The 57,671-nt window shown below is 74.2% G+C and carries 45 protein-coding genes (1 of these 45 running past the window's edge); 22 read left to right on the top strand and 23 right to left on the bottom strand.

Features of this window, described 5'->3' with window-relative positions:
- The 4 genes from ABGB16_RS05970 to ABGB16_RS05955 all read right to left on the bottom strand — a co-directional run.
- Window positions 1-745 carry the 5' portion of a TAXI family TRAP transporter solute-binding subunit gene (locus tag ABGB16_RS05970; protein ID WP_347666939.1) on the bottom strand. Its footprint begins 203 nt before the window's first position, so only the first 745 of its 948 coding nucleotides appear in the window; the start codon lies at window positions 743-745; its stop codon lies beyond the left edge, outside the window.
- Window positions 746-801: 56 nt separating this feature from the next.
- Window positions 802-1,491 (bottom strand): hypothetical protein, encoded by a 690-nt coding sequence (locus tag ABGB16_RS05965; protein WP_347666938.1) that lies wholly within the window; start codon window positions 1,489-1,491, stop codon window positions 802-804.
- Window positions 1,492-1,623: 132 nt separating this feature from the next.
- Window positions 1,624-2,421, bottom strand: a complete 798-nt coding sequence (gene yaaA / locus ABGB16_RS05960; protein ID WP_347666937.1) for a peroxide stress protein YaaA — start codon at window positions 2,419-2,421, stop codon at window positions 1,624-1,626.
- Window positions 2,422-2,476: 55 nt separating this feature from the next.
- Window positions 2,477-4,087, bottom strand: a complete 1,611-nt coding sequence (locus ABGB16_RS05955) for a hypothetical protein (protein ID WP_347666936.1) — start codon at window positions 4,085-4,087, stop codon at window positions 2,477-2,479.
- A gap of 181 nt (window positions 4,088-4,268) precedes the next feature.
- On the opposite strand from ABGB16_RS05955, the gene ABGB16_RS05950 reads away from it, so the two are divergent.
- Window positions 4,269-5,252, top strand: coding sequence for a phosphatase domain-containing protein (locus ABGB16_RS05950; protein ID WP_347667019.1), 984 nt, complete (start codon window positions 4,269-4,271; stop codon window positions 5,250-5,252).
- Between the two features lie 276 nt (window positions 5,253-5,528).
- Here the strand turns inward: ABGB16_RS05950 and glgB are convergent, their stop codons facing one another.
- On the bottom strand, window positions 5,529-7,631 hold the full coding sequence (glgB, locus tag ABGB16_RS05945; RefSeq protein ID WP_347666935.1) for a 1,4-alpha-glucan branching protein GlgB: 2,103 nt from the start codon (window positions 7,629-7,631) through the stop codon (window positions 5,529-5,531).
- A complete protein-coding gene (locus tag ABGB16_RS05940) occupies window positions 7,619-9,724 on the bottom strand; it encodes a maltotransferase domain-containing protein (protein WP_347666934.1) in 2,106 nt (701 codons plus the stop codon). The genes glgB and ABGB16_RS05940 overlap by 13 nt, the downstream gene beginning before the upstream one ends.
- 268 nt (window positions 9,725-9,992) lie before the next feature.
- Here ABGB16_RS05940 and ABGB16_RS05935 point away from each other — a divergent pair, with 268 nt between their 5' ends.
- Entirely contained in the window at window positions 9,993-11,834 is a 1,842-nt protein-coding gene (locus ABGB16_RS05935) for a family 10 glycosylhydrolase (RefSeq protein ID WP_347667018.1), read from the top strand.
- Window positions 11,835-12,009: 175 nt separating this feature from the next.
- Here the strand turns inward: ABGB16_RS05935 and glgA are convergent, their stop codons facing one another.
- Entirely contained in the window at window positions 12,010-13,218 is a 1,209-nt protein-coding gene (gene glgA / locus ABGB16_RS05930; RefSeq protein WP_347666933.1) for a glycogen synthase, read from the bottom strand.
- 95 nt (window positions 13,219-13,313) lie between these two features.
- Between glgA and glgC the strand changes: the two genes are divergently transcribed.
- The 12 genes from glgC (at window position 13,314) to wecB (ending at window position 27,599) form a co-directional block, all read left to right on the top strand.
- Window positions 13,314-14,546, top strand: coding sequence for a glucose-1-phosphate adenylyltransferase (glgC, locus tag ABGB16_RS05925; RefSeq protein WP_347666932.1), 1,233 nt, complete (start codon window positions 13,314-13,316; stop codon window positions 14,544-14,546).
- Window positions 14,547-14,612: 66 nt separating this feature from the next.
- Entirely contained in the window at window positions 14,613-16,256 is a 1,644-nt protein-coding gene (gene pgm / locus ABGB16_RS05920; protein ID WP_347666931.1) for a phosphoglucomutase (alpha-D-glucose-1,6-bisphosphate-dependent), read from the top strand.
- 216 nt (window positions 16,257-16,472) lie between these two features.
- Window positions 16,473-17,201 (top strand): sugar phosphate nucleotidyltransferase, encoded by a 729-nt coding sequence (locus ABGB16_RS05915; protein WP_347666930.1) that lies wholly within the window; start codon window positions 16,473-16,475, stop codon window positions 17,199-17,201.
- A complete protein-coding gene (locus ABGB16_RS05910) occupies window positions 17,198-18,115 on the top strand; it encodes an NAD(P)-dependent oxidoreductase (protein WP_347666929.1) in 918 nt (305 codons plus the stop codon). The genes ABGB16_RS05915 and ABGB16_RS05910 overlap by 4 nt, the downstream gene beginning before the upstream one ends.
- A gap of 3 nt (window positions 18,116-18,118) precedes the next feature.
- Window positions 18,119-19,471: a nucleotide sugar dehydrogenase gene (locus ABGB16_RS05905; protein ID WP_347666928.1), complete on the top strand. Its 1,353-nt coding sequence runs from the start codon at window positions 18,119-18,121 to the stop codon at window positions 19,469-19,471.
- Entirely contained in the window at window positions 19,471-20,499 is a 1,029-nt protein-coding gene (locus ABGB16_RS05900) for an NAD-dependent epimerase/dehydratase family protein (RefSeq protein ID WP_347666927.1), read from the top strand. Before ABGB16_RS05905 ends, ABGB16_RS05900 begins: the two co-directional genes overlap by 1 nt.
- A complete protein-coding gene (locus tag ABGB16_RS05895) occupies window positions 20,496-21,440 on the top strand; it encodes an NAD-dependent epimerase/dehydratase family protein (protein WP_347666926.1) in 945 nt (314 codons plus the stop codon). Before ABGB16_RS05900 ends, ABGB16_RS05895 begins: the two co-directional genes overlap by 4 nt.
- 8 nt (window positions 21,441-21,448) lie before the next feature.
- Window positions 21,449-22,912 (top strand): lipopolysaccharide biosynthesis protein, encoded by a 1,464-nt coding sequence (locus ABGB16_RS05890; protein ID WP_347666925.1) that lies wholly within the window; start codon window positions 21,449-21,451, stop codon window positions 22,910-22,912.
- A 44-nt stretch (window positions 22,913-22,956) separates the two neighbouring features.
- The gene (locus ABGB16_RS05885) at window positions 22,957-24,189 is read left to right on the top strand and encodes a glycosyltransferase (RefSeq protein ID WP_347666924.1); all 1,233 of its coding nucleotides are present in this window, start codon (window positions 22,957-22,959) and stop codon (window positions 24,187-24,189) included.
- Window positions 24,190-24,261: 72 nt separating this feature from the next.
- A complete protein-coding gene (locus ABGB16_RS05880; RefSeq protein ID WP_347666923.1) occupies window positions 24,262-25,302 on the top strand; it encodes an SDR family NAD(P)-dependent oxidoreductase in 1,041 nt (346 codons plus the stop codon).
- On the top strand, window positions 25,299-26,414 hold the full coding sequence (locus tag ABGB16_RS05875) for an NAD-dependent epimerase/dehydratase family protein (RefSeq protein WP_347666922.1): 1,116 nt from the start codon (window positions 25,299-25,301) through the stop codon (window positions 26,412-26,414). Before ABGB16_RS05880 ends, ABGB16_RS05875 begins: the two co-directional genes overlap by 4 nt.
- Window positions 26,415-26,462: 48 nt before the next feature.
- Window positions 26,463-27,599 (top strand): UDP-N-acetylglucosamine 2-epimerase (non-hydrolyzing), encoded by a 1,137-nt coding sequence (wecB, locus tag ABGB16_RS05870; protein ID WP_347666921.1) that lies wholly within the window; start codon window positions 26,463-26,465, stop codon window positions 27,597-27,599.
- A 65-nt stretch (window positions 27,600-27,664) separates the two neighbouring features.
- Here the strand turns inward: wecB and ABGB16_RS05865 are convergent, their stop codons facing one another.
- Genes ABGB16_RS05865 through ABGB16_RS05835 form a run of 7 tightly spaced genes read right to left on the bottom strand, consistent with a single transcriptional unit; the run spans window position 27,665 to window position 35,432 of the window.
- Window positions 27,665-29,230, bottom strand: coding sequence for a hypothetical protein (locus ABGB16_RS05865; RefSeq protein ID WP_347666920.1), 1,566 nt, complete (start codon window positions 29,228-29,230; stop codon window positions 27,665-27,667).
- Window positions 29,227-30,471, bottom strand: a complete 1,245-nt coding sequence (locus ABGB16_RS05860; protein WP_347666919.1) for a glycosyltransferase — start codon at window positions 30,469-30,471, stop codon at window positions 29,227-29,229. Before ABGB16_RS05860 ends, ABGB16_RS05865 begins: the two co-directional genes overlap by 4 nt.
- Window positions 30,472-30,519: 48 nt before the next feature.
- The gene (locus tag ABGB16_RS05855) at window positions 30,520-31,722 is read right to left on the bottom strand and encodes a glycosyltransferase (RefSeq protein ID WP_347666918.1); all 1,203 of its coding nucleotides are present in this window, start codon (window positions 31,720-31,722) and stop codon (window positions 30,520-30,522) included.
- Entirely contained in the window at window positions 31,719-32,999 is a 1,281-nt protein-coding gene (locus ABGB16_RS05850; protein ID WP_347666917.1) for a glycosyltransferase family 4 protein, read from the bottom strand. Before ABGB16_RS05850 ends, ABGB16_RS05855 begins: the two co-directional genes overlap by 4 nt.
- Window positions 32,996-33,643: an acetyltransferase gene (locus tag ABGB16_RS05845; protein ID WP_347666916.1), complete on the bottom strand. Its 648-nt coding sequence runs from the start codon at window positions 33,641-33,643 to the stop codon at window positions 32,996-32,998. The genes ABGB16_RS05850 and ABGB16_RS05845 overlap by 4 nt, the downstream gene beginning before the upstream one ends.
- Window positions 33,640-34,302, bottom strand: a complete 663-nt coding sequence (locus tag ABGB16_RS05840) for a sugar transferase (RefSeq protein WP_347666915.1) — start codon at window positions 34,300-34,302, stop codon at window positions 33,640-33,642. The genes ABGB16_RS05845 and ABGB16_RS05840 overlap by 4 nt, the downstream gene beginning before the upstream one ends.
- A complete protein-coding gene (locus ABGB16_RS05835; RefSeq protein WP_347666914.1) occupies window positions 34,299-35,432 on the bottom strand; it encodes an aminotransferase class I/II-fold pyridoxal phosphate-dependent enzyme in 1,134 nt (377 codons plus the stop codon). Before ABGB16_RS05835 ends, ABGB16_RS05840 begins: the two co-directional genes overlap by 4 nt.
- Window positions 35,433-35,773: 341 nt before the next feature.
- On the opposite strand from ABGB16_RS05835, the gene ABGB16_RS05830 reads away from it, so the two are divergent.
- Complete coding sequence (locus tag ABGB16_RS05830) at window positions 35,774-36,739, top strand: DUF389 domain-containing protein (protein ID WP_347666913.1); 966 nt, start codon at window positions 35,774-35,776, stop codon at window positions 36,737-36,739.
- Window positions 36,740-36,763: 24 nt separating this feature from the next.
- Here the strand turns inward: ABGB16_RS05830 and ABGB16_RS05825 are convergent, their stop codons facing one another.
- Window positions 36,764-37,198, bottom strand: a complete 435-nt coding sequence (locus tag ABGB16_RS05825) for a hypothetical protein (RefSeq protein WP_347666912.1) — start codon at window positions 37,196-37,198, stop codon at window positions 36,764-36,766.
- Window positions 37,199-37,611: 413 nt separating this feature from the next.
- Window positions 37,612-40,008, bottom strand: a complete 2,397-nt coding sequence (locus tag ABGB16_RS05820; RefSeq protein ID WP_347666911.1) for a Tex family protein — start codon at window positions 40,006-40,008, stop codon at window positions 37,612-37,614.
- A 96-nt stretch (window positions 40,009-40,104) separates the two neighbouring features.
- Here ABGB16_RS05820 and dgt point away from each other — a divergent pair, with 96 nt between their 5' ends.
- Window positions 40,105-41,616 carry a dGTP triphosphohydrolase gene (gene dgt, locus ABGB16_RS05815; protein ID WP_347666910.1) on the top strand — a complete coding sequence of 504 codons (1,512 nt, stop codon included), beginning with the start codon at window positions 40,105-40,107 and terminating at the stop codon, window positions 41,614-41,616.
- Window positions 41,617-41,653: 37 nt separating this feature from the next.
- On the opposite strand, the gene ABGB16_RS05810 is transcribed toward dgt, so the two are convergent.
- The 5 genes from ABGB16_RS05810 to ABGB16_RS05790 form a co-directional block, all read right to left on the bottom strand.
- Entirely contained in the window at window positions 41,654-42,796 is a 1,143-nt protein-coding gene (locus tag ABGB16_RS05810; protein ID WP_347666909.1) for an MBL fold metallo-hydrolase, read from the bottom strand.
- A 129-nt stretch (window positions 42,797-42,925) separates the two neighbouring features.
- Entirely contained in the window at window positions 42,926-43,912 is a 987-nt protein-coding gene (locus tag ABGB16_RS05805) for a serine hydrolase (RefSeq protein WP_347666908.1), read from the bottom strand.
- Between the two features lie 509 nt (window positions 43,913-44,421).
- Window positions 44,422-45,183: a succinate dehydrogenase/fumarate reductase iron-sulfur subunit gene (locus tag ABGB16_RS05800; RefSeq protein WP_347666907.1), complete on the bottom strand. Its 762-nt coding sequence runs from the start codon at window positions 45,181-45,183 to the stop codon at window positions 44,422-44,424.
- The gene (locus ABGB16_RS05795; protein WP_347666906.1) at window positions 45,180-47,117 is read right to left on the bottom strand and encodes a fumarate reductase/succinate dehydrogenase flavoprotein subunit; all 1,938 of its coding nucleotides are present in this window, start codon (window positions 47,115-47,117) and stop codon (window positions 45,180-45,182) included. The genes ABGB16_RS05800 and ABGB16_RS05795 overlap by 4 nt, the downstream gene beginning before the upstream one ends.
- A 2-nt stretch (window positions 47,118-47,119) precedes the next feature.
- The gene (locus ABGB16_RS05790) at window positions 47,120-47,851 is read right to left on the bottom strand and encodes a succinate dehydrogenase cytochrome b subunit (RefSeq protein WP_347666905.1); all 732 of its coding nucleotides are present in this window, start codon (window positions 47,849-47,851) and stop codon (window positions 47,120-47,122) included.
- 35 nt (window positions 47,852-47,886) lie between these two features.
- Between ABGB16_RS05790 and ABGB16_RS05785 the strand changes: the two genes are divergently transcribed.
- Together ABGB16_RS05785 and rfbB are read left to right on the top strand one after the other, a co-directional pair.
- Window positions 47,887-48,816: a LysR family transcriptional regulator gene (locus tag ABGB16_RS05785; protein WP_347666904.1), complete on the top strand. Its 930-nt coding sequence runs from the start codon at window positions 47,887-47,889 to the stop codon at window positions 48,814-48,816.
- 236 nt (window positions 48,817-49,052) lie between these two features.
- Window positions 49,053-50,096, top strand: a complete 1,044-nt coding sequence (gene rfbB / locus ABGB16_RS05780; protein WP_347666903.1) for a dTDP-glucose 4,6-dehydratase — start codon at window positions 49,053-49,055, stop codon at window positions 50,094-50,096.
- 67 nt (window positions 50,097-50,163) lie between these two features.
- On the opposite strand, the gene hrpA is transcribed toward rfbB, so the two are convergent.
- Window positions 50,164-54,198: an ATP-dependent RNA helicase HrpA gene (gene hrpA, locus ABGB16_RS05775; RefSeq protein WP_347666902.1), complete on the bottom strand. Its 4,035-nt coding sequence runs from the start codon at window positions 54,196-54,198 to the stop codon at window positions 50,164-50,166.
- A gap of 268 nt (window positions 54,199-54,466) precedes the next feature.
- Between hrpA and ABGB16_RS05770 the strand changes: the two genes are divergently transcribed.
- Both ABGB16_RS05770 and ABGB16_RS05765 read left to right on the top strand, forming a co-directional pair.
- On the top strand, window positions 54,467-54,928 hold the full coding sequence (locus ABGB16_RS05770) for a cytidine deaminase (RefSeq protein ID WP_347666901.1): 462 nt from the start codon (window positions 54,467-54,469) through the stop codon (window positions 54,926-54,928).
- An 87-nt stretch (window positions 54,929-55,015) separates the two neighbouring features.
- Entirely contained in the window at window positions 55,016-55,879 is an 864-nt protein-coding gene (locus ABGB16_RS05765; RefSeq protein ID WP_347666900.1) for a phytanoyl-CoA dioxygenase family protein, read from the top strand.
- 52 nt (window positions 55,880-55,931) lie between these two features.
- On the opposite strand, the gene ABGB16_RS05760 is transcribed toward ABGB16_RS05765, so the two are convergent.
- Entirely contained in the window at window positions 55,932-56,300 is a 369-nt protein-coding gene (locus ABGB16_RS05760) for a YciI family protein (protein ID WP_347666899.1), read from the bottom strand.
- Between the two features lie 126 nt (window positions 56,301-56,426).
- Between ABGB16_RS05760 and ABGB16_RS05755 the strand changes: the two genes are divergently transcribed.
- On the top strand, window positions 56,427-57,473 hold the full coding sequence (locus ABGB16_RS05755) for an iron ABC transporter permease (protein ID WP_347666898.1): 1,047 nt from the start codon (window positions 56,427-56,429) through the stop codon (window positions 57,471-57,473).
- Window positions 57,470-57,671 (top strand): hypothetical protein (locus ABGB16_RS05750; RefSeq protein WP_347666897.1); only part of this gene is annotated, 202 nt, incomplete at its 3' end. The genes ABGB16_RS05755 and ABGB16_RS05750, both read left to right, overlap by 4 nt.

Here is a 57,671-nt window from a genome sequence, read left to right as displayed (position 1 = left end):
CCACGGTGGTGACCGGGTCGACCCCGTACACCGAGCGGGGGATGTCCCGGGACACGTAGACCTCGCGGTAGCCGCGCCGTAGCGGCTCGGTCCACTCGCCCAGGTCGACGATCCGGATGGCGCTGGCGGCGCTCAGCTCCTTGACGGCGCGCACCGGCAGCCCGCCGGAGAAGAAGAAGGCGTCGATCCGGCCGGCGCGCAGGGCGGCGACGGAGTCGTCGAGCCCCAGCCGTTCCCGCGCGACGGCGGCGCCGCCGAGGTCGGCGACCTCCAGCAGCCGGGTCGTGGTGATCTCGGTACCGGAGCCGGGCGCGCCGACGGAGACCCGCCGGCCGCGCAGGTCGGCCAGCGTACGGACCGGACCGCCGGCCGTGGTGACCAGGTGCAGCAGGTCGTCGTAGACCCGGGCCACGGCGAGCACGGTCGGCCGCTCCTGCTCGCCGGTGGGCAGCACGTCGGCCTGGGTGAAGCCCAGCTCGGCGCGGCCCGTGCCGAGCAGTCGGACGTTCTCCGCCGACGCGGCGGTCACCACCACGCTCGCCCGTACGCCGGGCAGCTCCCGGTTGAGCAGGGCGGCCAGCGACTGGCCGAAGGCGTGGTAGACGGCGGTGGGACTGCCGGTGGCGATCCGGATCGGGATCGGCTCCTCCGGCGTGTCCCGGCAGCCGGCGAGCCCGGACGCCACCAGCAGCATCAGCAGCACCACGCCGGCGGCGCGCGGGGGCACAGACCAGCAACGGCTCACCGGGGCACTCTGCGCCGTGAACCCTGCCCGGCGCAAGCCCGCCGGGTGGCCGGTGGTCAGCTCGCGGTCGCCACCCGCACCCGGGGCGCCACCTCCACGGAGACGCTGTGCATGATGCGCTCCCGGTCCGGGCCCTCGGCGACGCACACCACGAAGCAGCCCGCGCCGGGCTGGAGCAGGGCGGGCACCTCCAACAGCGCGGCGCCCCGGACCAGCACGGCGGCGAGCTCCCGGTCGGTCAGCCGGACGCCGAGGATGTGCCGTCGCACGTGCCGCCCGCCGGCGAGCAGCGCCGCGCGCCACGCCGCGGCGGCCAGCCGGGGACGCCACACCCGGCGGGCGGTCGACGCCCCCGGGACGGCCCCGCCGAGCAGTTCCCGCCGGCCCTGCCGCCAGCCGACCTCGATGCGCGCCGCGTACGTCGCCCGGTACTCCCGGGGCACCTGGAGACGGTGCAGCTCGTAACGGCGCCGCAGGCCGCCGGTGGCCACCTCGTGGGTGACGGGGATCTCCAGCCGGCCCAGCAGCTGGCGCATCCGGTGCGCCGCCTCCTCCCGGTTGAACTCGGCGCCGGCGCCGGCGCCCGCCGGGGCGGGCAGCGGGGAACGGCGCCCGGTCACGGCGGGCGTGGAGGTGCAGCGCAGCAGGCAGGCCAGCTCGAAGGCGTCGGCGAGGGTCGACCAGTCCAGCGGGGGCGGGGCCGCGGGAAGACGAGGCCGGTCGAGCAGCGTGGGTTCGGGGGCCACCACAGTCTCCTTTACGGCGTCGGTTTCCCCCTACCGTCGCCCGCCGGGCCGTCCGGTGGTACCCGTGGCCGCCAGGCTTGAGGAAATCTTGCGGCAACGGCCTCGTCGCGGAGCCTTTCCGTTTCCGGGTTGTTACAGCCGCGTCACCACGACGTCCACCGCCCGGGGCCGGCCGGCGGCCGGTGGCTGCTCCAGCACCGTGTACTTGAGGTCGCGCAGGGCGGCCACCAGTTCGTCCACAGTGCGGGGGCGGGCGCCGGCGGTGAGCAGGTCCCGGACCAGCCGTCCCTTCGTCGCCTTGTTGAAGTGGCTGACGACCGACCGGACCGGCCCCTGCGGGGTGTCGCGCTCGTGCAGCACCCGCACCGTGACGGTCCGCTCGGCCAGCTCGCCGCGCGGATTCCAGGTGGCCGCGTACGCGCCGGAGCGCAGATCCAGCACCGGCCCGCCGCCGGCCGCCGCCTCCATGGCCGGGGCCAGCGTCCGCCGCCAGTACGCCGACAGCGCCCCCACGCCGGGCAGCCGCGCCCCGATCGGGCAGCGGTACGGCGGGATCCGGTCGGTGAGCCGCAGCGCCCCCCACAGGCCGGAGCTGACCAGCACCGACCGGCGGGCCGCCCGCTGCGCGCCCGGGGGCAGCGAGGCGAGGTCCAGGGCCTCGTAGAGCACGCCCGTGTAGATCCGGCTGGCCGGCGCGGTGGCCGCCCGCTCCAGCCGGGCGTTGCGGCGCAACTCCCCGGCGAGCCCCGGGGTGAGCCCCAGCGCGTCGAGGGCCGCCGCCTCGTCCCCGCCCGCGCAGAGCCCGACCAGCTCGGCCAGCACGGCCGCCCGGGCCGGGTTCAGCTCCGGCAGGGACAGCCGGGTCAGGTCCAGCCGCCGGCCGGTGCCGGCCTCGGCCTTCCCCTCCGAGGGTGGCAGCAGGATGAGCATCGGCGGGACCTCCTCGGTGCGGCGGGTGGCGGCCCGGCCAGCGTACGGCCCGCGGTCAGCGCCACGGCCGTACGGCCGTCTCCGGGTGGTACACGCGATAGCCGCCCACCTCGGCGAGCAGGGCCCGGTCGGCCCGGTCCCCGAGCAGCCCCCGCAGCCGCCGGTCCGCCGGGCCGTCCGCCGCGAACACGTAGCCCGGCCGGGCGACGCGGGCCACCTCCCGCCAGTACGGCTGGTAGCGGTTCTGCCCCGGCGTCAGCTGGGTGTCGAGCACCCCGCACACCACGGCCTCGGCCGTGTTGAAGACCAGCCGGTTGCACGTCCAGTACTCCGCGTAAACGGCCCGCAGCCCCGCCCGGCGGACCGTGTCGGCCAGCTCCCGGGCGAGTAGTTCCTCGCCCCGCAACGGCCCGATCATGGCGACGAAGTTGCCGGTGGTGACCAGGACGGCGGCGGTCAGCCCCGCCAGCGCCGCGGCGGCCGACGCCCCGGCCAGCCGGCGGAGGACGCCCGCCGTGCCCCGCCAGGCGGCCACCGCCGCCACCCACAGCGGCCAGACCACCATCGGCAGCGAGATCTGGAGCACCGACAGGTAGCGGGCGTTGCCCAGCGGCTCGGTGGCGGCCAGCGGGCTGCGGACGTACGCCGCCAGGGTCAGCGCCGCCCCGCCGACGAGGGCGAGCTGCGCGACCGGCCCGACCCGCTCGGCGCGGCTCGCGGCGCGCCGGTACGCGACCAGCGCGAGCGCGGCGGCGGCCGCCAACAGCAGCGGGTAGAGCAGCCCGAACCACTGCGGCCCCCGGTCGCACCCGGTCACCGGGCAGAGGCCGCTGGCCAGCGGCACGCCCTGCAGCAGCCCGCCGCGCAGCCGGTCGGCGAGCGCCGGGACCGGCCCCGTGCTCGTGCTGATCGCCCGCAGCACCGACAGCGAGTCCTGGCCGGGCGGGGCGGCCAGGTTGGCCTGGATCAGGGGCGCGGCGCCGAGGGCGGCCCCGGCCAGCAGCAGCGCCCCCGAGCGGCCGACGAGTTCCCGGCGCAGCGCCCAGGCCAGCACCAGCCCGGCCGCCGCCAGGTACGGCACGATCAGCCAGTCCGACCAGAAGGCCAGCCCGGCCAGCAGGCCGGCGGCGCCGACGGCGAGCCGCCGGGCCGCGACCCGCCCGTCGGCCAGCCCCACGGCGATCAGCAGCACCAGCACCACGGCCGGCTTCGCCTCGGCCCGCCCGCCGACCGTGGTGAGGTGGTCCCGGACGACGCGCTCGGGGCCCAGCGCGAGCAGGCCGACGACGAGCGTGGCGAACCACGGGGTGCAGATCCGGCGGGTCAGCCGGTACATCGCCCAGGCGAACAGCGCCCAGAGCGGAAGCAGTGGCAGCCGCAGCACGACCCAGCTCGGCCCGGTCACGGCGAACAGCGGCGCCGCCAGGTAGGACTCCAGCATGCCCATGTAGCGCTGGCCGTAGAGGAAGACCGGGTGCTCCCGGCCGGCGGCGATGTGCATCGCGGCCAGCCCGAAGGTGGCCTCGTCGCTGTTGGAGGCGGGCACGGTGAGCAGCGCGAGGGCCAGCCGGTAGCCGAGCCCGGCCAGCCCGAGCACGAGCGCGACGAGCGCCGGCCGGTCGAGCGCCGGGCGCCACCGGCGGCGGTGTTCCACGACTGTCGACAAGACCCAACGCCCCCCGTCGTCGTAACGAACGGAGTGCGTCGGGCGTTCCGGGTCGTTCTTGGCAAACGGGACGGGGGTGGTCTCCGCTCGCGTGGCCGCCTCCGCCGGGGTGTGGCAGGGTTGCAGCGTGCCCACACCCGCTGGCCAGCTGGCCGTACCGAACCTGCACCGGGCCGCGCGGATCGAGGACGCCGTGCACAACCTGGTGGAGCGCAGGCTGCGGCGCACCGGGTGGAAGATCAACATCGTCGCGTACGCCGGGTACGGCGCCCCTGGCTGGGCGCGGGTGCTCTGCCGGGTGCTGCTGGGCCGCCCGGACGTCCGCGCCCGCAAGCGGCCCGAGAAGGTCCGCGGCTGGCGCAGCTTCACCACCCTGCCCGCCAAGTACGCGACGGTCACGATCGAGGCCGGCGGGGTGCGGCACGAGGCGCAGGCCGACCGCAGCGGGTTCGTCGACACCGTGGTCGAGGCCGACCTGACCCCCGGCTGGGCGTCGGTGCGGCTGAGCGTGGCCGACGCGGAGCCGGTCGAGGCGCTGATCCGGGTGCTCGACCCGGGCGTGAAGTTCGGCATCCTCTCCGACATCGACGACACGGTCATGGTGACCGCGCTGCCCCGGCCCCTGCTGGCCGCCTGGAACACGTTCGTCCTCGACGAGCACGCCCGGGCCGCGGTGCCCGGCATGGCGGTGCTCTACGAGCGGCTGGTCACCGCGCACCCCGGCGCGCCGGTGTTCTACCTGTCCACCGGCGCCTGGAACGTCGCGCCGACGCTGACCCGGTTCCTGTCCCGGCACCTCTACCCGGCCGGGCCGCTGCTGCTCACCGACTGGGGGCCGACGAACGACCGGTGGTTCCGCAGCGGCCGGGAGCACAAGCGGGCCACCCTCGCCCGGCTGGCCCGGGAGTTCCCCGACGTCCGCTGGCTGCTGATCGGCGACGACGGCCAGCACGACCAGGAGATCTACCGGGAGTTCGCCGCCGGCCACCCCGACAACGTGGCGGGGGTGGCGATCCGCCGGCTCTCGCCGACCCAGGCGGTGCTGGCCGGCACCCTGCCCGCCCCGGCCGGCCGGTCGTCGTCCGGGCCGGTGGGGCAGAAGTGGCTCTCCGCGCCGGACGGCGCCGGGCTGTGGAAGCTGCTGCGCGAGGCCAGCCTGGTCTGACCGGCCGCGGCGGGCTGCGCACCCTGGCGGTGGTGGCTACCCCGCCGGTCGACGAGGCGATCGCGCACGGCCGTCGCGCGGTCCGGCGTACGGTCCGGCGTACCGTCGTCGCGCTCCTGTGGAGCTGCCCGCGTGAACGGGGCAGTCCAGCCTGGGCGGGCGCACAGGCGGGGCAGCTCCACAGCGCCCCAACCCAGCTGCTCCCACCCTGCCCTGCTACCCCGCCCGGCGCCCCGCCCCAAGGGCGTGCACCGCGGCCAGGCGGGGCGGCCCGCCTCAGTCTCGGCGGAGCCAGAGCACGCCCAGCGGCGGCACCCGCAGCGCCGCCGACGCCGGCATCCCGTGCCACGGCACGCCCTCCGCCTCCACCGCGCCCAGGTTCCCCACCCCCGACCCGCCGTAGTGGTGGGAGTCGGTGTTGAGCACCTCCGTCCACCTCCCGGCCGCCGGCAGGCCGATCCGGTAGCCCTCCAGCGGTACGGCGGAGAAGTTCGCCACGCAGACCAGCGTCGCGCCGTCCGGGGCGATCCGGACGAACGACACCGTGTTGTTGGCGACGTCGTCGGCGGCGATCCAGCGGAACCCGGCCGGGTCGGTGTCCTGCGCCCACAGCGCCGGGGTGTCCCGGTAGACGCGGTTGAGGTCGCCGACGAGGCGCCGCACGCCGGCCCGCGCCGGGTCGTGCAGCAGGTACCAGTCGAGCCCGCGCTCCTCGCTCCACTCCCGGTCGTCGGCCAGCTCGCAGCCCATGAACAGCAGTTGCTTGCCGGGGTGCGCCCACATGTACGCCAGCAGCGCCCGCACGTTGGCCAGCCGTTGCCAGGCGTCCCCGGGCATCTTGGCGGCGAGCGAGCCCTTGCCGTGCACCACCTCGTCGTGGCTGATCGGCAGCACGTAGTTCTCGCTCCACGCGTACGCCAGGGAGAAGGTGAGCTGATGGTGGTGGTGCTGCCGGTAGATCGGGTCCTTCGAGGCGTACAGCAGGGTGTCGTGCATCCAGCCCATGTTCCACTTGAACCCGAAGCCCAGCCCGCCCTCCGATGTGGGGCGGGTGACGCCGGACCAGGCGGTGGACTCCTCGGCCACCATCAGCGCCCCGGGGTGGTGCTTGTAGACGGTGGCGTTGACCTCCTGCAGGAGCGCGATGGCCTCCAGGTTCTCCCGGCCGCCGTGCACGTTGGGCGCCCACTGCCCCTCGGCCCGGGAGTAGTCCAGGTAGAGCATCGAGGCGACCGCGTCCACGCGCAGGCCGTCGACGTGGAACTCGTCCAGCCAGTACAGCGCGTTGGCGACCAGGAAGTTGCGCACCTCCCGGCGGCCGAAGTCGAAGACGTACGTGCCCCAGTCGGGGTGCTCGCCGCGGCGCGGGTCGGGGTGCTCGTACAGCGGGGTGCCGTCGAAGCGGGCCAGGGCCCACTCGTCCTTCGGGAAGTGCGCGGGCACCCAGTCGAGGATCACCCCGACGCCCGCGGCGTGCAGCCGGTCCACCAGGTGACGGAACTCGTCGGGGTCGCCGAACCGGGAGGTGGGGGCGTAGTAGCCGGTGACCTGGTAGCCCCAGGAGCCGCCGAACGGGTGCTCCATCACCGGCAGGAACTCCACGTGCGTGAAGCCCAGCTCGGTCACGTACGCGGTCAGCTGCTCGGCCAGCTCCCGGTAGCCGAGGCCGGGCCGCCACGAGCCGAGGTGCACCTCGTACACGCTCATCGGCTCCCGGTGCGGCGCCCGCCGCGCGCGCCGCGCCAGCCAGTCGGCGTCGGACCACTCGTACGTCGAGTGGTGCACCACCGACGCGGTGGCCGGCGGCGTCTCCGCGTACCGGGCCAGGGGGTCGGCCTTGTCCCGCCAGCGCCCGTCGGCGCCGAGGACCCGGTACTTGTACGTCGCGCCGGCGCCGACGCCCGGGACGAACAGCTCCCACACCCCGCTGGCGCCCAGCGAGCGCATCGGCCAGCCGTCGTCCGGGGCCCAGCCGGTGAAGTCCCCGACCACCCGGACGCCGCGCGCGTTCGGCGCCCACACGGCGAACGCCACGCCCCCGTCGAGGACGCGGGCGCCCAGGGCCTCCCAGAGCCGCTCGTGCCGGCCCTCGCCGATCAGGTGCAGGTCCAGCTCGCCGAGCGTGGGCGGGTGCCGGTACGGGTCGTCGTGGACGACGCCGTCCACCTCCACCCGGTAGTCGAGCACCGTGCCCGGCACGGTGGCCTCGAAGACGCCCACGTCGTGCACCCGCGTCGCCGGGTGCCGCTCGCCGTCCACCAGCACCGACACCTCGCCGGCGCCCCGGCGCAGGGTGCGGATCGTGGTGCGCCCCTCGGCCGGGTGCGCGCCGAGCACGGCGTGCGGGTCGTGCGCCCGCCCGGCGATCAGCTCGTCCACAGTTCGTCGTCCTTTCCGGCCGCGAAGGTCGGGGCGGTCGGGGCGGTACCGCCGGAGAGGTCGGCGGGTACGTCCTCGACGGTCAGGTCGGGCGACGCCGGCACGGCCGGCGGGGCGGCCGGCGGGGGAGCCGGCCGGCGCACGGTGAACACGTGCGCGGGTTGCAGGTACGGGTCGAGCCGGACCGCGTTGCGCTGCCCCCAGTCGTAGCTGGCGCCGGTCAGCTCGTCGTACACGGTGAACCGCTCGTGCCAGTCGAGGCCCAGCGCCGGCATGTCCAGCGTGGTGTTGCCCCACTGCACCGTGCGAGAGTCGAACGAGCAGACCACGAGCACCGTGTTGCCGGTGTCCGGGTCGCGCTTGGACCAGCACAGCAGCGCCGGGTTGTCGATCTCGTGGAAGACCAGGTTGCGCAGCCGGTGCAGGGCCGGATTCTCGCGCCGCACCCGGTTGAGGGTGGCGACGAACGGGGCCAGCGACCGCCCCTGCTCCTGCGCGCCGGCCCAGTCGCGGGGGCGCAGCTCGTACTTCTCGTTGTCCAGGTACTCCTCCGCGCCGGGGCGGGCCTCGTGCTCGAACAGCTCGAAGCCGGCGTACATGCCCCAGGAGGGGGAGAGCAGCGCGGCCAGCACCGCCCGGATCTTGAACATCGGCGGGCCGCCGTGCTGGAGGGACTCGTGCAGGATGTCCGGCGTGTTCGGCCAGAAGTTCGGCCGCATGTAGTCGGCCGCGGCGACCAGCTCCTCGCAGTACGCCCGCATCTCGGCCGCGCTCGTGCGCCAGGTGAAGTACGTGTACGACTGGGTGAAGCCGATCTTGCCGAGGCCGTGCATGACGGCCGGCCGGGTGAACGCCTCGGCCAGGAACAGCACGTCCGGCTCGACCTTCTTGACCTCCCCGATCAGCCAGTGCCAGAAGTCGAGCGGCTTGGTGTGCGGGTTGTCGACCCGGAAGATCCGGATCCCCTCGCCGACCCAGTGCAGCACCACCCGCAGGATCTCCGCCCGGATGCCCTCCGGGTCGTTGTCGAAGTTCAGCGGGTAGATGTCCTGGTACTTCTTCGGCGGGTTCTCCGCGTACGCGATGCTGCCGTCGGCCCGGGTGGTGAACCACTCCGGGTGCTCGGTCACCCAGGGGTGGTCCGGGGCGCACTGCAACGCCAGGTCCATCGCCACCTCCAGGCCCTGCTCGGCGGCGGCGGCGACGAAGTCCCGGAAGTCCTCCGCCGTGCCCAGGTCGGGGTGGATGGCGTCGTGGCCGCCCTCGGCCGCCCCGATCGCCCAGGGCGAGCCGACGTCGTCCGGCCCGGCGGTGAGCGCGTTGTTGCGGCCCTTGCGGTTGACCCGGCCGATCGGGTGGATCGGGGGCAGGTAGAGCACGTCGAAGCCCATCGCGGCGACCCCCGGCAGCCGCTGGATGGCGGTGGCGAAGGTGCCGGAGCGCGCGGGCGCGTCGACGGTCGCCGGGACCGCCCCCTCCGAGCGGGGGAAGAATTCGTACCAGGCGGAGAAGAGCGCCCGGGGGCGGTCCACCCAGAGCCGGCGCTGCTCGCCGGTGGTGACCAGCGCGCGCACCGGATGCTCCCAGAGCAGGTCGGCGAGGGCGAGCGCCGGGGCGACCCGCCGTTGCGGGGGCTGCCGCTCGTCGGCCAGCGCCGCCACGGCCGCGCGCACCCGGTCGGCGTCGGCGGCCGGGACCAGCTCCAGGGCGGCGGTCAGCACCCGGACGCCCTCGGCCAGGTCGTTGGCCAGCTCCGCCGGCCCCTGCCCGGCGGCGATCTTCTTCGTCACCGCGTTCTGCCAGGTCAGGTACGGGTCGTCGAACGCCTCCACGGTGAAGGTCCACTCGCCGACCGCGTCGGGACGGATCGTGGCGTGCCAGCGGTCCTGGCCGGGCTCGCCGGGGCGCATCCGGGTGAACGGGCGCGCCCGGCCGTCCGGGCCCAGCCAGACGACGTTGCAGCCGAGGGCGTCGTGGCCCTCCCGGTAGGCGCGCGCCGACACCGGCACCAGCTCGCCCACCACCGCCTTCGCGGGGTAGCGACCGCAGGAGACGACGGGGGTCACGTCTTCGATCGGAAACCGTCCGGTCACCGGTTCAACGTACTGCCCGAGATCGCTTCGCGCTCGGCTGCGGCGTCGACGAACCGAAGTCTTGCACTGCTCCCGTGCTGTGCCGAAGACTCCCACCGTGGGCACGCATCGAACTCTGTGGTTCCGTATCCTCGCCTCGGCGGTCGCCGCGGTGACCGCCGCCGGCGTCCTGACGGTCGCGGCACCGGCCGGGGCGACCAGCCGGCAGGCGGTCGGGACAACCGCCTGTCAGACCAACCCGGCGACCCCGAAGCGGCAGTACAGAGCCATGTGGATCTCCAGCGTGGCGAACATCGACTGGCCCAGCGGCACCGGCCTGAGCGTGTCCACCCAGCAGGCCGAGTTCCGCTCCTGGCTCGACCTGGCGGCACAGCGCAACATGAACGCGGTGGTCGTGCAGATCCGGCCCGCCGCGGACGCCTTCTGGCCCTCGCCGTACGAGCCGTGGTCGCAGTGGCTCACCGGCACCCAGGGCGCGCATCCCGGGTACGACCCGCTGGCGTTCATGGTCGCCGAGGCGCACGCCCGGAACCTGGAGTTCCACGCCTGGTTCCACCCGTACCGCGTCGCCACCCACAACGACCCGTCCCGGCTGGTCGCCGGCCACCCGGCCCGGCAGCATCCGGACTGGGTCTTCTCCTACGGCGGCAAGCTCTACTACAACCCGGGCATCCCGACGGTGCGCGCGTTCGTCGAGGACGCGATGATGGACGCGGTCAACCGGTACGACGTCGACGGCGTGCACTGGGACGACTACTTCTACCCGTACCCGTCCGGCACCGAGCAGATCCCGGACGAGCAGACGTACGCCGCCTACGGCAGCGGATTCGGCAACATCGCCGACTGGCGGCGCAACAACGTGAACCTGCTGGTGCAGGAGATGGGCCAGCGCATCAAGGCGGTCAAGCCCTGGGTGAAGTTCGGGATCAGCCCGTTCGGCATCTGGCGTAACTCGTCGACCGACCCGCTGGGCTCGGCCACCAGCGGGCTGCAGTCCCACGACGCGATCTACGCCGACACCCGGCGCTGGGTCAGGCAGCAGTGGATCGACTACATCGCGCCGCAGATCTACTGGCACATCGGGTTCAGCGTCGCCGACTACGCGGTCCTGGTCCCGTGGTGGTCCGACGTGGTGTCCGGAACCCGGGTCCAGCTCCTCGTCGGTCAGGCCACCTACCGTCTCGGCGCCACCGGCCAGGACCCGGCGTGGCAGGACCCGGCCGAGCTGACCGACCACCTGCTGCTCAACCGGAACCATCCGCGGGTCCTCGGCGACATCCACTTCAGCGCGAAGGACGTACGCGCCGACCGGCTCGGTGGGGTGAGCCGGATGGCCGCGGACCACTACAGTCGCCCGGCGTTGATCCCGGTCGCCGCCCACCTGGGCGGAGCGGCGCCGGCGGCACCCGCCATCACCTCGGCCGGGTCCGGCGCCGGCGGGGTCACGCTCAACTGGCGGGCCGGCGGATCGGGGACGCCGACGTCGTACGCGGTGTACCGGGTCAGCGGCAGCGGCCCGACCGACGCCTGCGCCTTCGCCGACGCCACGAACCTGATCGCCACCGTCCGGGCCACCGGCACGACCGGCTCGTTCACCGACAGGACCGCGGCGGCGGGCACGTACACCTACCACGTGAGCGCACTGGACCGCCTGCACAACGAGAGCGCGGCGAGCGTGGGCGCGGTGGTGACCGCCGGCGGCTTCAGCGCGACCGTGGACAACACCACGGCGGGGCGGTTCACCGCGAGCGCGAACTGGGGCGTCTCGTCGTTCTCGACGCAGCGGTACGGCACCGACTACCGGTTCGCCACCCCCGTGGCGGCCAGCGACCCGGCCTGGTTCAAGGTCGACATCCCGGCCACCACGAGCTACCGCGTCGAGGTCTGGTACCCGAGCAACTCCGGCTACAACGCCGCCACGCCACACGTGATCGTGACCACCGGCGGCAACCGGACGGTCAACGTCGACCAGCGTACGGGCGGCGGCCGGTGGGTCGTCCTCGGCACCTTCACCCTCGCCGCCGGTGACCACAACGTGGTCGGGGTGAGCCGGTGGACGACCGGCACCGGTTACGTGATCGCCGACGCGGTCCGCGTCACCGCCGCCTAGATCCGCCGAGCTCCCCGGCCGACCCCCGGGCGCCCGCCCAAGACTCGCGCAACTTCGCTGAAGATGCCGCCTCCAGTCGCCGTGAGACAACATCTTCAGCGAAGTTGCGCAGATCTTCGCGTCGGCGACGGCGTTCGGTAGCGCACGGACTCGCTGATCAGGGTTAGGGCCGGCGTCAGCCGGTGGCGCCGACCGACCGGTACACCTCCAGGGTCCGCGCGGCGATGGCGTCCCAGGAGAAGTGCTCGACCGCCCGCCGTCGCCCTGCCCGGCCGAACTCGGCCGACCGCGCCGGGTCGGCCAGCAGCTCGTTGATCCGGGCCGCCAGGTCGGCCACGAAGCGTTCCGGGTGCAGCGGCCGGCCGCTGCCGTCGGTGGCCTGCTCGATCGGGACCAGCAGGCCCGTCTCGCCGTCGGCGACGACCTCGGGGATGCCGCCGGTGGCGGTGGCCACCACCGCCGTCTCGCAGGCCATCGCCTCCAGGTTGACGATGCCCATCGGCTCGTACACGGACGGGCAGACGAAGACCGTGGCGTGGGTGAGCACCTGGATGACCTCGTGCTTGGGCAGCATCTCGGCCACCCAGACCACCCCGGAACGGTTGGCCCGCAGCTCGGCCACCAGGCCCTCCACCTCGGCGGCGATCTCCGGGGTGTCCGGCGCGCCGGCCAGCAGCACGAGCTGGGCGTCGGCCGGCAGCTCCCGGGCCGCCCGCAGCAGGTACGGCAGGCCCTTCTGCCGGGTGATCCGGCCGACGTACACGACGCTCGGGCGGGACGGGTCGATGCCGAGCCGGTCCAGCACGTCCGTGGCCTTGTCGGGGGCGTACTGCGCGGTGTCGATGCCGTTGTGCACGACCCGGACCCGGTCGGGGTTGACCGCCGGGTACGCCGTCAGCACGTCGGCGCGCATCCCCGCGCTGACCGCGATCACCGCGTCGGCCGCCTCCACGGCGGTGCGCTCGCACCAGGACGACAGCGCGTACCCGCCGCCGAGCTGCTCGGCCTTCCACGGCCGCAGCGGCTCCAGGCTGTGCACGGTGACCACGTGCGGCACCCCGTGCAGCAGCTTCGCGGTGTGCCCGGCCAGGTTCGCGTACCAGGTGTGGCTGTGCACCACGTCGGTGCCGGCGCAGCCGGCGGCCATCTCCAGGTCGACGCCCATCGTGCGCAGCGCGGCGTTCGCGCCGGCCAGGCCGGGCGGCTCGGCGTACGCGGTGACGCCCGGCTCGGCGCGCGGCGCCCCGAAGCAGTGCACCCGTACGTCGGCGAGCCGGCGCAGCTCCCGGGCGAGGTACTCGACGTGCACGCCGGCCCCGCCGTAGACCTCCGGCGGGTACTCGCGGGTCAGCAGGTCGACGCGCAGCGGTGCGGACTCGGTCATGCCCGGCACCCTAGTGCAGAAGCCCGCCGCGCACCCGGCACGCGACTGTGCCCGTCCGAGTGGTGAAGTCGGGCCCGGGTGGATAGCGTCTGAGCATGGCTGACAAGGTGCTCGCGATCGTGCTCGCCGGCGGGGAGGGCAAGCGCCTGATGCCGCTCACCACGGACCGGGCCAAGCCGGCCGTGCCGTTCGGCGGGATGTACCGGATGGTCGACTTCGTGCTGTCCAATCTCGCCAACGCCGGCTTCCTGAAGATCGTCGTGCTGACCCAGTACAAGTCCCACTCGCTGGACCGGCACATCACCAAGACCTGGCGGATGTCGACGCTGCTCGGCAACTACGTCACGCCGGTGCCGGCCCAGCAGCGCCGCGGCCCGTGGTGGTTCGCCGGCTCCGCCGACGCGATCTACCAGAGCTTCAACCTGATCAACGACGAGCAGCCGGACTACGTGATCGTCTTCGGTGCCGACCACATCTACCGGATGGACCCGCGGCAGATGGTGGACGACCACATCGCCTCCGGCGCGGGGGTGACCGTCGCGGGCATCCGGCAGCCGCTGTCGACGGCCGACCAGTTCGGTGTCATCGAGGTCGCCGAGGACGGCCGGCGCATCCGGGCGTTCCGCGAGAAGCCCACCGACGCCGTCGGCCTGCCGGACGCCCCGGACCAGATCTACGCGTCGATGGGCAACTACGTGTTCACCACGAAGGCGCTCTGCGAGGCGGTCGAGCGCGACGCGGAGGACAAGACCAGCAAGCACGACATGGGCGGCAGCATCATTCCGATGCTGGTCGAGCGGGGCGAGGCCAACGTCTACGACTTCCGCGACAACGAGGTGCCGGGCAGCACCGACCGCGACCGCGGCTACTGGCGGGACGTGGGGACGCTCGACTCGTTCTACGACGCGCACATGGACCTGATCAACGTGCACCCGGTGTTCAACCTCTACAACTTCGAGTGGCCGATCTACACGGAGCAGCCGCCGTACCCGCCGGCGAAGTTCGTGCACCAGTGGGGCGAGCGGGTCGGCCGGGCCGTCGGCTCGATGATCTCGCCCGGCGCCGTGATCTCCGGGTCGCTGGTGGAGAACTCGGTCGTCTCGCCGAAGGTCCGGGTCCACTCGTGGGCGCAGGTCGACGGCGCGGTGCTCATGGAGGGCGTCGAGATCGGCCGGCACGCCGTGGTCCGCCGGGCGATCCTCGACAAGAACGTCTACGTGCCGGAGGGCGCCGAGATCGGCGTCGACCTCGAACGGGACCGGCAGCGGTACACGGTCTCCGAAAACGGGATCGTGGTGATCGGCAAGGGGCAGCGCGTGGAATGTTGAGCCACGTGTGACGCCCGCGTCGCCGGGAAAGAGTGAGGGTCCGTACCGTCCCTGGAGGTTGCAGCAGTGGCCCACCCCCGTGCCGGCCAGCCCGCCGAGCCCGCCGACCTGGTCGACGTGCCCCGCCTGGTCACCGCCTACTACGCCGAGCACCCCGACCCGGCCGACCCGGCGCAGCAGGTCTCCTTCGGCACGTCCGGCCACCGGGGCTCGAGCCTGCGCAACGCGTTCAACTCCGACCACATCCTCGCCGTAACCCAGGCGCTGTGTGACTACCGGCGGGAGCGGGGGCTGGACGGGCCGCTGTTCCTCGGCCGGGACACCCACGCCCTGTCCGCCCCGGCGGCCGTCGACGCGCTGGAGGTGCTCGCCGCCAACGACGTGACCGTGCTGCTGGACAGCCGGGACGGCTACACCCCCACCCCGGCCCTGTCGCACGCCATCCTGACCCACAACCGGGGGCGCACCCGGGGGCTGGCCGACGGCATCGTGATCACCCCGTCGCACAACCCGCCGGAGGACGGCGGGTTCAAGTACAACCCGACCCACGGCGGGCCGGCCGACACCGACGTCACGAGGTGGATCCAGGACCGGGCCAACGCGATCCTGGCCGGCGGGCTGACGGAGGTGCGGCGGATCCCGTACGCGCGGGCCCGCGCCGCCGACACCACCGGCGGGTACGACTTCCTCGGCCGGTACGTCGACGACCTGCCCGCCGCCGTCGACCTCGACGCGGTCCGGGCCGCCGGGGTGCGCGTCGGCGCGGACCCGCTCGGCGGGGCCAGCGTGGCGTACTGGGGGGAGATCGCCGACCGGCACCGGCTCGACCTCACGGTGATCAACCCGACGGTCGACCCGACCTGGCGCTTCATGACCCTCGACGGCGACGGCCGGATCCGGATGGACTGCTCCTCGCCGAACGCGATGGCGTCGCTGATCGCGGCCCGCGCCGACTACCAGGTCTCCACCGGCAACGACGCCGACGCCGACCGGCACGGCATCGTCACCCCCGACGGCGGCCTGATGAACCCGAACCACTACCTCGCGGTGGCGATCGCGCACCTGTTCCGCACCCGCGACACGTGGGGCCCGGCCGCCGCGGTGGGCAAGACCCTGGTCTCCAGCTCGATGATCGACCGGGTGGCCGCCGACCTCGGCCGGCCGCTGCTGGAGGTGCCGGTCGGGTTCAAGTGGTTCGTGCCGGGCCTGCTCGACGGCACGGTGGGCTTCGGCGGCGAGGAGAGCGCGGGGGCGTCCTTCCTGCGCCGCGACGGTGGCGTCTGGACCACCGACAAGGACGGCATCCTGCTCTGCCTGCTCGCCGCGGAGATCGTCGCGACCACCGGGCGGACACCGAGCCAGCACTGGACGGGCCTGGCCGAGCGGTTCGGCGCCCCCGCGTACGCCCGGATCGACGCCCCGGCCAGCCGGGAGGAGAAGGCCGTGCTGGGCAGGCTCTCCCCGGAGCAGGTGAGCGCGACCGAGCTGGCGGGCGAGCCGATCACCGCGACCCTGACCACGGCGCCGGGCAACGGCGCCCCGATCGGCGGGCTCAAGGTGAGCACCGCCTCCGGCTGGTTCGCCGCGCGCCCCTCCGGCACCGAGGACGTGTACAAGATCTACGCGGAGTCGTTCCAGGGCCCGGAGCACCTGGCCCGCATCCAGGACGAGGCCCGCGAGCTGGTGACGCAGGTGCTCAAGCAGGACTGAACTGCCGCCGCCCCTGAACTGCCGCCGCCCCTGAACGGCCGCCGGTCCGGGCAGCTTCCGGCTGCCCGGGAAGTCGGACATTTGGCATAACTAACGTCGATTGTGCCCGTTAGTCCTGTTACAGGCGATGCGCCTGGGGACAGAACCGGCAACCCCATGGATGGGAGCGACGTTGAAGACCGTGGCCACCGGCGGTGCCGGCCCGATCGGTGCGACATGCACGTCGTGATCATGGCAGGTGGCCTGGGCACCCGCCTGCGGCCGTACACCACCGCGCTGCCGAAACCGTTGGTGCCGATCGGGGACAGCTACGCGATTCTCGAGATCGTCCTGCACCAGCTCGCCGCGTGCGGGTTCACCCACGCCACGCTGGCGATCAACCACCTGGGATCGCTCATCCGGGCCTTCGTCGGCGACGGCCGGCGCTTCGGGCTGCGGGTCGACTACACCGAGGAACGCGTCCCGCTGTCGACCGTCGGGCCGCTGTTCGGGCTCCGTGACAGGCTGCCCGAGCACTTCCTCGTGATGAACGGCGACATTCTCACCGACCTGGACTACGCCGACCTGCTGCGCACCCACGTGGCGTCCGGCGCGCCGGTGACCGTGGCCACCTTCCGGCGCAGCGTACGGATCGACTTCGGCGTGCTCTCCGTGGCCGACGGGCGGGTGGTCGAGTTCACCGAGAAACCGACCCTCGACTACCGGGTCAGCATGGGGGTCTACGGGCTGTCCACCAAGACCATCGCGTCCTACCCGGTCGGCCGGGCCTTCGGCTTCGACGAGCTGATGCTCGACCTCATCGGCCAGGGCCAGTACCCCGCCGACTACCCGTTCGAGGGGCACTGGCTCGACATCGGCCGGCCCGAGGACTACGACGAGGCCAACCGGACCTTCGAGGCGCTGCGGCCGGTCCTGCTGCCCGCGTCGGTACGGACCCCGGCATGAGCCGGGTCCTGCTCTTCGGCGGCTCCGGCTTCCTGGGCCGGCACGTCCGGGCGGCCCTCGCCGGTGAGGCGACCCTCGTCTGCCCGCGCCGTGCCGAGTGCGACCTGGTGGACGTCGCGCTGCCCGACCTCGCCGCGCTCGTCCGGCAGGCCCGGCCCACGGCGGTGGTCAACTGCACCGGCCGGTTGGGCGGCAGCGACCACGAACTGGTCCGCGCGCACACCCTGGTGACCGCGAAGCTCATCGAGGCGGTCGCGCTGGCCGCGCCCCGGGCCCGGCTGGTCCGGCTCGGCTCCGCCGGCGAGTACGGGCGCCCGCCGTACGGCCGGCCGGTCCGGGAGAGCGACCCCGCCGAGCCGGTCGGCGGCTACGGCCTGAGCCACCTGAGCGCCACCCGGTTGGTGGAGCTGGCGGTCGCCGCCGGCCGGCTGGACGCGGTGGTGCTGAGGGTGTTCAACCCGATCGGTCCGGGTCTGCCGGAGGAGAGCGTGCTGGGCCGGGCCGCCCGGCTGCTGCGCGACGCGCTCACGCGGGGCGGCCCCGAGATCGCCCTCGGCCCGCTCGACGCGTACCGGGACCTCGTGGACGTCCGGGACGTGGCGCTCGCGGTGCGCGCCGCCGTGCGGCTGCCGTCGGTGCCCGACCCGGTCCTCAACGTCGGCAGCGGATCCGCCGTGCGGATCCGGGAGGCGGTGCGGATGCTCGCCGCCGTCGCCGGGTTCACCGGGGCCGTCACCGAGGCCGCGCCGGCGCCGGGCGCGGCCCGCACGGCCGACGTGCCGTGGATGTGCGCCGACGTCTCGTCGGCCGCGCGGGCCCTCGGCTGGGCGCCGTCGTACGACCTCGCCGACACCGTCAAAGCCATCTGGAGCGAGGCCACCGGCCCCGCCCACGCACCGCTGCCGAAGGAGTAGACGTTGTACCAGAAGATCGGGGTCGTCGGGCTCGGCTACGTCGGCGTGACCCTCGCCGCGGCGCTGGCCGACCAGGGTTACCAGGTGCACGGCGTCGACACCCAACCGACCGTCCGCGAGACGCTGCGGGCGGGCCGGCCGCACATCTTCGAGCCCGGCATCGACGAGGTGCTCGCGCGGCAGGTCGGCCGGTCGCTCCTCGTCGCCGACAGCCTGCCGGCCGACCTCGACGCCGTCGTGCTGTGCGTCTCCACCCCCGTCGACCCGGCCAGCCACCGGGCGCGGCTGGAGAACCTGGCCGCCGCGGCCGAGGCGGTGGCCGCCGGGTGCCGGCCCGGGACCCTGGTGGTGGTACGCAGCACCGTGCCGGTCGGCACCAGCCGAGGCGTGGTGCTGCCGCCGCTGGCCGCGGCCTGGGGCGACGACGTCCGGCTGGTCATGGCGCCCGAGCGCACCATCCAGGGGCAGGCGCTGCGTGAGCTGGTCGAGCTGCCGCAGGTCGTCGGCGGGCTGGACGAGGCGAGCCTGCGGGCCGGCCTGGAGTTCTTCGGCGGACTGGCGCGGCAGCTCGTCCCCGTGTCCAGCCTGGAGGCCGCGGAGCTGGTGAAGCTCGCCAACAACTGCCACACCGACCTGATCTACTCGTACGGCAACGAGCTGGCGCTCATCGCCGAGGCGCACCGCCTGGACCCGCTCGAGGTCATCCGGGCCGCCAACCTCGACTACCCCCGGCCCGACCTGAGCCGTCCCGGGTACGTCGGCGGCGGATGCCTGTCGAAGGACCCGTACCTGATGGTGGAGAGCGCCGGGGAACGCCCGCCGTTCCTGGTCGGGGCCGCGCGGCGGCTCAACGAGCACCTCCCCGCGCACGTCGCCCGCCGGGTGGTCGAGCTGCTGCGGCAGGAGCGTGGCGAGGCGCGCGGCGCGCGGCTGGCGGTGCTCGGCTGGGCGTACAAGGGCTGGCCCCCCACCGACGACATGCGCGGCACCCCCGTCACCACGATGCTGCCGATCCTCGCCGACGCCGGGCTGGTGGTGCTGGGGCACGACCCGATGGTGACGGACGAGGTGATCCAGCGGCACGGGGGCGTCCCCACCAGCCTGGACAAGGCCTTCGCGGAGGCCGACGCCGTGCTGGTCCTCAACGACCATCCGGACTACCGGGCGCTTCCGGTCGGCGCGATGCTGCGCGGGACGGGCGTGCGGCTGGTCTTCGACTCCTGGCGGATCCTGGACGAGGCGGAGATCCGGGCGGCCGGTGTGCGGTACGCCGGCATCGGTTACCTGCCGGCCGACGCCGGGCCACCCGCGCCGCCGGCGCGCCGGGACGCATCGAGCGCGACGGTGCCGGCCTGATGCGGGCGCTGGTGCTCGGCGGGGCCGGGTTCATCGGACTGCACCTGGTCGAGCGGCTCGTCGCCGACGGCCACCGGGTGATCGTCGTCGACGACTTCTCGCGCGGACGCGACGACGAGCGGCTGGGCGCCCTGCGGCACTCGCCGGCCGTGGACGTGGTGTCGGCCGACCTGACGGAGCCGCGGGCGTGGCCGGAGCTGCCCCGCGACGTCGACCAGGTGTACCTGCTCGCCGCGGTGGTCGGGGTGCGCAACGTCGAGGCCGATCCGGCCCGGGTGCTGCGGGTCAACACGCTCACCGCCGCGCACCTGGTGGACTGGCTGCGCCCCGGCCCCAAGGTGTTCTTCAGCTCCACCAGCGAGGTGTACGCCGGCGGGGTGGACGCCGGGCTGGTGCCCGTGCCGACCCCCGAGGAGGTGGCCGTCACGATCGCCGACGTGGCCTCGCCCCGGCTGGCGTACGCGATCAGCAAGCTGGCCGGCGAGGCGCTGCTGCTGCACGGGGCCCGCGCCAAGGGCTGCCCCGTGGTGGTCGGCCGCTTCCACAACGTCTACGGCCCCCGGATGGGGACGGACCACGTGATCCCGGAGATGATCCTGCGGGCGCTGGCCGGCGAGAACCCCTTCCGGATCTGGGGGGCGGACCAGTTCCGCGCGTTCTGCCACGTGGCCGACGCGGTCGAGGCGGTGGTCCGGCTGATGGCCACCCCGGCGGCGGACGACCAGATCGTGCACATCGGCGACGACAGCGAACAGACCAACATCGCCGACCTCGCCAAGCTGGTGCTCCGCCTGGCCGGCGTCGCGCCGGACGTGCGGCACCTGCCGGCGCCGGCCCGCTCGGTGCAGCGCCGCTGCCCGGACCTGAGCCGGCTGCGGCGGCTGACCGGCTTCGAGCCGAGCGTGCCGCTGGAGGAGGGGGTCCGGCAGACGCTCGACTGGTACCGGGCCTGGCGGGCCGCCACACCACACCACGTCGCGCCGGGCGGGCCCGAGGGCGTGCGGAGCCACGGACGGGAGCAGTCGTGAAGATCGTGGTGACCGGCGGGGCCGGCTTCATCGGCGCCAACCTGGTCCGGGTCCTGGCCGAGACCCCCGGGGTACGGGAGATCGTCGTCGTGGACGACCTCTCCACGGGGTCGCTGGACAACCTGCTGGACGTGCCCGCCCAGCTGCTGACCGGCACCGTCCTCGACCCCGACCTGCTCGACGAGGCGGTGCCCGGTGCGGCCAGCGTGGTCCACCTGGGCGCCCTCGGCTCGGTGCCCCGGTCCATCGACGACCCGCTGCGCAGCCACCACGCCAACGCCACCGGCACGCTGACCGTGCTGGAGGCGGCCCGCCGGCACGCCGTGCCACACGTCGTCGTGGCCTCCTCGTCCTCGGTCTACGGCGCCAACCCCGTCCTGCCGCGCCGGGAGACGTTGCGGCCCATGCCCGTCAGCCCGTACGCGGTGTCCAAGCTGGCCACCGAGGCGTACGCCAACGCGTACGCCGCCTGCTACGACATGCGGGTGCTGCCGCTGCGGTTCTTCAACGTCTTCGGGCCGCGGCAGGCGGCCGACCACGCGTACGCGGCGGTGGTGCCCCGGTTCGTCAGCGCCGCGCTGGCCGGCCGGCCGCTGCAGGTCCACGGCGACGGCCAGCAGACCCGTGACTTCACCTACGTCGGCAGCGTGACCTCGGTGATCGTCGACGCGATCCTGCGCCGGGTGGCCGCGCCGGACACCGTGAACCTCGCCTTCGGCGCGCGGGTCTCCCTGCTGGACCTCATCGCCGAGTTGGAGGCCGTGCTCGGCCGGCACCTGCCGGTCGTCCACGGCCCGCCCCGGCCGGGGGACGTCCGCGACTCGCAGGCCGACTGCGCGCGGCTGCGGGAGCTGTTCCCGACGGCGTGCCCGCACCCGCTGCGCGCCGGCCTGGCCGCGACGGTCGACTGGTACGCCGGCCGCGTCCTGGCCGACCGCTGACCGGCGCGATGTCCCGCGCGGAGCCGGGTCTCGCCGGGGCCGTCCGCGCCCCGGCGGCGCCGCCCACCCCGGACCGGCCGGCGGGACCGCCCGGCGACCCGGGTGCCTCCCGCAGCCGGCGGCTCGCGACCGGGATCCTCACCGCCGTCCTGAGCCGGGGCGTGGGTCAGCTCGTCCCGCTCGTCCTCATCCCGGTCACCCTGTCGTATCTGGGGCCGCAACGGTACGGCCTCTGGATGTCGGTGGTCGCGCTGACGGCCATGGCCGCGTTCGCCGACCTGGGACTCGGCACCGGGCTGATGACGAAGCTGGCGGGCTGCTACGCCACCGGCGACACCGCTCGCGCCCGCAGCTACGTCTCGACCGCCTACTGCCTGCTGGGCACGCTCGCCGCGGTGGCCTGTGCCCTGCTCTGGTCGGTGTCGCCGGTGGTGCCCTGGTCGGCGGTCTTCAACGTGACGGACGAGCTGACGCCGGCCGAGACCAGGGCGATGGTGCTGGTCTGGCTGACCGCCTTCGTGGTGAACATCCCGTTGTCCCTGGTCAACCGGGTGCAGTACGCGTACCAGCAGGTGGGGCAGAGCAACGTCTGGCTGGCGGTGGGCTCGCTGGTCACCCTGCCCCTGGTCCTGCTCGTCGTCGGGGCCGGGCTGCCGCCCGTCGTGGTCGTCGCCGTCATGGCGGCGGCGCCGCTGCTGGTGACCGTCGTCAACACGGTGTGGGTCTACTGGTGGCGGATGCCGCAGCTGCGGCCGCGACCGTCCGCCGTCGACCGCCGGCTCGCCGGCGGGCTGCTGCGGATCAGCGGGCTCTTCTTCGCGGTGACCATCGTGATGGCGGTGGCCAACAACGTGGACAACCTGATCATCGCGCACACCCTCGGGTTGGCGAGCACCACCGCCTTCGCGATCCCGGCCAAGCTCATGATGCAGCTCGGCGGGCTCATGGTGATGGTGAACATGCCGCTCTGGGCGGCCAACGGCGAGGCGTTGGCCCGCGGGGACGTGGCCTGGGTCCGCCGGACGGCGCGCCGGATGACGCTCCTGTCGATCGTCAGCATCCTGCTTCCGTCCACCGCCCTCGTGGCCTTCGGCGACCGCCTCTTCGCGGCCTGGCTGCCGTACCCGCTGGGCGGGGACCGGTGGCTGCTGGTCGGCCTCGCGCTGTGGTGGCTGCTGCTGAGCGGGTTCTCCCCGCTGATGATGGTGCAGAACGCCGCCGGCGTGGTCCGTCCCCAACTGGTCGGGCTGGTGGTCTACCTCGGGCTCTCGGTGCCCGGCAAGTGGTACGGCGCGACCGCGTACGGGCTCACGGCCATCCCGTTCGTGGGGGTCGCCTGCTACGCGTTCACGGTCCTGCCGGCCGGGCTGCTCGGCTACCGCCGGGCCCTGGCGCGGTACGCCTCGGGGGGCGTACCGGGGCGGGACGGCGGCGAGCCGGTGGGCGTGTCCGGCCACCCGGGCGTTCGTTGAGTCCGGTGCCGGGGCCGTTTCGCGCAGGCGACAGGGGGAGTCGGGTGGAGAAGTCCGTACGGAACGACTGGGTGGCCTACGTCGGCCCGTTCCTCTTCCCGTGGGGTCAGGCCAGCTCCCGGCGGGTGTACGGGCAGGCCGGCGGCCTCGCGGCGGCCGGGCGCCACGTCGTCGTGGTCAGCGGCGAGCACGGCCGGGAGCTCACCGGGCTGCCCGAGCTCGACGGGCCGGGTTCGGTGCGCTACGTCGGCGCCGGTGAGATACCGCCGGACGGGGCGGGGAGGCTGGCCAAGTCCGTCCACTGGCTGCTGCGCTGGGGCGCGCGTACGGTGCGCTGGCTCGACGCCCAGCCGACCAGGCCGTCCCACGTGGTGCTGTACGGCGGCGACGCCCCGTACGCCGCGCACCTGGGTCGCTGGTGTCGCCGGCACCGGATCCCACTGGTCGCCGACGTCGTCGACTGGTACGGCCCGCGGCAGGTGCCGGGGGGCGCCCTCGGCCCCCTCTACCTCAGCAGCCAGCTCGCCCGGCGCTACCACTACCCGCGGTGCGACGGCGTCATCGCGATCAGCTCCTTCCTGGCCGACTACTACCGGCGGCGGGGGCTGCCCGTGCTCCAGGTCCCGCCGACGCTCGACGTGCGTGGGCTGGCGGTGTCCGCCGGCCCGGACGACGACGGTGGGAGCCGGCTCCGGGTGGTCTACGCGGGTTCCCCGGGCCGCAAGGACCTGGTCGACACGCTCGTGCGGGCGGTGGACCGGGTCAACGCCGGCGCCGGCCGGGTGGAGCTGCGGATCGTCGGGCCGGCCCCCGAGGACGTGCGCCGGATGCTCGGCGGCGGCCCGATCCCGCAGGGGGTGCGGGTGCTGGGCCGGCTGGCGCAGCAGCAGGTCTCGTCCGTCCTCCAGGCCGCCGACTTCAGCGTGCTGGTCCGGGCGGAGGAGCGGTTCACCCGCGCGGGCTTCCCCACGAAGTTCTGCGAGAGCGTGGCGAACGGCACCCCGGTCATCGCCAACCTCACCAGCGACCTGGGCAGCTACCTGCGCGACGGCGTCGAGGGGCTGGTCTGTCGGGACCACTCGGTCGACGCCCTCGCCGAGACCCTGTGGCGCGCGCTCCTGCTGACGCCCACCGACCGGCGTCGGATGCGGGCCGCCGCCCGGGCCCGCGCGCTGGAGTCGTTCGACTTCCGGGCGTACGCCGGTCCGCTGGGCGAGTTCTTCGAGACGCTACGCCCCGGCAACCGGGCGGAGAACATCCCCGTATCGGTAGGTTAGTCCGTTTTGCGTGCCCCTTCTGCGTGGTCCGTCGTTGATCCGGGTGCCACGAACGACGAACGGGGGCTGCTGATGACATCTTCGACCGAGGGGCGACGGGTTCTGATAACGGGGGGAACGGGCTCCTTCGGCCAGACGATGACCCGGCGGCTGCTCGACCGGGGCGTGGCGGAGGTGCGGGTGCTCAGCCGGGACGAGGCCAAGCAGGACGCCATGCGCCGGGCGCTCGGCGACGACCGGGTCCGCTACCACGTCGGCGACGTGCGGGACTTCGACACCGTGGCCCGCGCGACGCGGGAGGTGGACTTCATCTTCCACGCCGCGGCCCTCAAGCAGGTGCCCTCCTGCGAGTTCTTTCCCCTGGAGGCGGTCCGCACCAACGTGCTGGGCAGCGCGAACGTCGTCGAGGCCGCCCAGCGCAACGGCGTCGGCTCGGTCGTCGTGCTCAGCACCGACAAGGCCGTCTACCCGATCAACGCCATGGGCATGAGCAAGGCCATGATGGAGAAGGTGGCCCAGGCGCACGCGCGGAACAACCCGCGCAGCGGCACCGTCGTCTCCTGCGTCCGGTACGGCAACGTCATGTACTCCCGGGGCTCGGTCATCCCGCTGTTCGTCGAGCAGCTCAAGGCCGGCGCCGTGCCGACCGTGACCGACCCCGGCATGACCCGGTTCCTGATGTCCCTGGCGGACTCGGTCGAACTGGTCGAGCACGCGTTCGCCAACGCCCGGGCCGGCGACATCTTCATCCGCAAGGCCGCCGCCTGCACGATCGGGGACCTCGTCACCGCGCTGTGCCAGCTGTTCGACGTCCCCGCCAAGTACCAGGTGATCGGCGTGCGGCACGGCGAGAAGCGGGACGAGACGCTGGCCAGCCGCGAGGAACTGGCCCAGGCCGACGACTTCGGCGACTTCTACCGGGTGCCCGTCGACGCCCGCGACCTCAACTACGCGCTCTACGTGACCGAGGGCGAGTTGGGCGGCCCCGCCCGGGAGGACTTCACCTCCGCCAACGCCCGCCGGCTCGACGTACCGGAGATCATGGAGCTGCTGCGGACGCTGCCGGAAATCCGCGCGGAGCTGGCCGCACGCGACCCGGCGCTGGTTCCGTGAGGGTCGCGCTCACCGGCGCCGGCGGCTTCCTCGGCTGGCACGTGCGGGTCCTCGTCCGCGCGCTCGGCTGGCCCGAGCCGGCGGTCGTCGACCGCGCCGACCTGGCCGACCCGGCGGCGGTCGCCGCCCGGCTGCGCGGCGTGGACCGGGTCCTGCACCTGGCCGGCGTCAACCGCGGCGACCCGGCCGACGTGGCCGCCGGCAACGTCGCGCTGGCCGAGGCGCTCGCCCGGGGCCTGCGGCGCTGCCCCGAGCCGCCGAAGACCGTCGTCTTCGCCAACTCGACGCAGGCCGGCAACGGCACGCCCTACGGCGACTCGAAGGCGACCGCCGCCGCGATCCTGGCCGACGCCGCCGCCGGCAGCCAGGTCGTCGACGTGCGCCTGCCCCACCTGTACGGGGAGCACGGCCGCCCCTTCTACAACTCGGTCACCGCCACGTTCTGCCGGGTCCTCGCCGACGGTGGGGAGCCCGAGGTACGCGAGGACCGCGAGCTGCACCTGGTACACGTCACGGACGCGGCGGCCCGGCTGCTCGACGCGCCCCCGGCCGGCGTCTGGGACGCCGGGATGCCGGCGCTGCGGACCGGCGTGCGCGCGCTCGCCGAGCGGCTGACCGGGTACGCGGCCACCTACCGCCGGGCGGAGCTCCCGCCGCTGCTCGACCGGCACGACGTCCGCCTGTTCAACACCTACCGGTCGCACCTGTTCCCGGCGCGCTACCCGATGCCGCTGCCGCGCCGGGCCGACCAGCGCGGCGTGCTGGTCGAGACCGTCAAGGCGCACGGCGGCGCCGGCCAGACGTTCTGCTCCACCACCCGCCCCGGCGTCACCCGCGGCGAGCACTTCCACCTGGCGAAGGTGGAGCGGTTCGTCGTCCTGCGCGGCACGGCCGAGATCGCTCTGCGCCGGATCGGGCACGACGAGGTGGTCCGCTTCCCGGTCGACGGGGCCGACCCGGTGGTGGTGGACATGCCCACCATGTGGGCGCACGACATCACCAACACCGGCGGCGACGAGCTGCTGACGCTGTTCTGGACGGACGGGATCTTCGACCCGGACCGGCCGGACACCTACCGGGAGGCGGTCGGCTCCCCGGCCGCCGGTGGGTGAGACGACATCGCGAAGGGCCGCCCCGCGGCAGGATCGGGAGGTGACCGGGTGACCCGGGTCATGACTGTGGTGGGCACCCGGCCGGAGATCATCCGGCTGTCCCGCGTGCTCGACCGGTTGGACCGGACGGTGGACCACGTGCTGGTCCACACCGGACAGAACTGGGACCCCGCCCTGTCGGACGTGTTCTTCACCGACCTGCGGCTGCGCCCGCCCGACCGGTTCCTGCGCGTGGACACCACGTCGTTGGGCCGGGTGCTCGGCGGGGTGCTGGTCGGGGTGGAGGCGGCCATCGCCGAGCTGCGACCGGACGCGCTGCTGGTGCTGGGGGACACGAACAGCTGCATCGCCGCGCTGATGGCCCGCCGGATGCGGGTGCCCGTCTACCACATGGAGGCCGGCAACCGCTGCTTCGACCTCAACGTGCCCGAGGAGACGAACCGGCGGCTGGTCGACCACGTCGCCGACTTCAACCTCGTCTACACCGAGCACGCCCGGCGCAACCTGCTGGCCGAGGGGCTGCACCCGCGGCGCGTCCTGCACACCGGCTCGCCGATGCGCGAGGTGCTGGAGCACCACCGCGCGGACGTCGCCCGCTCGACCGTGCTGGACCGGCTCGAACTCGCCCCGGGCGGCTACTTCGTGGTCAGCGCGCACCGGGAGGAGAACGTCGACCACCCGGCCCGGCTGCGCCGCCTGCTGGACTGCCTCCGCGCGGTGCGGGACACCTGGGGCCTGCCGGTGCTCGTCTCCACGCATCCCCGCACCCGCAAGCGCCTGGAGGCGCTCACCGGGCACGACGCCGCCCTGGACGGGATCGCGTTCCACGAGCCGTTCGGCTTCTTCGACTACGTACGCCTGCAGAGCGAGGCGCGGTGCACGCTGTCGGACAGCGGCACGATCAGCGAGGAGGCCGCGATCCTCGCCTTTCCCGCCGTGACGCTGCGGGAGTCGATCGAACGTCCCGAGGCCCTGGACGCGGGCGGCATCGTCATGACCGGCCTGGACCCGGCGGGCGTGGTGGAGGCGGTACGGGTCACCGTCGACCAGGTCGCCGCCGACGGCGTGCCCTGCCCGGCGGACTACCAGGTGCCGGACACCTCCCGCCGCGTCGTCGACTTCATCCTCTCCACCGTCCGCCGCCACCACGACTGGGCGGGCATCCGGCACCACGCCCAGCGGTAGGGCATCTGCCGAGGAAAAGACGGCGCCGCCGCCGGCCACGGCCGGCGGCGGCGCCGTCGGTCCGCCTACCGCCCGGCGGGAATCCGGTGCGCGCCCGCGCGGCGGTGCGGCGACCCGGGCCGCACCTGCGGTACGGCCGGCCGCGACCCCCGGTCCAGCCGGCGGGACAGCAGCACCACCACCACCAGCGGCAGCGCGTACTTCAGCTGGAAGAACACGACGTTGTCCAGGTCGGCGCTGACGATGCCGACGAGCGTCCAGGCCATCGGGGCGAGCAGCTTCGGCGCCAGGTCCGGCCGGTGCACCGCGTTCAGGTAGTACCGCCGGACGGCCCGGACGACCAGGCCGAGGACCGCGAAGGAGAGCAGCCCGCCGACCGGCCCGAAGTTGATGATCGCCTCGCCGGCGAGCCCGTAGACCTTGCTCGACCGGTGCTCGCTCTCCAGGATCGTGGGCCCGTACAGCAGGACCGAGCCCACCTCGACCTTGCTCATCGGGTGGTACGGCAGCAGCGCGTCGGGCAGCAGCAGGGTCACGGCGTTCAGGTAGGTGGACCCGAGCACGGGCTCGGCCTCGCCGTGCAGGTGCCGGTCGAGCACCACGGCCTGGACGTCGGCCCGGCCGAAGTCGCCGGTCAGCAGCGTGGGCAGGTCGCGTCCGGTGGCGGAGGACACCTGCTCCACGCTGCGGGTGCCGTTGGCCACCGCGAGGACGTCGGGCCCGGCGGACTTGTACAGGCCGTAGCCGTACATGTAGACCAGCAGCACGGCGACGACGGCGAGCAGCGCCCGGCGCGGGATCCGCCGCACCAGCAGGTGGATGATGATCAGGCAGAGCAGCACCGGCCACATGGTGCTGCTCCGGCTGCCCTTCAGGCCGCTGACGAAGAACTGCGTCACGGCCAGGCCGGTCATCAGCAGGATCAGCAGCCCCGGCCGCCGGGCCAGGGCGGAGCGCCAGCGCACCAGCACCATCGCCACCATCAGCGCCGGGAACGCCTCCGTGATCAGGAGGAACCAGCCGAGGCCCGCCAGCTCCGGCCGCTCGTAGGACCCGGTCATGACCTCGACGAACCCGGACAGCCCGCCGAACATGGCGACCTCGACGCCGAACGCGGCGAAGCTGACCGCGACGGCGAGCAGCCCGAACCACCAGAACGCCCGGACGTCCAGTTGCCTCGCCGGCCGGTGCCGCCGGCGCCCGCGGCGGGCCGGAAGGGCCACCACGACCCGGTAGAGGGCGAGGCCGAGCGTGTTCAGCACGGCCATGGCGCCGATCGCGTTCGGCCAGTCGGGAGGGTCGTAGATGCGCGGCGACCAGTGGTCCAGGCTGACCTGCAGGATCGGGGCCACGTAGAAGAAGTGGAATCCCGTCAGGCCCAGGTAGGCCCGGGGGTCGAACACGTCGGTCCGCCGGTGGAACCACGCGACGGTGTCCACCCCGATGAGGATCCCGCTGAGCGTCACGGGCACCATCAGCCAGTGGCGCAGGCTCGGCACGAACACCACCAGGGCGAGGCTGAGCGACAGCACCAGCGCGGTCGTGAGCCTCCCGTCAGGGGGCGACCGCCGCTCCTCGGCCGACACCCGCACCACGGGTGCCGGCAGCAGCTCGTCCGTCCGCGGGCTCACCGGGCGACGCCCCACAGGGCCCGCCACTGCCCGGCCACGGCGGCGAGGGTGAACGGCGACGCGCGCAGGGACGAGGCGATCTCCCGGCGCCGGTCCGCGCCGGTCGCGGCCTGGTCGAGCGCCACCTGCGCCCAGCGGTCCGCCCCCGCGCTCAGGGGCACCGGGGTGAGCCCGGTGACCAGCGCCGCGAGCTCCCGGAGACAGGCCAGGTCGGACGAGACGACCGGCACGCCGACGGCCAGGGCCTCGAGGACCACACCCGGCAGCCCCTCCCGCAGGGAGGGCAGCAGCAGGACGTCGGCGGCGGCCAGCACGGCACCGATGTCGTCCACCTCCCCGGCGAGGACCACCTGCCCGTCGGCCCCGATCCCCGGGCAGGCGGTGGTGAGGTCGTCGGTGCCCGCCGGTCCGGCGACGAGCAGCCGGGTGCCGGGCCGCAGCGCGCGGGCGGCCCGGTGCACGTCGACGAGGAACGGGCGGTTCTTCTCGGGGGCGGCCCGGCCGAGATAGCCGAGCACGGGAACGTCGGCCGGCAGGCCCCACCGCTCGCGGGCCGCCCGTCGGGTCCATCCGTCGACCCGGTCGAGGGCGACGCCGTTGTAGAGCACCCGGTAGCGCGGGTCGTCGCCGGGCGGGCGGGTGAAGTCCAGCGCCGCGGCCGTCACCCCCAGCACGTCGGTCGCGGCGTGGCGCAGCAGCCGGCGCAGGACCGTGCGCTGGAGGCGTCGCCGCCCGGTCTCGACCCGGCCGTCGCCCTCGCTCCACAGGCGCGCCACCCGTACCGGGACACCGCAGAACCGCGCCATCAGCAGGACCAGCGCGCTGGTCAGGCTGATGTGCGACACCACGACGTCGGGCCGTAGCGCCCGCAGGCAACGCCACATCCGCAGCGCGAACGTGGCCCTCGGCCGTACCGGCAGCTGCCGGACCGCCGCGCCCGCGGCGCGGAAGTCACCGGCCAGCGTGCCCTCCCAGCCGGCGACGGTGACGAACGTCTGGTGCGCCTGCGTGGGCGGAATCGACCGGCACACGTCCAGCGCGGCCGTCTCGATCCCGCCCCGGTCCAGGCAGCCGACCACGTGCACCACCCGGCGTGGCGCGCCGGGCCCGGCCGGCGGCCCGCCGGCGGTCGCGGCGCCGGACTCCCGGACACCGGCCGGGCCTGGGACGGGGCCGGCCGAGCCGGCGTCGGGCTGGCGGGCGTGCGGGGCGCGCGGCTGCACCGGTCTGCCGGTGGACATACGACATCTCTCCTCGGGACGGTCGGGCCGTCGGGGCCCGAACGGGGGTCAGCGGGAGCGGATCAGGCTCTTGCGCGCGGTCGCGTCCCGCACGCTGCGGTAGAACGCCTCGCGGCGCGGCTGCAGGACGTCCCGTGAGTACGCCCGCGCCCGCGCCAGGTTCCGGGCCGAGGCGGCGGCCATCCGCTCCGGGTCGCCGAGCATGGCGGCCACCGCGTCGGCCAGCGCCCCCGGGTCGCCCGGCGGGACGAGATCCTGGGCCGAGAGCAGCTCCGGTATGCCGCCGACGCGGGTGCCCAGTGCCGGCAGCGCGCGGGCCATCGCCTCGATCAGCGCCCGGGGCAGGCCCTCGGTGCGCGACGGCATGACGAACAGGTCGGCCGCGTCGAGCCGCCGGTGCAGCGGCTCGCCGGGCGGGCACCAGCCGAGGAACGTCACCCGGTCGGCGACGCCGGCCCGCCGGGCCAGGTCCGCCAGGCGGGGCTGGTAGCGGCCGGTCCCCACGTGGGCGAGCCGCACCGGCCGGCCGGCGGCCGTCAGCCGGGCCACCGCCTCGATCAGCACGTCCACGCCCTTGTACAACTGGTCCATCGTGCCGACGGTGACCAGCGTCGGCTCGGCCCCCACCGGCACCGCGCCGCGGCGCGGCTGCGGGACGAAGGCGGTGGGCGGCAGGTCGATGCTGGACGCGGCCGTCGTCGGGACGCCGGGCCGGGCCGGGTAGCGGGACTGCAGGTGCGCGCGGGTCACGTAGGACACCGCGACGGCGGCGGCGCACTCGTCCCGCAGCCGGGCGGCGAAACGCCGCCGCAGCAGGGGCCGCAGCGGGTGGCCGACGGCCCCGGGCGCGAACACGTCGTACGGGTCGGCGACCACCTCCAGCCCGTACGGCAGGCGCCGGCGGTCGCGCCCGGCGGCCAGCAGCGTCCCGATCGCCGACGGGACGCGCAGGATCACCGCGTCCCGGGCGTCCGCGGCCTCGCCGACGGCCGCGGCGACCGCCCGCCGCGCCGCCAGGTACTGCCGCGGCCCCACGTAGTACGGCAGCGGCCACACCCCGACCCGGTCCCCGTCGACCCGTCGCGCGGTCTCGCCGGCGCGGTCGGTGTCCTGCACCCGGGCCACCACCCGCACCTCGTCGAACACGCTGAGGTAGCGGGTCCAGAACCCGTGGTCGGGTCCGTCGGGCGTCCACACCGCCCCGTCCGGCGTACGGCACAAGCGCGCCTCGGAGGTGACGACGACCCTCATCCGCGCCACCCGCCGGCCGCGACGTCCTCGACGACGTCCGCCACCCGGACAGCCGAGTCGCGGTTGTCGAACCGCTCCACCATCAGCCGGCGGGCCGCCCGCCCCCGCTCCGGCAGCCGGCCGGCCACGAACTCCTGGTACGCGGCCGACAGCGCCCCGGTCAGCGCCGCCACGTCGTCCATCGGGACGACCCAGCCGCAGCTCTCGTCGACGGTCTCGGGCAGGCCGCCGGCCTCGCTGACGATGCTCGGCACCGCCATCGCGCCCGCCTCGACGGCCGCCCCGTGGCTCTCGCCCAGCGACGGGCTCACGCTCACGTCCGCCGCGGCGTACCACGGTCGGACGTCCTCGACCGTCTCCAGCCAGGTGATGCCGGGGTCGCCGGCCACGCCGAAGCGCTCGATCAGCTCGCGGCGGTGCGCCGCGCCCGCCTCGCCCCAGCCCCCGCCGACCACCAGCAGATGCGCCTTCGGGTGGCGCTCCCGGAACCGGCGCCACGCCGGGAACAGCACGTCGTGGCCCTTGATCCCGCGGCCCCGGTTGATCAACCGGATCGGCGGGTAGACGTAGGCGACCATCACCGCCAGGAACGTGTCGTCGCCGATGCCCAGCTCGGCCCGGGCCTTCGCCCGCGCCTCCGCGTGCGCCCGCCGGTCGAAGTCCACGCCGTCGCCGGGCTCCGCCGGGACCGTCCAGTCGGGCCGGTGCCGGTCGGTGTTCACCCCGTACGTGGCCACCGGGCGCCGCCGGGGCGGGCAGCCCAGCTCCCCGTACCGGTCCGACGCGTGCCGGCAGCCGCAGATCACCACGTCGTCGAGGCGCCACAGCAGGCGCTCGACGGGGCGGATGACCGGGGACTCGAGGTACAGCGGGCCGGCCACCATGTGCACCCGGCGCAGCGACATGCCGAGGGTGGCGAACCGGCCGGCGAACGCGGAGGCGAGCAGGTGGTAGTGCAGCACGTCCGGGGCCAGCCGGCGCAGCAGCCGGCGCAGGCCCAGCAGGCCGCGTACGCTGCCCGGGCCGACCCGGAAGTCGAACGGCGACTCCTCGACCCGTACGCCCCGGCGCCGCAGCTCGGCCGTGAGCCGGCCCGCACCGGGCGGCAGGACGACGACCACCTCGTGGCCGCGTGCGCGCAGTTCCTCGACCTGCGGCAGGATCCACATCCCGCCGCTGTTCGTCTTGAGCAGCACGGCGACCCGCAGCCGCCGCGCGGCGGCGGGCCCGCCCACGGCGGCCGGCGTACGCCCCGGCCCCTCGGCGTCGGCGATCATCGAGCAGGTACCCCCTTGACGACGGTGTGCGGTGGGACGTCCCGGACGACGCAGGCGGCGGCACCGACCGTGGCGTGGGCGCCGACCCGGCGGCCCTCCAGCACCACGGCCCCGGCGCCGACCAGCGCGCCGCTGTCGAGCCGGCAGTTGCCCGACACGGCGGCGAGGGGGTTGACCGAGACGAGGTCGCCGAGCACGCAGTCGTGCCCGACGGTGACGTTCTGGTTGAGGTGCACGTGCCGGCCCATGGTCACGTTCGTGGTGACCCGCGCCCCGGGGAAGACCAGCAGGCCCTCGCCGTGCCGGGCGTCGGGCCCGACCGTGGCGTCCGGGTGCACCAGGTCCGCCGCCGGCAGGCCGTACCCGTCGATCCGCTCGACCACCGCGCGCCGGGCCGCCGGCACCCCGATGCCCACCGCGACGTGGGTACGCGGCGGCAGCGTCGCGAGCACCGTCGTGGGGCCGAGGTACGCGTGCCCGAGCCGGGCGACCCGCTTGCGGTTGGCCTCGCTGGGAGCGTCGTCGACGAAGCCCAGCACCCGCCAGGGCGGTCCGGCGGCGGACGCCCGGTTGACCGCGTCGATGATGCCGAGCACCTCCCGGCCGTGGCCGCCGCAGCCGACCACGACGACGTCGGCGCTCACGCCGTCACCTCGCTGCGCTCGGCGCCGATCCCGGCCCCGACCGGCACCCGGCTGCCGTGGAACTCGTGTGCCGTCACGCTGCCCGGCGCCGTGATGCCCTCCCGGCGCAGCACCACCACCACGGTCCGGGCGAGGATGCGCAGGTCCAGCAGGAAGCCGCGGTTGTCGACGTACCAGACGTCGTAGGCGAAGCGCCGCTCCCAGGTCAGCGCGTTGCGCCCGTTCACCTGCTGCAGGCCGGTAACGCCGGGGCGCACCTCGTGCCGACGGAACTGCTCCGGCGTGTAGCGGTCGAGATAGGACGGCAGCAGCGGGCGCGGCCCGACCAGGCTCATGTCGCCGCGCAGCACGTTCCACAGGCCCGGCAGCTCGTCGAGGCTCGTCGCCCGCAGCCAGGCGCCGAGCGGGGTGAGCCGGGCGGCGTCGGTGGCCGGCCCGTCGGCGGACCCCGGCACGGTCATCGACCGGAACTTGACCAGGTCGAACAGCCTCGCGTGGCGGCCCGGTCGCGGCTGCCGGAACAGCACGGGCCGGCCCATCGTCACCAGGATCGCGACGGCGATGGCGAGCATGACGGGCGTGGCCAGCACGAGGCACACCGCGGCGACGACGACGTCGAAAAGGCGCTTGGCGCACTCGTACGCGCGGGGAGCCGTCATCGGCGGCCCTCCAGGAACTCCTCGACGGCGGCGAACAGTCGGTCGGCGTCGGCGTTGGTCAGCCCGGAGCCGCTGGGCAGCGAGACGCTCGTGGCGAAGAGCCGGTCGGCCGCTCCGGTCAGCGCGGCCGGGCGGCCCGCGTACACGGGTTGCCGGTGCATCGGCTTCCACATCGGGCGGGTCTCGATGTCCCGGGCGGCGAGGTGCCGGCCGAGCTCCGCGGCGTCCCACCCGGCGGCGTCCGGGTCCACCACGAGGGAGGTGAGCCAGCAGTTGGAGTCGCTGTCGCCGTCGCCGAGGATCCGGGTGCCGGGTACGGCGGCGAACAGCTTCGCGTACCGCTCCCGGATCGCGCGCCGTCGCTCGATCATCTGGTCCAGCCGGCGTAGCTGCGCCCGTCCCAGCGCCGCCAGGACGTTGCTCAGCCGGTAGTTGTGGCCGACGTCGCGGTGCTCGTAGTGGGGGACGGGCTCGCGGGCCTGCGTGGACAGGTGCCGGCACCGGGCGACCAGGCCGGCGTCGTCCGAGACCACCATGCCGCCGCAGGACGTGGTCATGATCTTGTTGTGGCTGAACGAGAAGACGCCGACCCGGCCGAACGACCCCGCCGCGCGCCCGCGCCGCGTCGCGCCGAGCGCCTGGGCGGAGTCCTCCACCACCGGTACGCCGGCGGCGGCGCAGACCGGCAGCAGCCGCTCGTAGTCGGCGCACGATCCGTTGATGTCCACCGTCATGACGGCGGCGACGCGTTCACCCTCGGCGCGCAGCCGGTCGAGCAGCGCCGGCAGCAGGTCGACGTCGACGTTGCCGGAGGCCGGCTCGCAGTCGACGAAGACCGGCTGGGCCCCCGTGTACACCACGGCGTTGGCCGTGGCCGCGAACGTGAGGGTGGGCACCACCACGACGGTGCCCGGCCCCGCGCCCACCGCGAGCAGGGCGAGGTGCAGGGCGGCCGTTCCCGAGCTGACCCCGAGCGCGTGGGCCGTGCCGACCCGCCGGGCCACCTCCTGTTCGAAGTGCCGGATCTCCGGCCCGTCCGGGTCGAACCGTCCGGAGCGGACGGCGCGCAGGACGTACGCCTCCTCCAGGGGGCTCAGGTCGGGCGGGGACAGAAAGATCGTTCCGCTCATGTGGGGGACACCCTCCGGTCGGCGGGCCGTCGGTCGGCGGGCACGGGACGGCAGGACAGCGCACCCTCCTGGCCATCCCGACTGATCGCGCGATAAGTCGACAAATGGGTTCTATCAGAGGTTGAACGACCAGATGACTGTTTTGGACACCGGTGTCCGGCGTGGGGCCGATGTGCCCCGTGGTGGCGCGGGTGTCGCACGGTGCGGGGGAGCACCACCGGGGACCGTGGGCGTCGCCTCCGGGCGTTACAGTGCTGCCGGTCGGGCGAGCTCGGGGGCACCGTTCGCCCGTGTCGATCCGTCGGTCGCCCACACCGACGACGCGCGAGGGGAGCGGGCCGTTGCTGCACCTGAGGGTGATCGCCCCGCCCGACCAGACCGCGGCGGTGGCCGACCTGCTGGGCGCCGACCCCGGGGTCACCCACCTGGCGGTGCTCCCGGGCGTGGCCCGGCAGCCCCGGGGCGACCTGATCCTCTGCGACGTGGTCCGCGAGCGGGCCGACAACGTGCTGCGGGGCCTGCAGGAGATCGGCGTGGAGGCGCGCGGCGCGATCGCCGCCGACGACGTGGAGCTCACCCTCTCCACCGCCGCGGAGCACGCCGCCGAGGAGGCGCCGGGCAGCGGCGCGGACGCCGTGGTCTGGGACGAGGTCGCGGCGAAGACCGGCGAGCAGACGGAACTGTCGGCGACCTACCTGGTGCTGATCGTGGTGGCCACCATGATCGCCGGCATCGGGGTGCTGCTCGACCAACCGATCCTGATCGTCGGCGCGATGGTGGTCGGCCCCGAGTTCGGCCCGCTCGCCGCGCTCTGCGTGGCGCTGCTGCGCCGCAGGCCGGCGACCGTCGTCCGCTCGGTGCAGGCCCTCGTGGTGGGCTTCCTGGCCGCCATGTTCGCCACGGTCCTCAGCACCTGGGCGCTCACCGCCGCCGGCCTGGTCCACCGGGGCATGCTGCTGGCCGAGCGGCCGCTGACCGACTTCATCTGGCGCCCCGACGCGCTGTCCTGGGTGGTCGGCCTGCTGGCCGGCGTCGCCGGGATGCTCTCGTTGACCTCCAAGAAGTCCGGCGCCCTGGTCGGGGTCCTGATCTCGGTCACCACCGTGCCGGCCGCCGCGAACGTCGCCGTCGCCGCCGCGTACGGCGTGTGGCACGAGGCGGGCGGCTCGGCGATCCAGTTGGTGATCAACCTGTGCGCGATCGTGCTCGCCGGGCTGGTGACCCTCGCCGTGCAGCAGCTCTGGTGGTGGCACGTGGCCCGGCGGGTCAGGCGCCGGGCGGCCCGGACCGGGGTCGCCGGGCGCTGAACCCGTCCGGCCGTCGGGCCGGGCTCAACCCGCGTCGTCGCCGGCCTCCAGTCGGCGGGTGAGCATGTCGCGCAGCGGCATCGACTCGCCGTCGCGCCCGCCCTCGCCGACGATCAGGGGCGCGGGGCCGGGCGGCGGGTCGGCCCCGAGGACGCGGGCGCGCAGGCTGGCCGGCACGGTCAGCAGGTACCACCGGCCGGCCGTGTCCACCGCACGGGTGTGGGCCCGGTCGACGTACCAGCCCGTCAGCCTGGTCCGGTAGCGACCACGGCCCGCGTACGGCACGGCGGTGAGCCGGGTGGGCGGCAGCCCCCGCCGGGTCGCCTCGGCCACGAACCAGGCCACGATCCGTGCGGCCTCGGCGCGCTCGGCCGCCCGCCGCCGCTCGTCGGCCTCGGCGTGCGCCCGCACCGCCCGCCGCTGCCGCTGCCGCCACGCGAGGCCGTCGTCGGAACCCATGACGGCGACGGTACGCCCGCCCCGGCCGTCGGCATCGGAGGCCGCCCCGGCCGTCGGCACCGGAGGCCGCCCCGGGCAGCGGATCGGATCCCGACCGTCCTCGGTCCCTCTGGAGCTGCCCCCACGGGCGGGGCAGCCGCCGTCGCACGCCTGACCAGCCGCAGGCGGGCGCGTGGACGGGGCAGCTCCAGAGGGGCCGCCGGAGCCACCGCCGGCGGCGGCCTCGCCGAGGGGCCGCTGGAGCCACCGCCGGAAGGCCCTCGCCCCAGGGGCCGCCGGAGGCGCTGCCGGAAGGCCCTCGCCCCAGGAGCCGCCGCAGCACCACCGGCGGCGGCCTCGCCCCTGGAGCGCGGCCGGCAGCGACCGCGCCCGGGAGCCGAGCGCGGTCGCTGCCGGAGGACGCCGCGCCGCCGTCAGGCGAGACCGGCGCGGCGCAGCGCGTCCGCCATCGCCCCGTTGGCCGGCGGCGGGGTGCCGCCGGCCCGGCCCTGCCGCTGCGGGCCGCCCCGCGAGCCGCCGCGCCCCTGGCCGCCCCGGCCGCCGCCCCGCTCGGCGGACTGCTCGCCGCGGGGACCGCCGCGCTCGCGCCGGCCGCCGTCGCCGCCCCGCCCGGCGCCGGGCTCGGCGTCGTCCTCCAGCCGCAGCGTCAGCGAGATCCGCTTGCGCGGCACGTCGACGTCGAGGACCTTGACCCGGACCACGTCGCCGGACTTCACCACGTCGCGCGGGTCCTTGACGAACGTCCGCGACATCGCCGAGACGTGGACCAGGCCGTCCTGGTGCACGCCGACGTCGACGAACGCCCCGAACGCCGCCACGTTGGTGACCACGCCCTCCAGGATCATGCCCGGGGTCAGGTCGCCGATCGTCTCCACGCCCTCGACGAACGTCGCCGTCCGGAACTCCGGGCGCGGGTCGCGGCCCGGCTTCTCCAGCTCGGCGAGGATGTCGGTCACGGTGGGCAGGCCGAACGTGTCGTCGACGAAGTCGGTGGCCCGCAGCCCGCGCAGGATGCCGCTCTGCCCGATCAGCGCGCGTACGTCCCGTCCGGTGTGGGCCAGGATCCGCCGCACCACCGGGTACGCCTCGGGGTGCACGCTGGAGGAGTCCAGCGGGTCGTCGCCGCCGGGGATGCGCAGGAAGCCGGCGCACTGCTCGAACGCCTTCGGGCCGAGCCGGGGCACCTTCCTCAGGTCGGCCCGGGTGCGGAACGGGCCGTTGGCGTCCCGGTGCAGCACGATGTTCTCCGCCAGCCCCGCGCCGATGCCCGACACCCGGGTCAGCAACGGCGCGGACGCGGTGTTGACGTCCACCCCGACGGCGTTCACGCAGTCCTCGACCACTGCGTCCAGCGAACGGGAGAGCTTCACCTCGGACAGGTCGTGCTGGTACTGCCCCACGCCGATCGAGCGCGGGTCGATCTTCACCAGTTCGGCGAGCGGGTCCTGGAGGCGGCGGGCGATGGAGACCGCGCCGCGCAGCGACACGTCCAGGCCCGGCAGCTCCTGCGAGGCGTACGCGGAGGCGGAGTAGACCGACGCGCCGGCCTCGGACACCACCACCTTGGTCAGTTTCAGCTCCGGGTGCCGCTTGATCAGGTCGCCGGCCAGCTTGTCCGTCTCCCGGCTGGCGGTGCCGTTGCCGATGGCGACCAGCTCCACCCGGTGCGCCGCCGCCAGCCTCGCCAGGGTGTCGATCGAGGCGTCCCACTGCCGGCGCGGCTCGTGCGGGTAGATCGTGTCGGTGGCCACCACCTTGCCCGTCGCGTCGACCACCGCCACCTTGACCCCGGTCCGCAGGCCCGGGTCCAGCCCCATCGTCGCCCGCGTGCCGGCCGGGGCGGCGAGCAGCAGGTCGCGCAGGTTGGTGGCGAACACCCGCACCGCCTCCTCCTCGGCGGCCTGCCACAGCCGCATGCGCAGGTCCGCGCCGAGGTGGATGAGGATCCGCGTACGCCAGGCCCAGCGCACCGTGTCGGCCAGCCACCTGTCTGCCGGGCGCCCCTGGTCGGCGACGCCGAACCGGGCGGCGATCGCCGCCTCGTACCGGCTCGGGCCGCTGGCCACGGCGTCGGAGTCGCCCTCCGGCTCCGGGTCCATCGTCAGGTCGAGCGCGCCCTCCTTCTCGCCCCGGAACATCGCCAGGATGCGGTGCGAGGGGAGCTTCGGGTACGGCTCGGCGAAGTCGAAGTAGTCGGCGAACTTGGCCCCGGCCGACTCCTGGCCCTCGCGTACCCGGGACACCAGCCGGCCCCGCGACCACATCTGCTCGCGCAGCGTGCCGATCAGGTCGGCGTCCTCGGCGAAGCGCTCGATGAGGATGGCCCGCGCGCCGTCCAGCGCGGCGGCGGCGTCGGCCACGCCCTTGTCCGCGTCGACGTACCCGGCGGCGGTCGCCTTCGGGTCCTGCGTCGGGTCGGCCAGCAGGGCGTCCGCGAGGGGCTCCAGCCCGGCCTCGCGGGCGATCTGCGCCCGGGTGCGCCGCTTCGGCTTGTACGGCAGGTAGATGTCCTCCAGCCGCGACTTCGAGTCGGCCGCCATGATCTGCGCTTCCAGCGCCTCGTCGAGCTTGCCCTGGCTGCGGATGGACTCCAGCACCGCGGCGCGGCGCTCGTCCAGCTCGCGCAGGTAGCGCAGGCGCTCCTCCAGCGTGCGCAGCTGGGCGTCGTCGAGCAGGCCGGTGGCCTCCTTACGGTAGCGGGCGATGAACGGCACGGTGGCGCCGCCGTCGAGCAGCTCCACGGCCGCCCGGACCTGACGTTCGGCGACGCCGAGCTCGTCGGCGATCCGCTGGTGCACAGACTGGGTCATCTGATCCGCCTTCTCGGGTGGGTTCCGTCCTGCATTGTGCCGGTCGCTCCCGACGAGCTGGCGGCGCACCCGCCGTCCGCTGCTAGCGTGGCGATCATGGATCTTCCCGCTGACCCGCGGGCGCGGCGGCTGTTCGGCGGCAGCGCCCGCGCCCTCGGTGACCTCGCCGGCAGCCCCTTCCGCGCCGACCGGGACCGCATCATCGCCTCGCCCTTCTTCGCCCGGCTGGGCGGGGTCACCCAGGTGGTCAGTCCCGGCGGCTCCGGTCTGCTGGTGCACAACCGGCTCACCCACAGCCTGAAGGTCGCCCAGGTGGCCCGGGCGATCGCCGAGCGGCTCACCGCCGACGGGCGCCGGCGGGACCTGCTGGACAAGCTCGGCGGCTGCGACCCGGACGTGGTGGAGGCCGCCGCGCTCGCCCACGACCTCGGGCACCCGCCGTTCGGGCACCTGGGGGAGCGGGTGCTCGACCGGCTGGCCCGGCAACGTCTCGGCCTGGCCGACGGCTTCGAGGGCAACGCGCAGTCGTACCGGATCGTCACCAGCACCGAGATCCGGGGCGCGGCCACCACCGGGCTCGACCTGACCGCGGCGGTCCGGGCGGCGATGCTGAAGTACCCGTGGACGCGGCTGGACCACCCCGATCCCCATCCGCGGCACCTCGACCCGCCGCCGCGCGGCGCGGCCGCACCGCCGGACGACCCCGACAGCGGCTCGGCGAAGTTCGGCGCGTACCGCACGGAGCTGGACGACCTGCGGCAGGCCCGGGAGCCGTTCGCCGGCCGGATCGCCGACTGGCAGCAGACCGTCGAGGCGTCGGTGATGGACACCGCCGACGACATCGCGTACGCCATCCACGACGTGGAGGACTTCTACCGGGTCGGGGTGCTCCAGCAGGGCGCGGTGGCCGCCGAGCTGATGGCCTGGCAGCGGGAGAACGGGCACTTCCGCGCGGTCACCGAGCCGGCCCTGGCCGGGGCGGCCCGCCGCCCGGGGGCGGCCATCGAACGGCTGCGCCGGCAGTTGCACCGCAAGGACAGCTGGATCGCCGACGACGAGGCGTTCGCCGCGGCCGTCGAGCACGTCCGGGAGGAGTTGGTCGAGGGGCTGCTGGCGCTGCCGTTCGACGGCTCGATCGAGGCCGAGCAGTACGTGGCCCGGTTCTCCGCCCGGTGGACCACCCGGCTCGTGGACGCGATCACCGTGACCGACGCGCCGTCGATGCGCTCCGGGCACGTGCTGCTCGCCCCGGCGCAGTGGCACGAGGTGCAGGTGCTCAAGTTCGTCCACCACCGGTTCGTGCTGGCCCGGCCGGACCTCGCCCTGCACCAGCGCGGCCAGGCCCGGCTGCTGGGCACGCTGGTCGAGGCGCTGTGGGAGTGGCTGCTCGACCCGGAGGAGGAGTCCCGGCTGCCGCGTCGGCTGCACGACCTGGTGGAGCTGGCCGAGGCGGAGCTGCACCCGCGTACGCCGGAGCGGATCGGCCGGGCGCGGGGACGCGCCATCGTCGACTTCGTCGCCCAGCTCACCGACGGGCAGGCGGTGGCGATGCTGGACGCGCTCTCCGGCCGCTCCGGCGCGCTCTGGACGGACGCGTTCGTGCTCTGAAGGCGCGCGCGTTCGCGGGCTGGCGGGCGGGCGCCGCTCAGGCCACGGCCTGCCACCAGCCGTCGACCGGGGGCGGGTCGTCCACCACCACCCGCTCGCCGGGGCGGGGGACGGCGAGCCGGACGTCGCGGGCCTTCGCCTCGGCCCACAGCCGGTCCACCGGCTCCGACCAGTCGTGCAGGGCCAGGTTGAACGTCGCCCAGTGCACCGGGACGAACAACCCGCCGCGCAGGTCGAGGTGGGCGGCGACGGCCTCCTCCGGGAACATGTGGATGCTCGGCCACGCCCGGTCGTACGCGCCGATCTGCATCAGCGTCACGTCGAACGGGCCGTGCTCGGCGCCGATCTCGGCGTACCCGTCGAAGTAGCCGGAGTCGCCGGTGTAGAAGACCCGCCGGTGCGCGCCCGCCACCACCCAGGAGCTCCACAGCGTGCCGTCGCGGCGCAGACCCCGACCGGAGAAGTGCTGGGCGGCGGTGGCGGTGATCGTCAGCTCGCCGACCCGGTGGCTCTCCGACCAGTCCAGCTCGACGATCCGGTGCTCCGGCACGCCCCACCGGTCCAGGTGCGCCCCGACGCCGAGCGGCACCAGGAACGGCGCGGCCTGCCGGGCCGTCAGCTCCCGCACGGTGGCCATGTCGAGGTGGTCGTAGTGGTCGTGGGAGATCAGGATCGCGTCCACGGCCGGCAGTTCGTGCAGGCCCACCGGCGGCTCGTGCAGCCGGCGCGGCCCGACCAGCGCCGACGGGGAGCACCGGTCGCTCCACACCGGGTCGAGCAGCACCCGCCGCCCCTCGATCTCGACCAGGGTGGAGGCGTGGCCGTACCAGACGACGTTCAGCTCGCGCCCGTCGGCCGCGGCGGGCGCGTCGGCCGGGCGCAGCAGCGGCACCTCCGCGCTCGGCCGGCGCTTCTGCTTGCCGAAGATCAGCTCGCGGACGAGGTTGCGGTCCACCGCGCCGGGCATCGACCGGGAGCCCGGCCGGTTGTGGAAGGTGCCGTCGCGGAACTGGGGCGAACGGGCCGCCCGCTCGGCGCGGGCCCCGGTGAGCCGGCCGCCCAGCGCCGCCGGCACGTCCCGCCCCACCCAGGCCAGGCCGGCGACCGCGGCCAGTCCGGCCGCCCCGGGCAGCCGCCGCGCGAGTGCCCGTCGTCCGCCCTGTCCCGCTGGTTCCGCCATCGTCGCGCTCCCCCTTCAACCGGTCGCCCCCGCCAGTACACGGTAGGCCACCGGCGCACCCGCCGGGTCGTCCCCGGGCGGGCCGGCGCGGGGCCGGCCCGCCCGGGGCGCGGGCGACGCGGGCCCGGGTCAGCCGCCGTTGCTGGGGCGGTGCGCCGGCGCGCGATAGGTGCGCCCCGTGCCGGCGAGCCCATCGACCGCGGTCAGGAAGCGGCGGCCCATCCGGGCCCGGGCCTGCACCGCGGGATGGGTCGCGCCGAAGTCGTCCGGGCGGGCCTGGCCGTCGGCGAACAGCGCGTACGTGAGCACCGGCGCGCCGGACGCGTCGAAGATCACCCCCGCCTCCTGCCGGGCGCTGCCGAACCAGCCCGCCTTGGTGCCGATCCGGGCGCGCTCGGCGGAGGACATCTCGCGCCGGATGCCGTCGGTGAACGCGATGGGGGAGCGCAGCAGGTTGAGCAGGAACGACGTCGAGGCGGGCGAGAGCAGCGTGCCCCCCACCAGCGCGCGGAGCAGGTCGTGGGTCTCCCGCGGGGTGCTGGTGCCGAGGTAGAAGCGGTTCGGGTTGGCCACCGGCTCCACCTGCGTGTTCGGGAAGCCCTTCGCCACGAGGATCTGATTGAGCTCGGCGGCCGGGCAGACCAGGCCGCAGAGCCGCACGGCGGTGTCGTCGGAGACGGTGAGCAGGGCGGCCAGCGCGTGCCCGAGGGTGACGCTGCTCGGGTACGCGCCGTCGAGGCTGAAGATGCCGTCCCCGCCCGGGACCACGATCGAGGCTGTGACGTCGACCCGTTGGCTGAGCGTCAGCAGCCCCCGGTCCACCTTGTCGAGCACCGCCGTGGCCACCGCGACCTTGTTGACGCTGTACGCCTGGAGCAGGACGTTCGACTCGTCGGCGACGGCCACCTGCGGCGCGCCGCCCGGGTCGGCGACGCTGACGTACGCCCGCCAGCTGCCCCCCGCGAGCGCTGTCTCCTCGGCGTACGCGGCGGCCACCTGGTCGGCGGCCTGGCGGGGCGTGGTGGCGACGGCGGCGGCGGACGCCGGCCCGGCGGTGCCCAACACCGCCCCGGCCGTGGCCACCGTTCCGAATCCCAGCGCGGTCCTGCGGTTCACCCGGATGGTCAATCGTCTCTCCCGTCGATGGATACGGATCACTGTTCCCGCCACCCTAGGGGAAGAGACTGCGCTGCGTGTGCCCCCGACCTCATGGAGCGAGCATGACACGGGGCCCATGCGGTCGCCCGGTCGCGGGCCCGCCCCGAGGTGCGCGGATCGCGGCTGGTCGGGAGGGGCCGGCACTGTTGGGCGGGGCCTGTGGAGCTGCCCGCGCGGGCGGGGCAGACGTTCGCGGGTGTCGCGCGTGGGGCGGTGGGTGTCAGCCTCGCCCCGCTCACCCGCCGGGTCACCCGGGGCGGGTCGGGGTCGGCCGGGCCGCGGGCGCGTCGACGGGGCAGCTCCACAGGGCCCGCGTGGACCGTGCCGTGCTCGGCGGTGAGTCGGACCTGCCGAGGCGCTGGCCGCGCCGGGGTCGGGGCCGCCCAGGTCCGCAGACGGCCGACCGCCGTGCCCCTGTCGCGGGCACGGCGGTCGGTGTGTTCGCGGGCCTCGGGCCGGCGGCCGGGTCAGCTGCCCGGGGTGTCCCCGCGGACGGCGGTCGCCTTGAGGTAGTCGCGGTTGAGCCGGCCGATGGTGTTCAGCGGGATGCCCTTCGGGCAGACCGCGGTGCACTCACCGGCGTTGGTGCAGCCGCCGAAGCCGGCCTCGTCGTGCGCGTCCAGCATGCCGATCACCCGGGTGTAGCGCTCGGGCTGGCCCTGCGGCAGCAGCGAGAGCTGGGTGACCTTGGCGGCGGTGAACAGCATGCCGGAGCCGTTCGGGCAGGCCGCCACGCACGCGCCGCAGCCGATGCAGGCCGCCGACTCGAAGGCGGCGTCCGCGTTGGCCTTGGCGACCGGCACCGAGTGCGCCTCGGGCGCGCTGCCGGTCGGCGCGGTGATGTACCCGCCCGCGGCGATGATCCTGTCGAACGCGCCGCGGTTGACCACCAGGTCCTTGATGACCGGGAAGGCCCGGGCCCGCCACGGCTCGATGTCGATCGTGTCGCCGTCGGAGAACTGTCGCATGTGCAGTTGGCAGGCCGTGGTGCCGCGCTGCGGCCCGTGCGCCTCGCCGTTGATCATCATGCCGCACATGCCGCAGATGCCCTCGCGGCAGTCGTGGTCGAACGCGACCGGCTCCTCGCCGGCGAGGATGAGCCGCTCGTTGAGCACGTCGAGCATCTCCAGGAACGACATGTCGGGGGAGACGTCGTCGACCTGGTAGGTCACCATCCGACCCTTGTCCTCAGGGCCTTTCTGGCGCCAGATGCGCAGGGTCAGATTCACTTGTAGCTCCGCTGCGTGGGGTGGACGTATTCGAACTTCAGGTCTTCCTTGTGCAGCACCGACGGCTGGCCGGTCGCGGTGAACTCCCAGGCGGCGACGTACGAGAACCGGTCGTCGTCGCGCTGCGCCTCACCGTCGGAGGTCTGGTGCTCGGCGCGGAAGTGGCCGCCGCAGGACTCCTCGCGGTGCAGGGCGTCGATGCACATGAGCTCGGCCAGCTCGAAGAAGTCGGCCACCCGGCCGGCCTTCTCCAGCGACTGGTTGAGCCCCTCGCCGTCGCCGAGCACCCGCACCCGCGTCCAGAACTGCTCGCGCAGCGCCCGGATCTCGTCGATCGCCTTGCGCAGCCCGGCGTCGGTGCGCTCCATGCCGCAGTGTTCCCACATGATCTGGCCCAGCTCGCGGTGGAACGAGTCGACCGTCCGGTCGCCGTCGACCGCCAGCAGCCGCCGGATCCGGTCCTCGACGTCCGCGCGTGCTTCGACCGCCGCCGGGTGGCTGGCGTCGACCTTCTCGAACGGGCCGCCGGCCAGGTAGTTGGCGATCGTGTTGGGCAGCACGAAGTAGCCGTCCGCGAGGCCCTGCATCAGCGCGGAGGCGCCGAGGCGGTTCGCGCCGTGGTCGGAGAAGTTGGCCTCGCCGATCACGAACAGGCCCGGGACGGTCGACTGGAGGTCGTAGTCGACCCACAGGCCACCCATCGTGTAGTGCACGGCGGGGTAGATCCGCATCGGGACCTCGTACGGGTCCTCGCCGGTGATCCGCTCGTACATCTCGAAGAGGTTGCCGTACTTCGCCTCGACGGCGCTGCGACCCAGGCGCCCGATGGCGTCGGCGAAGTCCAGGTAGACGCCCAGCCCGCTCGGGCCGACGCCGCGGCCCTGGTCGCAGACGGCCTTGGCGGCCCGGGAGGCGATGTCCCGGGGCACCAGGTTGCCGAAGGAGGGGTAGATCCGCTCCAGGTAGTAGTCCCGCTCGTCCTCGGGGATGTCCTTCGGGTTGCGGTCGTCGCCCTCGGCCTTCGGCACCCACACCCGGCCGTCGTTGCGCAGCGACTCGCTCATCAGGGTCAGCTTCGACTGGTGGTCGCCGGAGACCGGGATGCAGGTCGGGTGGATCTGGGTGTAGCAGGGGTTGGCGAAGTACGCGCCCTTGCGGTGCGCCCGCCAGGTGGCGGTGACGTTGCAGCCCTTGGCGTTGGTGGAGAGGTAGAAGACGTTGCCGTAGCCGCCGGAGGCGAGCACGACGGCGTCCGCGAACTCGCATGTGATCTCGCCGGTGACCAGGTCACGGACCACGATGCCGCGGGCCCGGCCGTCGACGACGATCAGCTCGAGCATCTCGTGCCGGGCGTTCATCTCCACGTTGCCCAGGCCGATCTGCCGTTCGAGGGCCTGGTACGCCCCGAGCAGCAGCTGCTGACCCGTCTGGCCCCGGGCGTAGAAGGTGCGCTGCACCTGCGCGCCGCCGAACGAGCGGGTGTCGAGCAGGCCGCCGTACTCGCGGGCGAACGGCACGCCCTGCGCCACGCACTGGTCGATGATGTTGACCGACACCTCGGCCAGCCGGTGCACGTTCGACTCCCGGGAGCGGAAGTCGCCGCCCTTGACGGTGTCGTAGAACAGCCGGTGCACCGAGTCGCCGTCGTTGCGGTAGTTCTTCGCGGCGTTGATGCCGCCCTGCGCCGCGATCGAGTGCGCCCGGCGCGGACTGTCCTGGTAGCAGTACGACTTGACCTGGTATCCCTGCTCGCCCAGCGTGGCCGCGGCCGAGCCGCCGGCCAGGCCGGTGCCGACCACGATCACCGTCATCTTCCGGCGGTTGGCCGGGTTGACCAGCTTGGCCGAGAAGCGGCGGCGGTCCCAGCGGGTCTCGATCGGGCCGTCGGGAGCCTTGGTGTCGGCGATCGGGTCGCCCTCGGTGTAGAGATCCATGGTCAGGCCACCAATCCGGTGAGTACGGCGAACGGGACCACCAGGTAGCCGGCGCTGAGCGCGACGGCGAGGACCAGCGCGACGGCGCGCGCCCGGCGCTCACCCTTCGGGGTCTGCTGGCCGAGGCTGCGGAACGCGCTGAAGGCGCCGTGGCGCAGGTGGAAGCCCACCGCCACGATCGCCAGGGTGTAGAAGAGCGTGACGTACCAGCGCTCCGGGGCGAAGTCGGCGACCACGTTGCCGTACGGGTTGCCGGCGTCGCCCTGGGGGTTCAGGTGACCGGTGGTCAGGTCCAGGATGTGGTAGATCACGAAGAGCAGGATGATCACCCCACCCCAGCGCATCGTGCGGGCGGCGTAGCTGCCCTTCACGGCCTTGCGGTGGGCGTACCGGACCGGCCGGGCGGCCCGGGCGCGCAGGGCGAGCGCGGTCGCCGCGCCGATGTGGGCCAGCACGGCCACGAGCAGGACCGTGCGCTGCAGCCACAGGTACCCGGTCGGGGGCAGCAGCGGGCTGCCGAGCTCGCGCAGCCAGTGCGCGTAGTGGTCGAACGAGGTCTCCCCCGTGAACACCTTGAGGTTGCCGAGCATGTGCACGACGAGGAACAGCACCAGGAGGATGCCCGTCACCGCCATGACGGCCTTGAGGCCGACGCTGGAGCGGATGGGCGACCGAGTTTTCGTGACTACCACGAGACCGACGCTAGGAGTACTTGGATTAGTCGTCCAATGCATCGAAGTCGCAGTCTTGATAGCTTTAAGCTATGTAGGTGCAGCTCCATCAGCTCCGATACTTCGTCGCGGTCGCAGAACTACGACATTTCACCCAGGCCGCTGACCTCGTCGGCATCACCCAGCCCTCGCTGAGTAAGCAAATTCACGCCCTGGAGACCGACCTCGGGACCCCGCTGTTCGAGCGGGTGCGGGGCAGGATCGCCCTCACGGCCGCCGGCGAGGTGCTGCTGCCGCTGGCCAAGCGCATCCTCGCGGACGTGGAGACGGCCACCCGAGAGGTGCAGGAACTGGTCGGCCTGCGGCGCGGCCGGGTGCGCCTCGGCGCCACCCCGAGCCTGGCCACCTCTTTGGCCCCGCCGGTGCTGCGCCGGTTCCGCGACGCCCACCCGAACGTCGACCTGCGGGTGGAGGAGGGCGGCTCGCAGGACCTGGTCCGCGACCTGCTCCGGGGCGACCTCGACCTGGCACTGATCATCATGCCCGCCCAGGGTGCGGACCCAGGGCTGCGTGCCGATCCGATCCTGCGGGAGAGCCTGGTGGTGGCCTCCCTCGACGAGTTGCCGGGCACCCTGCCGAACGGCGAGCTGCGCATCACCGACCTGCGCGGCCGGCCCCTCGTGATGTTCCGCGAGGGGTACGACCTGCGCGACGCCACCCTCCAGGCGTGCCGGGAGGCGGGGTTCGAGCCCACCGTGTCCGTCGACGGGGGCGAGATGGACGCCGTACTCGGCTTCGTCGAGGCCGGCCTCGGGGCGGCGCTCGTGCCGGGCATGGTGGTGGCCCGCCGCCCCGGCATCCGGGTCACCCGGCTGGCCCCGCCCGGGGTGCGTCGGACCATCGCGGTGGCCCGCCGCCGCGACGTGGTGCCCACCCACGCCGGGCGCGAGCTGCGGCGCATCCTCATGGAGTACGTCCACGCCGCGATTGCGCAGGACGACCTGCCGCCCGGCGTGGAGCCGCGTTGAGGGGGGCATCCCGTTATAGCCTCACTGAGGTAAATCGACCTTAAGCGCACCGAATGTCCACATATGTGCCGCCTTGTCGCTTATGGTGGAGCCTTGCACAGGGGCAGAACGCCCCACTACTCGCAGTACCGCCGGACGCTCGGGGGATCCGGACCCGGCCGGTGCGCGGGCGAACCACACGGCGAGGTCGTGTGGAGGAGTCGATGCGCGGGTTCGCGTGGCAGGGAGGCCACCACATGAGGATCCTGGTTACCGGCGGTGCCGGCTTCATCGGATCGCACTTCACCCGGTGCCTGCTGAACGGGCGGTACGTCGGGTTCGAGGACTGCGACGTCACGGTGATCGACAAGCTGACCTACGCCAGTGACCGGCACAACCTGCCCGCCAGCCACCCCCGGCTGGCCTTCGTGCACGGCGACATCTGCGACCGCGAACTGCTCGCGGACCTCGTCCCCGGGCACGACGCGGTCGTGCACTTCGCGGCCGAGTCCCACGTGGACCGGTCGATCGACGACCCGGCGCCGTTCTTCGAGACGAACGTGATGGGCTCGCACCACCTGTTGGCCGCCTGCGCCCGGGCGGGCGTGGGCCGGGTGGTGCACGTCTCCACCGACGAGGTGTACGGGTCGATCACCGACGGCTCGTGGACCGAGCGCTGCCTGCTGGAGCCCAACTCCCCGTACGCGGCGTCGAAGGCGGCCAGCGACTGCGTGGTCCGCTCCTACTGGCGCACGTACGACGTCGACGTGTCGATCACCCGCTGCGCCAACAACTACGGCCCGTACCAGCACGTGGAGAAGGTCATTCCGCGCTTCGTCACCAGCCTGCTCACCGGCGGCGACATCACCCTGCACGGCGACGGCGGCGCGGTCCGCGAGTGGCTGCACGTCGACGACCACTGCCGGGCGATCTCGCTGGTGCTGGCGAAGGGGCGCGCCGGCGAGGTCTACAACATCGGCGGCGACGTCGAGCTGACGAACCGGGCGCTGGCCGAGAAGATCCTGCTGCTGGCCGGGGCCGGCTGGGACCGGGTCCGGCACGTCGCCGACCGCAAGGTACAGGACCAGCGGTACTCCCTCGACTACACGAAGATCCAGGAGGAGCTCGGCTTCGAGCCGCAGATCCGGTTCGCCGACGGGCTGACCGAGGTCTTCCACTGGTACCGGGAGAACCGGGCCTGGTGGGCGCACGCGTACCCGGAACACCGCCCCGGGACGCCGCTCACCAACTCGGTCCGGGGCCTCCCGGTCGGTCGCGCGGTGCCCGCCCCGGTGCACTGACCGCGACCGCCGTGCCGGCCCGCCCCCGCCCGCTGCCCGAGCGCAGGCGGGGGCGGGTCGGCGCGGTTCATCCCTCGGCGTCGTCCATCGCCCGGTAGATCCGCTGCTCCGAGACCGGGTACGGGGTGCCCAGCGCCTGGGCGAACACGTTCACCCGCAGCTCCTCGATCATCCAGCGGATCTGCCGGACAGCCGCCGAGCGGCGGCGGCTCGGCGGCAGCGCGGCGAGCATGTCGTCGTACTCCCGCTGGACGGCCGCGATCCGGTCCTGCTGCTGGCGGTCCCGCTGCGGGTTACCGGGCAGCCGGTCCAGCCGCCGCTCGATCGCCGTCAGGTAGCGCAGCAGGTCGGGCAGGCGGGCGTACCCGGTCTCGGTGACGAACCCGGCGTGCACCAGGCCGGAGAGCTGGGCCCGGATGTCGGCCAGGGCGCTCACGACCGCCAGGTTCTGGGTCCGGCCGAGCCGCTGCTCGACCGCGTACGCGGCGGTGAGGACCTGGCGGACCCGGCCCATCACCTCGACCACCGTGTCGACCAGGTCGGCGCGGACGGCCTCGCGCAGCGCGGCGAAGCCCTCGGCGTCCCAGGCCGGGCCGCCGGCGTCGGCCACGAGCCTGTCGATCGCCGCCCCGGTGGCGTCGGAGATGAGCTGCTGCACGCCCCCGTGCGGGTTGCGGCTCAGCGCCAGCTTCGCCTCGTTGGACAGCCGCCCCTGCAGGAACTTCGCCGGCGACGGCAGGGTCAGCCGCAGCAGCCGGCGGGTGCCCGCCCAGTGCGCGGCGGCCTGCTCGGCCTCGGTGTCGAACACCTTCACCCCGACGGTGTCGCCCTCGTCCACCAGCGCCGGGTACGCCGTGACCGCGTACCCGGCGCGGACCTGCTCGATGGTGCGCGGCAGCGCGCCGATGCTCCACTCCGTCAGGCCGCTGCGGGCCACGTCCGGCGCGGCGGCGGCCACCACCTGGCGTACCTCCTGGCGGAGCCGGCGTTGCAGCGCCGGCAGGTCCTTGCCCTCGGCCACCGGCTTGTTCTCCTCGTCGGTGACCCGGAAGGTGACCCGCAGGTGCGGCGGCAGCCGCTCGACGTCCCAGGCGTCCCGGGGCACGGTCACCCCGGTCATCCGGCGCAGCTGCCGGGTCAGCGCGTCCAGCAGCGGCTCCTGGCCCGCCGGCATCGCCGCCAGGGCCGCGCGGGCGTAGTCGGGCACCGGGACGAAGTTGCGCCGGATCGCCTTGGGCAGCGACCGGATCAGCGCGACCACCAGCTCCTCGCGCAGGCCGGGCACCTGCCAGTCGAAGCTCTCCGCCGGCACCTGGTTGAGCAGCGGCAGCGGGATGTCCACGGTCACCCCGTCGGTGGGGGTGCCCGGGTCGAAGGTGTACGTCAGCGGCAGCGTCACCCCGTCGGCGGACCACTCGTCCGGGTAGTCGGCCTCGTCGACCCCGCCCCGGCCCGCGTGCACCAGCAGCTCGCGGCTGAAGGTGAGCAGGTCCGGCCGCTCCCGCCGGGTCTTCTTCCACCAGGCGTCGAAGTGCCGGCCGGAGACCACGTCGGCGGGGATCCGCTCGTCGTAGAACTGGAAGATCGTCTCGTCGTCGACCAGGATGTCCCGGCGCCGGGCCCGGTTCTCCAGCTCCTCGACGTCGGCGAGCAGCTTCCGGTTGTCCTTCCAGAACTGGTGGTGGGTGGACCAGTCGCCCTCCACCAGGGCGTGCCGGATGAACAGCTCCCGGGACAACGCCGGGTCGATCCGGCCGAAGTTGACCTTCCGCGACGTGACGATCGGGACGCCGTACAGGGTGACCTTCTCGTACGCCATCACCGCCGCCTGCTTCTTCTCCCAGTGCGGCTCGCTGTAGCTGCGTCTGACCAGGTGCTGGGCGAGCGGTTCGACCCATTCGGGCTCGATGCGGCCGTTGACCCGCCCCCAGAGCCGGGAGGTCTCCACGAGCTCGGCGGACATCACCCAGCGCGGCGGCTTCCTGAACAGCGCCGAGCCGGGGAACAGGCCGAACTTGGCGCCCCGGGCGCCCAGGTACTCGTGCTTCTGCGCGTCCTTGAGCCCGATGTGGGAGAGCAGCCCGGCCAACAGCGACTGGTGCACCCGCGGGGTGTCGATCTCCTCCGGCAGGTCCGCCCCGCCCCGGCGCCGCCCGCCGTCCCCGCCGTTCCCGCCGTCCGGCGCCGGCCGCCCGCCGCCCTGCTCCGGCGTACGCAGCACCTGGCGCAGCTGGCTGACGATGTCCTGCCACTCGCGGACCCGCAGGTAGTTCAGGTACTCCGCCCGGCACATCCGGCGGAAGGCGCTGGACGACAGCTCCCGCTGCTGCTCGCGCAGGTACCGCCACAGGTTGAGCAGCGCGACGAAGTCGGACTCCTTGTCGGTGAACCGGGCGTGCGCCTGGTCGGCCTGGGCCTGCTTCTCCGCCGGCCGCTCCCGAGGGTCCTGGATGGACAGGGCGGCGGCGATCACCAGCACCTCGGTGGCGCAGCCGTTGCGCTCGCCCTCGACGACCATCCGGGCCAGCCGGGGGTCGACGGGGAGCTGGGCCAGCCGCCGGCCCAGCGGGGTGAGCCGCTTCGCCGGGTCGGTCTCGGCCGGGTCGAGCGCGCCCAGCTCGTGCAGCAGGTTCACGCCGTCGGCGATGTTGCGCCGGTCCGGCGGGTCGATGAACGGGAACGCGGCGACGTCACCCAGCCCGATCGAGGTCATCTGGAGGATGACCGACGCCAGGTTGGTGCGCAGGATCTCCGGGTCGGTGAACTCGGGGCGGGCCAGGAAGTCCTGCTCGTCGTACAGCCGGATGCAGATGCCGTCCGAGGTACGCCCGCAGCGGCCCTTGCGCTGGTTGGCCGACGCCTGGGAGATCGGCTCGATCGGCAGCCGCTGCACCTTCAACCGACTGGAGTAGCGCGAGATCCGGGCGGTGCCCGGGTCCACCACGTACTTGATGCCGGGCACGGTCAGCGACGTCTCCGCGACGTTGGTGGCGAGCACGACCCGGCGCCCGGCGTGCGGGGCGAACACCCGGTGCTGCTCGGCGGCCGACAGCCGGGCGTACAGCGGCAGGATCTCGGTGCCGCGCAGTGCTGGCTTGCGCTCCACCAGCTTGCCCAGCGCGTCGGCGGTGTCCCGGATCTCCCGCTCGCCGCTGAGGAAGACCAGGACGTCGCCCGGCCCCTCGGCGGCCAGCTCCTCGACCGCGTCGCCGATCGCCTCGATCTGGTCGCGGACGTTCTCCTCGTCCCCGTCGTCCCCGTCGTTCTCGGCCTCGACGACCTCGACCAGCGGCCGGTACCGCACCTCCACCGGGTACGTCCGCCCGGAGACCTCCACGACCGGCGCGGGGTTGCCCTCGGCATCGGCGAAGTGCTTCGCGAACCGCTCGGTCTCGATGGTCGCCGAGGTGATGACCACCTTCAGGTCGGGCCGGCGGGGGAGGAGCTGCCTGAGGTAGCCCAGGATGAAGTCGATGTTCAGGCTGCGCTCGTGCGCCTCGTCGATGATCAGGGTGTCGTACTGGCGCAGCATCCGGTCGGTCTGCAGCTCGGCCAGCAGGATGCCGTCGGTCATCAGCTTGACCAGGCTGCGGTCGCTGACCTGGTCGGTGAAGCGGACCTTGTAGCCGACCACGTCGCCCAGCTCGGTGCCGAGCTCCTCGGCGATCCGGTCCGCGACCGTGCGGGCGGCCAGCCGACGGGGCTGGGTGTGCCCGATCAGCCCGTGCACCCCGCGCCCCAGCTCCAGGCAGATCTTGGGCAGCTGGGTGGTCTTGCCGGAGCCGGTCTCGCCCGCGACGATCACCACCTGGTGGTCGCGGATCGCGTCCGCGATGTCGTCCTTGCGCTCGCTGACCGGCAGCCCGACGGGGTACGTGATCCGTGGCACCGCCGCCCGGCGGCCCGCCAGGCGCTGCTCGGCCCGGGCGACGTCGGCGGCGATCTCGGCGAGCGCGGCCTCGCGCCGCTGCGGGTCCCGCAGCCGGCGGACCCCGTCGAGGCGGCGCTGGAGCCGGCGCTGGTCGCGGAACATCAGGGCGGGCAGGCGGCGGTGCAGCTCGCGGACGGTGTCGGGTGCGGCGGGTGCGGCTGGATTCTGCATGTCGTCGCCAAGGATAGGCAGCGGCGCGCCGGGCCGCTCCCGGGTTACCGGGGCTGCGGCGGAGGTGGCCGGCCGGCGGGTCGTTCCGGGGCTGCGGCGGCACGGGCCGCCCCCGGCTCGTCGCGGTCTCCGACCCCCGGCTCGTCGCGGTCTCCGACCCCCGGCTCGTCGCGGTCTCCGACCCCCGGCTCGTCGCGGTCTCCGACCCCCGGCTCGTCACGGTCTAGAGTTGTCCGCCGACACCGACCACGGGGGCCGAGGGATGACGATGCGGGACACGGACCGGGCGCTGGTGCAGGCCGCGACGGCGGTCGCCAAGCTGCGCTGCCGCAGCGACAACCACACCGTCGCCGCCGCGGCCCGCACGGCCGACGGCCGGGTCTTCACCGGCGTCAACGTCTACCACTTCACCGGCGGCCCGTGCGCCGAGATCGTCGCCATCGGGGCCGCCGCGACCCAGGGCGCGGGGGAGCTGGAGACCATCGTCGCGGTGGGCGACCGGGGGCGGGGCGTGCTCCCGCCGTGCGGCCGGTGCCGGCAGGTGCTGCTGGACTACTTCCCGTCGATCCGGGTCATCGTCGGCCCGATGGACGCACTGCGCGCGGTGCCCGTCGCCGACCTGCTGCCCGACACGTACGTCTGGGCGGACCACCAGGTGGAGGTGCCGGTGGCGCCGCGCGCCGAGGCGGCGCCGGTGGTGCCGGACAGCCGTCCGGCCGCCGAGGACTGACTGCTGCCGGCAACGGGGCCCGCCTGGTCTTGCGGCGGTTCTACAACGTTGTAATACTCGGGTCTCGTCCGCGGACGAGGAGGCCCGATGACGCCGCACGCCGCCCCGGCCACCGCGCACCCCGCCAGCCCCGCACCGGACGACGAGGTCCCCGTCGACGCCCTCGGTGACCTGTACCGCGACGGCATCACCGCCCGCCGCGGCGCCTTCTCCGTGGACTGGGTCGAGCGGGTCGCCGAGGACGTCGACGCGGCGTTCCGGGAGGCCCGCGCCCGGCCGGGCGGCGCGATCGGACGTGGCCCCGAGCGGTGGTACGTGGAGATCCACCCCGAGCAGCTACGCGGCTTCGTCGACCTGGTCACCCACCCCTGGGGCGTCGCGGTGTGCCGCGCGGTGCTGGGCCCCGACTACGAGATCGTCGAGCTGGGCTTCGACATCCCGTTCCCTGGCGCGGCGTTGCAGCCCTGGCACCGGGACTTCCCGATGCCGGAGGAGACCCGGCTGCGGCGCCGGCTCACCTCGCTGGCGTTCAACCTGACCACGGTGGACACCGTGGAGGAGATGGGGCCGTTCGAGATCGCCCCCGGCACCCACTGGGACGACGGCCGCGACTTCGACCACGAGATGTTCCCGGCCAGGGACCGTTACCCCCGCTACGAGGCCCGCGCGGTGCGCAAGTATCCGCAGCGGGGCGACATCTCGGCGCGCTCCGCGCTCACCATCCACCGGGGGACGCCGAACGTCGGCGACGTACCCCGGCCCGTGCTGGTGCTCGGGATCGACGCGCCGGGCGCGGGTAACGCCGACCATCACGACATGGCGGTGACCCGCGGCTACTGGGAGAGCCTGCCGGAACTCGTCCGTGCCCACCTGCGCTGTCCCGTGGTGGACGCCCTCGTGCCGATCCGGCAGAAGCACACCATCGAAGGGCTGGTGATGGCCGCGGAGTGACGCCGCCCCGGGCCGGGTCGGTCGCCCGAGGCCGTCACGAGCATCGTCCACCTCACCGGTACACGTCCCCGGCGGCGGCCTCCAGCATGGCCACCGGGATCGGCACCTCCCCGAACCGGACGCTGCCCTCCGGCACCCGCCAGCTCGCCACCCGCGCCACGAGCCGGCCCGCCCGCACCGCCGGGTCGTCGCGGTACAGCTCGCGGGCCTCGTCGGGGCCGACGGGGAGCATCACGAAGCCGGACATCCGCTCGTCGTCGGGGTCGACGAACGGGCCGGCCGCCAGGACCAGGCCCCGCTCGACCAGCCCCGCGTGGTGGGCCAGGTGGGCGTCCCGCAGCCGCTCGGCGGCGTTCGGGGGCAGCTCCGGCGCGTCCGGCGGCCGGACCAGGAGCACGACGGTGTGCTGGTCGTATCGCATGTGGTCAGCGTATGGGTGGGTCTGCCCGGTTGGTCCCGCCATCGAGCGAACGGGATGACGGCCCCCTGCTCAGGCGGCCTTGGATCGCGAGCTAAGGTAAGGCGTACCTAAGTTAAGGGGAGCTTCGTGACCACCGTCGCCGCGCGACCGATCCGGGCCGGCAACCGGACCGCCCGGGGCCTGGGCCGCCGGGCCGGCGTCACCGCAGCGGCCGCGCTCCTGCTGGCGCTCGCCGTGCTGGCGAGCCTCGCCCTCGGCAGCCGGCCGCTCGCGCCCGGCGCGGTGTGGCACGCGCTGGTCGCCCCCGACGGCGGCGACGCCAGCACCATCGTCCGGGAGCTGCGGATGCCGCGTACCGCCCTGGGCCTCGCCGTCGGCCTCGCGCTCGCCGTCGCCGGGGTGCTGTTCCAGGCGCTGACCCGCAACCCGCTGGCCGAGCCGCGCATCCTCGGCGTCAGCGCCGGCGCGTCGTTCGGCGTGGTCCTGGCCATCGCCGTCTTCGGCGTCGGCAGCCTCACCGGGTACGTCTGGTTCGGCATCGCCGGGGCGCTGCTGGCCGGCCTGGTCGTGTTCGTGGTGGCCAACCGGACCCGCGAGGGGGCCTCGCCGGTCACCCTCGCGCTCGTCGGCGCGGCGCTCGACGCCAGTCTCGGCGCCGTCGTGTACGCGCTGCTCAGCATCGACGCCCGCACCTTCGAGGAGTACCGGTTCTGGGTGGTCGGCGGGCTGACCGGCCGGGACGTCGGCGTCGCCGCGCAGGTGCTGCCGTTCGTCCTCGCCGGGCTCGCGCTCGCCGCCCTGGTCGCCCGGGGCCTCGACGCGCTCGCCCTCGGCGACGACGTGGCCCGGGGCCTCGGCCACCGGATCGGCCTGGTCCGCCTCGGCGGCGGTGCGGCCGGGGTGCTGCTCACCGGGGCGGCCGTCGCGGCGGCCGGGCCGATCGCGTTCGTCGGCCTCGCCGTGCCGCACCTGGCCCGCGCCCTGGTCGGCGCGGACCACCGCTGGACCCTGGCCGTCGCCGCCCTGCTCGGGCCGGCCCTGCTGCTCGGCGCCGACGTCGTCGGACGGCTCGTCGCCCCACCCGGCGAGGTGCCCGCCGGGGTGGTCACCGCGCTCGTGGGCGCCCCGCTGCTGGCGTTCCTCGTCCGCCGGGCGAAGGTGGTGACGGCATGAGGGAGCGCGGCGAGCGAATCGGCCTGTTCAGTGTCACGGCTCATGACGGCGCCGAGCGCAGCGCGGTGACGGGCATGAGGGAGCGCGGCGAGCGAATCGGCCTGTTCAGTGTCACGGCTCATGACGGCGCCGAGCGCAGCGCGGTGACGGGCATGAGGGAGCGCGGCGAGCGAATCGGCCTGTTCAGTGTCACGGCTC

Source organism: Micromonospora sp. B11E3 (genome assembly GCF_039871625.1).
Classification (GTDB): Bacteria; Actinomycetota; Actinomycetes; order Mycobacteriales; family Micromonosporaceae; genus Micromonospora.
This window is presented reverse-complemented; position numbering and strand designations above follow the sequence as displayed.

What these genes read in the sequence shown, in the direction of transcription:
- glgC (WP_347666932.1), top strand. Translation starts at nt 13,314, where the DNA reads ATGGCTGACAAGGTGCTCGCGATCGTGCTCGCCGGCGGGGAGGGCAAG.
- dgt (WP_347666910.1), top strand. Translation starts at nt 40,105, where the DNA reads ATGGATCTTCCCGCTGACCCGCGGGCGCGGCGGCTGTTCGGCGGCAGC.
- ABGB16_RS05770 (WP_347666901.1), top strand. Translation starts at nt 54,467, where the DNA reads ATGCGGGACACGGACCGGGCGCTGGTGCAGGCCGCGACGGCGGTCGCC.
- ABGB16_RS05820 (WP_347666911.1), bottom strand. Translation starts at nt 40,008, where the DNA reads ATGACCCAGTCTGTGCACCAGCGGATCGCCGACGAGCTCGGCGTCGCC.
- ABGB16_RS05840 (WP_347666915.1), bottom strand. Translation starts at nt 34,302, where the DNA reads ATGACGGCTCCCCGCGCGTACGAGTGCGCCAAGCGCCTTTTCGACGTC.
- hrpA (WP_347666902.1), bottom strand. Translation starts at nt 54,198, where the DNA reads ATGCAGAATCCAGCCGCACCCGCCGCACCCGACACCGTCCGCGAGCTG.
- ABGB16_RS05935 (WP_347667018.1), top strand. Translation starts at nt 9,993, where the DNA reads ATGTGGATCTCCAGCGTGGCGAACATCGACTGGCCCAGCGGCACCGGC.
- ABGB16_RS05825 (WP_347666912.1), bottom strand. Translation starts at nt 37,198, where the DNA reads ATGGGTTCCGACGACGGCCTCGCGTGGCGGCAGCGGCAGCGGCGGGCG.
- ABGB16_RS05810 (WP_347666909.1), bottom strand. Translation starts at nt 42,796, where the DNA reads ATGGCGGAACCAGCGGGACAGGGCGGACGACGGGCACTCGCGCGGCGG.
- ABGB16_RS05890 (WP_347666925.1), top strand. Translation starts at nt 21,449, where the DNA reads ATGTCCCGCGCGGAGCCGGGTCTCGCCGGGGCCGTCCGCGCCCCGGCG.
- rfbB (WP_347666903.1), top strand. Translation starts at nt 49,053, where the DNA reads ATGAGGATCCTGGTTACCGGCGGTGCCGGCTTCATCGGATCGCACTTC.
- ABGB16_RS05860 (WP_347666919.1), bottom strand. Translation starts at nt 30,471, where the DNA reads ATGTCCACCGGCAGACCGGTGCAGCCGCGCGCCCCGCACGCCCGCCAG.
- ABGB16_RS05790 (WP_347666905.1), bottom strand. Translation starts at nt 47,851, where the DNA reads ATGCATTGGACGACTAATCCAAGTACTCCTAGCGTCGGTCTCGTGGTA.
- ABGB16_RS05915 (WP_347666930.1), top strand. Translation starts at nt 16,473, where the DNA reads ATGCACGTCGTGATCATGGCAGGTGGCCTGGGCACCCGCCTGCGGCCG.
- ABGB16_RS05900 (WP_347666927.1), top strand. Translation starts at nt 19,471, where the DNA reads ATGCGGGCGCTGGTGCTCGGCGGGGCCGGGTTCATCGGACTGCACCTG.
- glgA (WP_347666933.1), bottom strand. Translation starts at nt 13,218, where the DNA reads ATGACCGAGTCCGCACCGCTGCGCGTCGACCTGCTGACCCGCGAGTAC.
- yaaA (WP_347666937.1), bottom strand. Translation starts at nt 2,421, where the DNA reads ATGCTCATCCTGCTGCCACCCTCGGAGGGGAAGGCCGAGGCCGGCACC.
- ABGB16_RS05880 (WP_347666923.1), top strand. Translation starts at nt 24,262, where the DNA reads ATGACATCTTCGACCGAGGGGCGACGGGTTCTGATAACGGGGGGAACG.
- ABGB16_RS05835 (WP_347666914.1), bottom strand. Translation starts at nt 35,432, where the DNA reads ATGAGCGGAACGATCTTTCTGTCCCCGCCCGACCTGAGCCCCCTGGAG.
- ABGB16_RS05910 (WP_347666929.1), top strand. Translation starts at nt 17,198, where the DNA reads ATGAGCCGGGTCCTGCTCTTCGGCGGCTCCGGCTTCCTGGGCCGGCAC.
- ABGB16_RS05855 (WP_347666918.1), bottom strand. Translation starts at nt 31,722, where the DNA reads ATGAGGGTCGTCGTCACCTCCGAGGCGCGCTTGTGCCGTACGCCGGAC.
- ABGB16_RS05760 (WP_347666899.1), bottom strand. Translation starts at nt 56,300, where the DNA reads ATGCGATACGACCAGCACACCGTCGTGCTCCTGGTCCGGCCGCCGGAC.
- ABGB16_RS05795 (WP_347666906.1), bottom strand. Translation starts at nt 47,117, where the DNA reads ATGGATCTCTACACCGAGGGCGACCCGATCGCCGACACCAAGGCTCCC.
- ABGB16_RS05850 (WP_347666917.1), bottom strand. Translation starts at nt 32,999, where the DNA reads ATGATCGCCGACGCCGAGGGGCCGGGGCGTACGCCGGCCGCCGTGGGC.
- ABGB16_RS05765 (WP_347666900.1), top strand. Translation starts at nt 55,016, where the DNA reads ATGACGCCGCACGCCGCCCCGGCCACCGCGCACCCCGCCAGCCCCGCA.